This is a genomic window from Streptomyces sp. NPDC050610 (genome assembly GCF_040654875.1).
Lineage (GTDB): Bacteria > Actinomycetota > Actinomycetes > Streptomycetales > Streptomycetaceae > Streptomyces.
Window position 1 is genome coordinate 113,981 of sequence record NZ_JBFAIV010000006.1, and the last position, 57,671, is coordinate 171,651.

The window sequence follows — 57,671 nt, forward strand, 5'->3', positions numbered from 1 at the left end:
TGCGCTACACCCCGAAGCAACGAGCTCTACTTTAGCGGACTGATGGCCGGAGACGAAATCCGGTTCTCGGGGCCTCGCAGGTGGGGGCGGATGCGGTCGAGGAGGATGAGGACCAGGGCGAGGACGTAGAAGGCCAGGGCGAAGATCACGGTGTTGCCGAGGACGCCTCCGTAGCCGTGGATGTCGACGTCCAGGAAGGGGTACGGGTAGCGGCCCTCGGTGCCGGGGGAGAGGAGGGCGCCACGGATGAGGGCGAAGGGGAGGTAGAGGAGGGGGTAGATCAGCCACTGCCAGGCGTACGCGGGGCGGAAGCGGCCCGGAGTCGTGAGCAGGAGCCAGTCGAGGACGACCGCGATGGGGGTGGCCGTGTGCAGGAGCTGGGTGGCCGTGGTCTGCCACTCGGAGGGGGCGTGGGCGTCGCCGACCATGGCGAAGCCGCTGGAGTCGTTGGTCAGGACGAAGTGGTAGACCAGCCCCGTGATGGCTATATAGAGGACCGCCGCCCCCGTGAGCCGCGCCGAGAGCGGGGGCCGTGCCGACCACGCCCGGTGCGCGGCCGCGAGCATGACGACCGCGACCACCGCGTTGGACTGGATCGTGAAATAGCTGAGGACGCGCGGCACGTCGCCGACCGCGCAGTCGATCACGATGCCCGTGATCGCGGCCAGCGCGATGAGCACCCGGAAGACGGCCGTGAGCGGGCGGCGCCCGGCCGGGACGACCGCTGAGGCGGGGACGCCCGCGGCGCTGATCGCGCTCTGCCGCGCGTGGGAGGAGGTCGGATCGATCATCCTCCCACCGTACGGGCGGGCGCTCCCGGCCGGAGGAGATCGCCCGGTTCCGGGCGGTCGGCATCGGGTGAGCGGGAGGTCAGCGTTCCGTCAGCGTGAGCAGCGTCGCCTCGGGCGGGCAGTTGAAACGGACCGGCGTGTACCGGTTCGTGCCGCACCCCGCCGACACATGGAGGAACGACTCGCTGCCGCCCGCCCGGTGCTGGGACAGCCCCTTGACCCGCTTCGTGTCCAGGTCGCAGTTGGTCACCAGCGCCCCGTAGAACGGCACGCACAGCTGGCCCCCGTGCGTGTGACCGGCCAGGATCAGCGGATAGCGGTCCGCCGTGAACGCGTCCAGGACCCGCAGATACGGGGCGTGCACCACGGCGAGCGACAGGTCCGCCGACGTGTCCGGGCCGCCGGCCACCTCGCTGTAGCGGTCCCGCTTGATGTGCGGGTCGTCGAGGCCGGTGAGGGCGATCTCACACCCGTCGACCTTCAGCCTGCCCCGCGTGTTCGTCAGGCCGACCCACCCCGCCGCGTCGAAGGCGTCGCGCAGCTCCTCCCACGGGTTGTGGATCGCGCCGACGACCGGCTTGTTGCCGTTCAGGCCGTGCCGCTTCTGTGCCTTCTCGATCAGGTAGCGGGCCGGATTGCGCAGCTTCGGTCCGTAGTAGTCGTTCGAGCCGAAGACGTACGCGCCGGGGAACTCCATCAGCGGGCCCAGCGCGTCCAGCGCCTCCGGCACGCCCTCCGGGTCGGACAGGTTGTCGCCCGTGTTGATCACGAAGTCCGGGCGCAGCCCCGCCAGCGACTGGAGCCAGCGCTGTTTCTTGCGCTGCCCGCTGACCATGTGGATGTCGGAGACCTGGAGTACGCGCAGCGGCCGCCGGCCGCGTGGCAGTACAGGGACGGTGACCCGTCGAAGGCGGAAGGAACGGGCTTCGATGCCGGCGGCGTAGGCCACGCCGGCCGCGCCGACCGCCGTGATTCCCGCCGTGATGCCCAGGGGTACTCCGTATCGCGCGCGCATAGCGCCTATCGTCGCAGACCGGCCGCCAGGGAGAAATCTTCGGGTGATTCCCGGCGCTTGCTGGCATAGTCAAGGACATGACCACGCTCAAGTCCCAGCTGCAGGACGACCTCACCGCCTCGATCAGGGCGCGCGACGAGCTGCGCTCCTCCACTCTCCGGCTCACCCTCACCGCGATCACCAAGGAGGAGGTCTCCGGCGAGTCCGCCCGCGAGCTCTCCGACGACGAGGTGCTGAAGGTGATCACGCGCGAGGCGAAGAAGCGGCGTGAGGCGGCGGAGGCGTTCGCGCAGGGCGGCCGGGCCGAGTCCGCGGAGCGGGAGAAGGCGGAGGGCGAGATCCTCGCCGAGTACCTTCCCCAGCAGCTGTCCGACCTGGAGCTGGAGTCGCTGGTCGCCGCCGCCGTCGCGGAAGCGGCCGGGCACGGCGCCGAGGGCCAGCGCGCGATGGGCGCGGTCATGAAGATCGTGAACCCGCAGGTGGCGGGCCGGGCCGAGGGCGGCCGCGTCGCCGCGATGGTCAAGAAGCTGCTCGCGGGCTGACCGCGGGACGCCGCGCAGGGCAAGAGGAAGGGGCGCCCGGACCAACCTGGTCCGGGCGCCCCTTCCTTTAAAGCGCTACAGCCCTATACGGCCGGCTCACTGGCCCAGCAGGTCGCCGAGCGGGTCGTGCTTGCCGCCGTGATGCTTCCCCTTGCCCTTTGCGTCGTCCCCGCCGTCATCGCTCTTGCCGTCCTTCCCGGCACCGGCGATCGGGACGGTCGCGAACTTGTCCGCCGGCTTGCCGGAGAGGGCTCCGGAGACCGCGTCCTTCCAGATGGGCGCGGGGCCGTCGGCGCCGTACACCTTGTCGTACGTCTTGCCGCCGAAGGTGACGCCGTTCTGCATCTGGACCTGGTGCTGCGGGTCGCCGAGCCAGACCGCGCCCGACATGTTGGGCGTGTAGCCCACGTACCACGCCGAGTACCGGTTGTCGGTGGTACCCGTCTTGCCCGCGCTGTCCCGCCCGTCGGTCAGGCCCGCCGCCTTGCCCGTACCGTCGTCGACGACGCCCTTGAGCATCGTGTTGATCGTGTCGGCGGTCTTCGGCGACATCGCCTGGGTGCAGGAGGCCTGCGGCACCGGCAGCTGCTTGCCGTTGGAGTCGGTGACGCTCTCAAGCGCGGTCGGCGTGCAGTACTTGCCGCGAGACGCGAAGGCGGCGTACGCGGCGGACATGTTGAGCGGCGACGCCTCGTTCACGCCGAGGGTGTACGAGGCGCCGAGGCCCCAGGCGGTGCCGCCCGCGCGCTTGGTCATGCCGAGCTTGTTGACCATCTTCGTCACGTTGCACAGACCGGTGTCGGCCTCCAGCGAGACGAAGTAGGTGTTGATCGACTTCTTCAACGCCTCCGGCATCTTGTACGGGCCGACCTCGTCCTTGCTCTCGTTCGGCACCGAGGCTTCGCTGGCGAGGCGGTTGCCCTGGCAGTCGGAGACGGTCGGGTACGGCATCCGGTTGGGCGAGGCGTACGACTGGGAGTTGTCGATGCCGTTCTCCAGCGCGGCGGCCGCGGTGAAGGGCTTGAACGTCGAACCCGGCAGATATCCCGCGCCGCCGCCCATGTTGCGGTCGACGGAGAGGTTGATCTGCGTCTGGTTCTTGCCGAAGCCGTACGGGCGCGACTGGCCCATGCCGCGGATCTTGCCCGTACCCGGCTCGACCAGGGTGACGGCGCTGGCCACCGGGTCGGACGCGTACACATGGTCGCTGACCCCGGCCTGCACCGACTTCTGGGCCTGCGGGTCCAGCGTCGTACGGACCGTCATGCCGCCCTGGTTCCAGCGCTTGGCCCGCTCCTCCTTGGTCTTGCCGAAGGTCTCGTCCCGCAGGAAGACCTCGCGGACGTAGTCGCAGAAGAAGCCCGCGCCGTGCACGGCGGTGATGCAGCCGTTCTTGGGCCGCTTGACCTTCAGCTTCACCGGCTTCTTCTTCGCCGCCTCGGCCTCGGCCGGGGTGATGTCGTGCACCTCCGACATCCGCTGGAGCACGGTGTTGCGGCGCTTGGTCGCCTCCTGCCTGTTGTTGACCGGGTCGTAGCGGGTCGGCGACTGGACGATGCCGGCCAGCAGCGCGGACTCGTCGAGGGTGAGGTCCTTGGCGTGCTTGCTGAAGTAGCGCTGAGCCGCCGCCTCGACGCCGTACGCCTGCTCACCGAAGAACGTGATGTTCAGATAGTTGTTGAGGATCCGCTTCTTGCCGAGCTCCTGCTCGACCTGGATCGCGTACTTCAGCTCCTTGACCTTGCGGCCGACCGTCTGCTGGGTGGCCTGCGCGACCTTGTCGGGGTCGTCGCCGGCCTCCTCGATGAAGACGTTCTTCACGTACTGCTGGGTGAGGGTGGAGGCACCCTCGGATACGCCGCCGGACTGCGCGTTCTTGTTGAGGGCGCGGAGCACGCCCTTGAGGTCGATCGCCCCGTGCTCGTAGAAGCGCGCGTCCTCGATCGCTACGAGCGCCTTCTGTATATAGGGCGAGATGTCCTTGAGCGGGACGACGGTGCGGTCGCGGGAGTAGACCTTCGCGATCTCGCCGCCCTGGTTGTCGAGGATCGTGGTGCGCTGACTCAGCGGCGGGGTCTTGAGGTTGGACGGGATCTCGTCGAAGCCCTCGACCGAGCCTTTGGCCGCCAGGCCGAAGGCGCCGAAGGCCGGCAGCGCGAGACCTGCCAGCACGGCTCCGGAGAGCACGCTGACACCGAGGAATTTCGCGGCCTGCTGGGTCGTCGTGAGACCCCCGCCCGAGCGCTTCTTAGCCATGGAGGGCAGCCTACGTTCTCATTCGCCGGACAGACGCCCAGGTGTTCGCCTACGCTTGATTCACGCCAGTCACTGCGGTGCGGTTCCGGACCATCCTCCTCAGCACTCAGCCGAACTCATCCGAGTGCCGAACCGTGCCCGACTTCAGCCCATGTGTCACATGGTGCCCGCTGCGTCTCGACTGAATCACCCCGAGTTGACGGATTTGTCGATGATGTCGTCGGGTCACTCCGTTGGGTGATCTGCCGCATACGCATAGTCCGTTCGGGCCATTCAAGATTGGGCCCGCAGGGGGTGTTGCGCCCTGCCTGCCTTCCGTAACGTCCTCAACTGGCAACGGTGAATATGCCGCTGCCGCCGTGGGGGAGCCTCGATTCGGGAGAGGACGGCGCCAGCATGAGCTGGGTAACCGACTGGAGTGCACAAGCAGCATGCCGCACCACCGATCCGGATGAGCTATTCGTTCAAGGCGCGGCACAGAACAGGGCCAAAGCGGTCTGCACCGGTTGCCCGGTGCGCACCGAGTGCCTGGCCGACGCCCTCGACAACCGTGTCGAGTTCGGCGTGTGGGGCGGTATGACCGAGCGGGAGCGGAGGGCGCTGCTGCGTCGCCGGCCGACGGTCACCTCGTGGCGGAGGCTGCTGGAGACCGCCCGTACGGAATACGAGCGCAGTACGGGCATCCTGCCCATCGACGACGAGGAGTACGAGAACTACGCCGCGGCGGGGTGAACCGGCGCGGAGGTGACGAACGACGACGGGCGGCGGGATCCATCGCCGCCTCGCGAACGATCGTGGTCTTTCGGAAGTGTGCGGTCTCCGACCGGCTTTTTCCGCCAACGGCCAACGGCCAACGGTCAACGGATCGTCAGCCAGCGGCTTGTCCGCCGGCGGTCTTTCAGCGGCCGCTCAGCGGACTTCGGACTTCGGGCTTCGGACGTACGCGGCAACGCAGGCGTGCGATGTGCGCGAAGAAGCGCGCGGCGCAGTGGCACGCGGGAGCGCATGGGGCGCGTGAGGCTCCAGCGGCTCGCTCCGTAGCCTCGTACCCGCCAGCCCGCGCGCACGGCAGGCGCAGGCCCCTCGCGTACGTATGGCCGCTGCGCAGCCCCGACCTGTCGCCAATACTTCCTGGTCACGCCCGTACGGCCATCCGTCTACGGAGCGTCCGTCCGCTACGGCGTGGACGGAGACGCGGACGGGCGCGCGGCCTGGGTCGCCAAGCGCTCGCCGACCGTGCGCAGACCCGCCAAGTCGTGTACGTCGCCGGGGAGTGCGGCCACTTCGGCCACCGGGACCTCGGGGTGCAGTGCGGTGAAGCGGTCGCGCGTGCGGCGCTCGCGGGCGAGCACTCGCATGCGCTCGGCGTGCAGCCGCAGCAGACGAGCGGCGAGCTGCTCCGGGGTGGCCGTGATGGGGTCGGCCGCCTCGGCGGTGGTGGTGGGGTCGGTGACGGAGGCGGTGTTGTCCTGTGAGCCCTCAGTGGCGGTGGGGGAGCCGCTGTCGGGGGCTGACCGGCTGCCCATATGAGGCTTCCCTGAGTCACGATCCACAATGCCGGAACCGGCAAGATTTTCTGCGTTATCGGGCGCAGAGTCCGCCGAAGCCTTCGCGGCGCCGTCCGTGAGGGCTTCGGCGGCGGCCAGCGCGCGCTCAGCGGAGAGGTGGGCGGCGCCGCTGCCGTGCACCCGGTTCAGTACGAGCCCGGCCAGCGGCATCCGGTCCGCGGCCAGCCGCTCGATGAAGTACGCGGCCTCGCGCAGCGCGTCCCGCTCCGGGGCGGCGACGACGAGGAACGCCGTGCCGGGCGCCTGGAGCAGGCGGTACGTGGCGTCCGCGCGGGTGCGGAAGCCGCCGAACATCGTGTCCATCGCCGCGACGAAGGTCTGCACGTCGCGCAGCAGTTGCGCGCCCATCAGCTTGTTCAGCGGCCCGCTCATCACCGACATGCCGACGCCCAGGAACTTCATCCCCGCGCGTCCGCCGATCTTCGCCGGGGCCATCAGCACCTTGATGAACTTGCCGTCCAGGAACGAGCCGAGGCGGCTCGGCGCGTCCAGGAAGTCCAGCGCGGAGCGGCTCGGCGGGGTGTCGACGACGATCAGATCCCACTCGTCACGGGCGCGGAGCTGGCCGAGCTTCTCCATGGCCATGTACTCCTGCGTGCCGGCGAACCCGGCGGACAGCGACTGGTAGAACGGATTCTCCAGGATCGCCCGGGCCCGCTCCTTGTCGGAGTGCGCCTCGACGATCTCGTCGAAGGTCCGCTTCATGTCCAGCATCATGGCGTGCAGCTCACCGCCCGCGCTGCCGTCGACGCCCTCGACCCTGCGCGGCACGTTGTCCAGCTCCTCGATGCCCATCGACTGCGCGAGCCTGCGCGCCGGGTCGATGGTGAGGACGACGACCTTCCGGCCGCGCTCCGCGGCCCGTACCCCCAGCGCGGCCGCCGTCGTCGTCTTGCCGACGCCGCCGGAACCGCAGCACACCACGATCCGGGTCGCGGGGTCGTCCAGGACCGGGTCCATCTCCAGCCGGTAGGTGTCCGCCAGGCCGTTCATGAGGCCACCCCTTGCTTCCGCAGTCCGCGGGCCATGCGGTAGAGCCCCGCCAAGTCCACGCCGTCGCCGAGCAGTTCGAGTTCGTACGTCGGCAGGTCGAGCCCGGATATCTCCGCTCGCCCGCTGCGCTCCAGGGCCGCCCGCTCGGTGTGCTCGCGGGCCTCTTCCAGCAGCGGGTCGATCAGGCGGTCGGCGTGGCCGCCGCGCTGGGCGCCGCCGAGCCCGGCGCGGGAGAGCGCCTTGGCGACGGCCGACCGCTGCCCGTTCGCGACCACGTCCACGGCCGTCTCGTCGAGCAGCGCGGGCCGCACCATGTTGATGACGACGCCGCCGACCGGGAGCTTCGCGGCCCGCAGCTCCGCCACGCCGTCCACCGTCTCCTGGACGGGCATCTCCTCCAGCAGCGTCACCAGGTGGACCGCTGTCTCGGCGGACTTCAGGACGCGCATCACGGCCTGCGCCTGATTGTGTATGGGGCCGACCCTGGCGAGCCCGGCCACCTCGTCGTTGACGTTGAGGAAGCGGGTGATGCGGCCGGTCGGCGGGGCGTCCATGACGACGTGGTCGTAGACGAACCGCCCGCTCTTGTCCTTGCGGCGGACCGCCTCGCACGCCTTGCCGGTCAGCAGGACGTCCCGCAGGCCGGGTGCGATGGTCGTGGCGAAGTCGATCGCGCCGAGCTTCTTCAGGGCCCGGCCCGCGCCGCCGAGTTTGTAGAACATCTGGAGGTAGTCGAGGAGCGCCAGCTCCGCGTCGATGGCGAGCGCGTGCACCTCGCCGCCGCCCGGAGCCACCGCGATCTTGCGCTCCCCGTAGGGCAGCGCCTGGGTCTCGAAGAGCTGCGCGATCCCCTGCCTGCCTTCGACCTCGACCAGCAGGGTGCGTTTTCCCTCGGCGGCGAGGGCGAGCGCGAGGGCGGCGGCGACCGTGGTCTTACCGGTGCCGCCCTTGCCGCTGACGACGTGGAACCTGCTCATGATTTGGAGCCTAACCAGTCGGGCCCCGGAGTACGCACGAGGCCGGGGGAGAGAGGCATTACAGTCGCACCATGACCAAGTGGGAATACGCGACCGTGCCGCTGCTCGTACACGCGACCAAGCAGATTCTGGACACCTGGGGCGAGGACGGCTGGGAGCTCGTCCAGGTCGTGCCCGGACCGAACAACCCCGAGCAGTTGGTGGCCTATCTGAAGCGGGAGAAGCAGGCATGAGCGTCGTCGAGGACAAACTGCGCTCGCTCGGTCTGAGCCTGCCGGAGGTCGTCCCGCCGCTGGCCGCGTACCAGCCGGCCGTGCGCTCCGGGGGGTACGTGCACACGTCCGGGCAGCTCCCGATGGTCGAGGGCAAGCTGCCGCTGACCGGCAAGGTCGGCGCGGACCTCACCGCGGACCAGGCCAAGGAACTGGCGCGGACCTGCGCGCTCAACGCGCTCGCCGCCGTGAAATCGGTCACGGGCAACCTCGACAAGATCGTGCGCGTCGTGAAGGTCGTGGGCTTCGTCGCCTCGGCCACGGACTTCACCGGCCAGCCGGGCGTCATCAACGGCGCCAGCGAGCTCCTCGGCGAGGTGCTGGGCGAGGCCGGGGTGCACGCGCGCAGCGCCGTCGGGGTGGCGGTCCTGCCGATGGATTCGCCGGTGGAGGTCGAGATCGTCGTCGAGGTCCAGGAGTAGTGACCTTCTAGCTCGTAGCTCGGTTGCGTCTGACAGTTCGGTCGCTTCTGAGCCGCGGGGTATTTCGGGGTTCTGCCCCGGAGCCCGGTACACCCTGGTACAGCCGGTACTCACCGGACGGCCTGAATTGGAATGGCCGGACGGGCTGAATTCGGCGGGCGCACTGCCCACAGGCTCGGGCGGCAGCTCGGGGCGGCCGAATTTGGCCGGCCCCGGTCCGTAAAGCCTGGGGCCGATTGGATTGGGCGGGGCCGCGGAGCCTTGGCCCGCAATCCCTGATGAGCTGGATTCGGCGGACGGCGGTCCGTAAGCGCCGGGCCGGTCGGTTGGTCGGTCGGTTTGGTTTGGGCGGGCGTTCGCCCGCGAGCCTCGGGCCGCAGGCCCGCCCCGCACGGCCGGGGGCCGTTCCGGCTGGTGCGGCGCTCATCGGAGGCAGCTCCGATGAGCTCGGCCCTCTCGAACATCGGGGCGTGAGCGCATAGCATCCGGCCATGTCGTCCTCGACCAATGGCCAGTGGTACCCGCCGGAGTGGCCGGACCGGATCCGTGCGCTCGCGAGCGGCGCGCTGACGCCTGCCGAGCCGCGGCGGGCGGCGACTGTGCTGCTGCTGCGGGACGCCGGGGCCGGCGAGCCCGGCGGGATCTCCGTGTACATGCTGCGCAGGCGCGCCTCCATGGCCTTCGCCGGGGGCGCGTACGCCTATCCGGGCGGCTCGGTGGACCCGCGGGACGAGCGGCCCGTGGCCTGGGCGGGGCCTTCGCGGGCTCGGTGGGCCGGGCGGCTGGGGACGGATGAGGCGATCGCGCAGGCGATCGTCTGCGCCGCGGTCCGGGAGACGTTCGAAGAGGCGGGCGTGCTCCTCGCGGGGCCGGCCCCGGACACCGTCGTCAGCGACATCACGGGCGACGACTGGGAGGCGGACCGCGCCGCCCTCGTCGCCCGCGACCTGTCCTTCGCCGACTTCCTCGAACGCCGCGGCCTCGTCCTGCGCTCCGACCTGCTCGGCGCGTGGGCGCGCTGGATCACCCCGGAGTTCGAGCCACGCCGCTACGACACCTGGTTCTTCGCGGCGGCGCTGCCGCGGGGCCAGCGCACCCGCAACGCCTCGACCGAGGCGGACCGCACCGTCTGGACCGGCCCGGCCGAGGCCGCCGAGGGGTACGACCGGGGCGACCTGCTGATGATGCCGCCCACCATCTCCACGCTGCGCTCCCTGGAGCCGTACGGAACGGTCGCCGAGGCACTGGGCTCCGCGGCGGAACGCGATCTCGCGCCCGTACTGGCGCAGGCCCGCCTCGAAGGGGGCGAACTGGTGCTGAGCTGGCCGGGGCACGACGAGTTCACCAAACGCATCGCGGAACGCACCGATCCGCATGCCGCCGGCACCGCCGATACCTCTGACGCCGACGCCGACGCAGCCGACGCCGCCGCTGGGAACGCGCGGATCGGCGGCGCGGGCGACAACACCTCCACGGGGGCCTGATCATGACCCATGCGGCAGCACTTCCCGGCCAACCGCGCGGCGGCGTCATCGGCGGCCCCGCCACCGACCGCACCGTCTGCGTACTGGCGCCGAACCCGTCCGCGATGACGCTCGACGGCACCAACACCTGGCTGATCTCCGAGCCCGATTCCGACCTCGCCGTCGCCGTCGACCCCGGCCCCCTGGACGAGGGGCACCTGGCGAACGTCATCGCCACCGCCGAGCGCGCCGGCAAGCGCGTCGCGCTCACCCTCCTCACCCACGGCCACCCCGACCACGCGGACGGCGCGGCGCGCTTCGCCGAGCTGACCGGTACGCGCGTACGCGCGCTGGACCCGGCGCTGCGCCTGGGCGACGAGGGGCTGGGCGAGGGCGACGTGATCACCACGGGCGGCCTGGAGCTGCGCGTCGTGCCCACTCCGGGCCACACCGCGGACTCCCTCTGCTTCCACCTCCCGGCCGACTCGGCCGTGTTGACCGGCGATACGGTCCTGGGGCGCGGCACGACCGTGGTGGCCCACCCGGACGGGCGGCTCGGCGACTACCTGGACTCGCTGCGGCGGCTGCGCTCGCTGGCGGTCGACGACGGCGTCGACACGGTGCTGCCGGGCCATGGGCCGGTGCTGAACGACGCCCGGGGCGTCGTCGAGTTCTATCTGGCCCACCGCGCGAAGCGGCTCGCCCAGGTGGAGACGGCCGTCGAGGACGGCCACCGGACGCCGTCCGAGGTCGTCGCCCATGTCTACGCGGACGTGGACCGCACGCTGTGGCCCGCGGCCGAGCTGTCCGTACGGGCTCAGCTGGAGTATCTCGACGAGCACGGGCTGCTCTGACGCCAGGTTCGGGATCTACGGATTCCGGTTCTACGGATTCCGGTCTTGCGGGTTCCGGTGCGTCGAGTGCCTTACGGGCCGGGGCCGGCGGCGTGGCCGTCCCCGGCCCGGCCGTCGGCCCCCGCTTTCCCTCCGTCGGTCGTCGGCGTCCGCGCCTCAGTCGGCCCCCGCTGTCTGCCGTCGTTGGGCCGTGCCTTCCTCCGCCGGCAGGAAAGGGGCTGCCACTTGAAGGAAGAGCGCCCGCCGCTCGGCGGGGACGCCGAGGAGCTCGGCGGCCTCTTCCAGGGTGACCCGCCGGCTGCCCGCTGTGCTGTGCCGAGGCTGCGTCACGGGTAGGGGCAGGTCGTCTTCGGTCAGCTTCCCGGACTGGATGAGCACGTCGCGCACGGGGACGTCGAGCGCCCTCGCGAGGCCGCGCATCGTGGTCAGGTCGGGCATGCTCTGCCGCTGCAGCAGCCGGGTGACGGCCGCGCGGTGTACCCCCGCATCGTCGGCGATCTTGGATCGGCCACCGCCACGGGGGTGGTCGATGTCGTAGCCACGGGACCTCATGAGGTCCTCCATCCAGGCCGCGAATTCCTCCAGGGTGTCCTTCATGGTCGAGTCCGCTCCCTCCATCCGCGCAACAGACTAACGCGCGTGCGCGAGCGAAATGTGCGTCTGGGGTGACCGCATGGAATAAGGCCCAAGAGCCTGTGTGGAGCGTGTGAAGGAACTGCAAATTGCGCGCGAGTGCGCAATATTAAAATTCATTCGGGTTCATGAAGTTGCTCAAAATCTACCCATGATCCCCCCAAGTCCCTTCCGGGGTGCGCGGGGCCGGTGCCGACAAGGCGTACGCCTGAGTTGTCGTCGGTTCACCCTCCCGGACCTTGCGATTGATTGCACGCAAGCTCTTGTTGCGCACTCGCGCGATCGGGTACCGTCATCATGTCGCGGCACGGTTCCGGCCTTCCCCGTGGGCCGTCGAGTCCCGTGCCGCGACATGGGATTGATTCCGTTTCGGGCGGCGAGTTCGCGCTGCTCGTGCGGCGCGGCGACCAGAGCGACAGCCGGACGGCGGACCGCGAAGCCCGCCTGGAGAGCTTGAAGCGCGCCCGATGGCCCCGCCGCCTCGCCGGCCGCGCGTACGGGCGTCCTGGCACTGCTGACGGCGTTGTACGGCACGTTCACGCATGAGCGAAGGGCCCGCCGGATCTCCGGCGGGCCCTTCGTGCGTTCATTCGTGCGTTCAGGGGGGGCGCGGCGCGCGTGTACGGCCCGTAGGCCTGTACGGTCCAGCCGACGCGCGCTCCGCACGTCGAAGGCCGCCCGTAGGCCCGTACGCCCGTATGGCTCAGCTGGTGGCTCAGCGCGAGCGCTTCGCCAGCCGCTCCACGTCCAGCAGGATCACGGCGCGCGCCTCCAGGCGCAGCCAGCCGCGGCCCGCGAAGTCGGCGAGGGCCTTGTTGACCGTCTCCCGAGAGGCGCCGACGAGCTGCGCCAGCTCCTCCTGGGTGAGGTCGTGCACCACGTGGATGCCCTCCTCGGACTGCACGCCGAAGCGGCGCGACAGGTCGAGGAGCGCCTTCGCCACGCGCCCGGGCACGTCGGAGAAGACGAGGTCGGACATCGAGTCGTTGGTCCGGCGCAGACGGCGGGCGACGGCGCGCAGCAGGGCGGTGGCCACCTCCGGCCGGGCGTTGAGCCAGGGCTGGAGGTCGCCATGGCCCAGACCGAGGAGCTTGACCTCGGTGAGAGCGCTGGCGGTGGCGGTGCGCGGTCCCGGGTCGAACAGCGACAGCTCGCCGATCAGCTCGCCGGGGCCGAGGACGGCCAGCATGTTCTCCCGGCCGTCGGGGGAGGTGCGGTGGAGCTTCACCTTCCCCTCGGTGACCACGTAGAGCCGGTCTCCGGGGTCACCCTCGTGGAACAGGGCGTCACCCCTCGCGAGGGTGACTTCACCCATGGAGGCGCGCAGCTCAGCGGCCTGCTCGTCATCGAGCGCCGCGAAAAGCGGGGCGCGCCGCAGAACGTCGTCCACGAGATCTCTCCTTGTCGACATGCACAGAGGACCGTGGTCCCCATCATGCCGGACGATAAAACAGTGCGATCAATCACAAGTTTGACGCACCGGCGTCCCGGACCGTACGGCAGGGGTCCGATTGGGCTGCGGATTCGCTGCGGTCGGGGCGGATGTCAGTGCTGGGCTTTAGTCTGGCCGAGTGTCCAATACGCCGGTGAGAGCACAGGGAATGGGGCCCGGAGGTCCCCCCGACAAAGGGACGGGGCGGGCTGCCGCGCCCCGTGATTCCGCCCTGGGCGAACGTACGCCCGAGAAGAAGACGAGAGCGGCCAACAGCAGCAAACCGCCCGAGAGCGGGAGTGGCAAGTCGCACGCGGGCGAGTCGCGGCTCGCGCTGGTGCGCCGGGCGCGCCGGATCAACCGCGAGCTCGCCGAGGTCTATCCGTACGCCCACCCCGAGCTGGACTTCGAGAACAGCTTTCAGCTCCTGGTCGCCACGGTCCTCTCGGCCCAGACCACGGACCTGCGGGTCAACCAGACCACCCCCGCTCTCTTCGCCGCCTACCCGACACCGGAGGACATGGCGGCGGCCGACCCCGAGGCGCTGGAGCAGTTGATCCGGCCGACGGGTTTCTTCCGGGCCAAGGCGAAGTCGCTGCTCGGCCTGTCCGCGGCCCTGCGCGACGACTTCGGCGGCGAGGTGCCGGGCCGCCTGGAGGACCTGGTCACGCTGCCGGGCGTCGGCCGCAAGACCGCCAACGTCGTACTGGGCAATGCTTTCGGAGTGCCGGGCATCACCGTGGACACGCACTTCGGGCGGCTCGTGCGGCGTTGGAAGTGGACGGACGAGACCGACCCGGAAAAGGTCGAGGCCGTCGTCTGCGACCTCTTCCCGAAGAGCGAGTGGACGATGCTCTCGCACCGCGTCGTCTTCCACGGCCGCCGTGTCTGCCATTCCCGCAAGCCCGCGTGCGGCGCCTGCCCGATCGCGCCGCTCTGCCCGTCGTACGGGGAGGGCGAGACGGACCCGGAGAAGGCCGAGAAGCTGTTGAAGTACGAAATGGGCGGCCGGCCGGGGCAGCGGCTCAAGCCCCCGGCCGACTATCCGGGCAAGCCGGCCCCGCCGCTGGGCGCCGCTGTGGAGGTGGAGTGACGAGTACGTACGGCGGCGCGGCCGTCGTCAGCACGCAGGGGCTGCCGCAGTGGCTCATGCCTGTGGCGCGGGCGGCCGAGACGATCGAACCGCGGCAGCTCAGCCGTTTTCTGCCCCCGGAGACGGGTGGCCGGCAGTCGGCCGTGCTCGTCCTCTTCGGGGATGGTGACGGAGATGGAGGCGGTGCCGGAGCCGACGACAGCGGCGGTGGCGTCGACACCGGCAGGAGAGACGTCAGTCGGCGAGAAGGCGGCAGGAGAGACGGCGGCGAGAGCGACGGCGCCGACAGCGCCCGCGGCCCCGTGCTGCTGCTCACCGAGCGGGCGGGCAGCCTGCGTTCGCACGCCGGGCAGCCGTCGTTCCCCGGCGGCTCCCTCGACCCCGAGGACGGCGATCCGAACGGCGAGGGCCCGCTGCGCGCGGCCCTGCGCGAGGCGCAGGAGGAGACCGGCCTCGACCCGTCCGGCGTCCAGGTCTTCGGCGTGCTGCCGCGGCTCTACATCCCGGTGAGCGGCTTCGTGGTGACGCCCGTGCTCGGCTGGTGGCGCGAGCCCAGTTCCGTCGCGCCGGTCGACCCGCGCGAGACGGCGCGGGTGTTCGCGGTGCCGGTCGCCGACCTCACGAACCCCGCCAACCGGGCCACGACCGTGCACCCGAGCGGCCACCGAGGCCCGTCCTTCCATGTCGCCGACACTCTGGTCTGGGGGTTCACGGCCAGCGTCATCGACCGCATCCTGCACTACTCCGGCTGGGAGCTGCCCTGGGACCGGGAGAAGCGGGTGCCGCTCGACGGGCGTGCGTGAGACGGTGACCCAGCACGGCGCCCCGACGCCCGTACGGCGGGCCCGGGGCGGTCCTACGACAACATGACGACACCAAGGCGAGGCTTTTTTCGGTGAACGTGCTGGACATCGTGCTGTTGCTCGCCGCCGTGTGGTTCGCGGTCGTCGGCTTCCGGCAGGGCTTCGTCGTGGGCGTGCTCTCGGTCATCGGATTCCTCGGCGGCGGCCTCGTCGCCGTCTACCTGCTCCCCGTGATCTGGCACAGCGCCACCGACGAGACGTCGCCCAGCACCTGGGAGGCGATCGCGGCGGTGGTCATCGTGATCGTCTGTGCCTCGGTCGGCCAGGCGGCCACCACCCACCTGGGCAACAAGCTGCGCCGTTACATCACCTGGTCACCGGCGCGCGCCCTGGACGCCACCGGCGGCGCGCTCGTCAACGTCGTCGCGATGCTGCTGGTCGCCTGGCTGATCGGCTCCGCCCTCGCGGGCACCTCCCTGCCGACGCTCGGCAAGGAGGTCCGCAACTCCAAGGTGCTGCTCGGCGTCGCCCGGGTCCTTCCGCAGCAGGCCGACACGTGGTTCGCGGACTTCAGCTCCGTCCTCGCGCAGAACGGCTTCCCGCAGGTCTTCGCGCCCTTCTCCAACGAGCCCATCACCGACGTTCCGGCCCCCGACCCCAAGCTCGTCGCCAGCCCCGTGGCGAGGGACGCGCAGCGCTCCATCGCCAAGGTCGTCGGCACCGCGCCCAGTTGCGGGAAGGTCCTGGAGGGCACCGGCTTCGTCTTCGCGCCGCACCGGGTGATGACCAACGCCCATGTCGTCGGCGGCGTCAAGGAGCCCACGGTCCAGATCGGCGGCCGGGGCAGGCTGCACGACGCGACGGTCGTCCTCTACGACTGGAAGCGCGACATCGCCGTCCTGGACGTGCCGTCGCTGAACGCGCCGGTGCTGCGCTTCTCCACGCCGGACGCGTCGAGCGGCAAGAGCGCCATCGTCGCCGGATTCCCGGAGAACGGCGCGTACGACGTGCGCGCCGCCCGCATCCGAGGCCGCATCCAGGCCAACGGCCCGGACATCTACCACCGGGGCACGGTCCGACGGAACGTCTACTCCCTGTTCGCGACCGTACGGCAGGGCAACTCCGGCGGCCCGCTGCTCACCCCGGACGGCCGCGTCTACGGCGTGGTCTTCGCCAAGTCCCTGGACGACGCCGACACGGGGTACGCCCTCACGGCGGACGAGGTCCGGGAGGACATCGGCAAGGGCCGTACGGCCACGCGTCAGGTCGACAGCGAGGGCTGCGCGCTCTGAGGCGGCGCGGTGTGGCGGGGCGTGGGACGAGGAGCCGTTCCAGGGCCGGTAGTCGGCCTTAGGCGGCTCACCGAACCCGCCGCTGCAAGGGGCGCTCCGGCCCCGCTGCTTCAGGCGACTCTCGGGGCACGCCGCTTCAGGAGCCCTACGGGCCCGCCGTTTCAGAGGGCGCTCCGAATCCGCCGCTTCAGGGACCCGGCCCGGCCGGGGAGCGGCTAGCGGCTTCGCGGGTGGCGCAGCCGCGCCGACACCCACCGCGCGCGGCGCCGGATGATGCGTGGAATGCCGATCCGGGGGTCATGGCCCACGCTTCGCGGGGAACCACCCCTGTCGGCAACGCTCAGCGCGGCATCGCCATCGGCGCCGCGCTCCTGAGTCAGGTCACGGTAGTCGTGCGTCCAGCCCATACCGAGCTAAGTGCCCCTCTCGCAGGGTTCGTAATCGCCTGGGGGCCCGTCAATTGGCCTATGCGCCAGGCAATTGGCTGTTCGAAGGACGCGTGTTCGCTTGGGGCGGACGGTCGGATGCGGGGCCGTTGAGCCGTCCGACGAGCTCGGAGCGCCATGCGGCCGGCGCCGCCTCACGAGATGCGGCCCCGCTACATTCCCCCGATCGTGGACCTGCGTCCGGCGGACGTTGACCGCTCCAGGCCCGTTCCGAGGGCGCGTTTCGAGGGTCCGTCCCGAGGATCCGTACCGGTAGTCCGTACCGGTGGTCCGTACCGAAGGCCGGTTCGAAGGCGGCGAAGCCCGGGGTTCGTTCGAGCCCCTTCGAGCCCCCTCGCGCCCCTCCGGCCTACGGCCCCGCCCTCCGCCTAACGGTCCGGTTCCGGGTCCTTGAGCCAGTTCACCAGCTCGGCCGAGAACGCCACCGGGTCCTCCTCGTGCGGGAAGTGCCCCAGCCCGTCGAAGAGCCGCCAGCGGTACGGGGCCTCGACGTACTCACCGGAGCCCGCCGCGCTGCGGGTGCGCATCACGGGGTCGAGCGAGCCGTGCAGATGCAGCGTCGGCACCCGCACCGGCCGTCGCATCCGGCGGTTGAACTGGATGCCGTCCGGGCGTGCGATCGACCGCACCATCCACCGGTACGGCTCGATCGAGCAGTGCGCCGTCGACGGGATCGACATCGCCCGCCGGTAGACGTCCACGGCCTCGTCGCCCGGTACGCGCGGGCCCGACCAGTCGCGCATCAGCCGCCCGATCGCCGCCGCGTCGTCCGCGATCAGCTGGCGCTCGGGCAGCCACGGCCGCTGGAACCCCCAGATGTACGAACTCGCGGCGCTCTGCTTGACGTCCGAGACCATCGCCGCGCGCCACCGGCGCGGATGCGGCATCGAGGCCACCGCCAGCCGCCGCACCAGCTTCGGCCGCATCACGGCCGCCACCCACGCCAGGTATCCGCCGAGGTCGTGCCCCACCAGCGCCGCGTCCGGCTCGCCGAGCGAACGGATCACGCCGGTGATGTCGAGCGCGAGGTTGGCGGGGTCGTAGCCCCTGGGCGTACGGTCGCTGCCGCCCACGCCGCGCAGGTCCATCGCCACCGCGCGGAACCCGGCGTCGGCGAGCGCGGGCAGCTGGTGCCGCCACGTCCACCAGAACTGCGGGAAGCCGTGCAGCAGCAGTACCAGCGGGCCTTCGCCCATCTCGGCGATGTGGAACCGCGCACCGTTGGCCGCGACGTCCCGGTGGCTCCAGGGGCCGTCGGGACGTACGACCGCGGAGGGCGCGGTGAGCGCGGCGGCCGCAGCCGAGCCGGCGGCCGCGGGCGCCGCGGAGGTATCGGGGACCGTCATACAGCCGAGCGTGTCACAGAAGCGCCCGTACGGGTGGCCTCGATCGCCGGACGCGGGTGCGGCTTGACGCTCTGCAGCACGGCCGCCGTCTCCTTCGCCGAGGCGATGGACTTCTCCGGCGGCTTGATCTTCTTGAACTTGGCGACGGCCAGCAGCCCGAGGATCGCGGCCACGACGAGGAACGCGCCGCCGACGATCAGGAACGACCAGGCGAGCCCGAGGCCGAGGTTGTGGATGCCGTACGCCGCGGCGAAACTCAGCACGGGCAGCGCGAAGAGCGCCAGCACGCCGGCCGCCGCGATGGCGCCGCCGCCGATGCCCGCCCGTTTCGCGTCCTGCCGCAGCTCGGCCTTGGCCAGCGCGATCTCGTCGTGCACCAGCGCGGACAGGTCGGCGGTGGCCGCGGCCACCAGTTGCCCGAGGCTGCGGCTCGCGCCGTCGTCGGCTGTGCTCATCGCCTGCTCCCTCTTCGTTTCCAACGGACCATCAGCAGATCTTCAGCGGATCTTCGGCTCAGCGACCTAAAGCCTCTCAGATCATGCCGGACCATCGTCCCCGGCGGTGGGTGTGGAGGCGACTTCGGCCAGCCGACGGTGTTCGGCGGCCTTCGCCTCGTGGATCGCCGCCATCCGCAGGTGGTAGTCCGGGTTGTCCTGCTCGTAGACGTCGGGGATGCCGTCCTGGTCCTCGTCGCGGTCCTCGTCCGCGCAGAGCCTCTTGTACTTGTTGTCGCGCACCTTGAGCAGCACGCTGGCCAGTACGGCCGCGATCAGCGAGCCGATCAGCACAGCGGCCTTCGACTCGTCCGTCAGTAGCGGGTCGTCGGCGAACGCCAGCTCGCTGATCAGCAGGGACACCGTGAAGCCGATGCCCGCCAGCGAGGCCACGGCGAGCACGTCCGGCCATTTGAGGTCCGGGTTCAGCTCGGCCCTGGTGAAGCGGGCGGCGCACCAGGTGCCGCCGAAGACGCCGATCGCCTTGCCGAGGACGAGGCCGAGGACGACGCCGAGCGTCTCGGGCTTGCTGAACACGTCCGAGAGCGCGCCTCCGGAGACGGCGACGCCTGCCGAGAAGAGCGCGAACAGCGGCACCGCGAGCCCGGCCGACAGGGGCCGTACGAGGTGTTCGATGTGCTCGCCGGGGGAGTGCTGCTCGCCGTCGCGGGTGGTGCAGCGGAGCATCAGCCCCATGGCGACGCCGGCGATCGTCGCGTGGACGCCGCTGTTGTACATCAGCGCCCAGTTGACCAGGGCCAGCGGCACGTAGATGTACCAGCCGCGGACGCCCTTGCGCAGCAGCAGCCAGAAGACGGCGAGGCCCAGCACGGAGAAGCCGAGGGCGACGAAGTTGAGCTGCGAGGTGAAGAAGACCGCGATGATCAGGATCGCGAAGAGGTCGTCGACGACGGCGAGGGTGAGCAGGAACGCGCGGAGCGCGGAGGGCAGCGAGGTGCCGATGACCGCGAGGACGGCGAGCGCGAAGGCGATGTCGGTGGCGGTCGGCACCGCCCAGCCGCCGAGCGCGCCGTCGCCGATCTTGTTGACGGTGAAGTAGACCAGCGCGGGCGCGGCCATGCCGCAGACCGCGGCGACCACGGGCAGGATCGCGGCCTTCGGTTCGCGCAGCTCGCCGGCCACTAGTTCGCGTTTGAGCTCGATGCCCGCGACGAAGAAGAAGACGGCGAGCAGCCCGTCGGCGGCCCAGTGCTGGATGGACAGGTCGAGGCCGAGCGAGGAGGGGCCGAGATGCAGGCCGCGGAACGACTCGTAGCTCTCGCGCAGCGGGGTGTTCGCCCAGACGATGGCCGCGACGGCGGCGGCGAGCAGCAGGACACCGCCGACCGTCTCGGTGCGCAGTGCCTCGGCGATGTAGTTCCGCTCGGGCAGGGACAGTCGTCCGAGGAAGGTGGAGCGGCGGGTCTTGGGCGCGGTCACGTCGGCGGCCTCCGGTGGGGTTCGGCAGCTGAGGGCACAGCTGAGGCAGTTGCCGACCAGACTTCCCGGCTCACCAGAGTGCATTTCTTAGCGTTATGTTGACGCGTCGCACACTTTACCTGGTGTAGGCGAGGACGAATCCGGTGATCCGTACTTTACGGGCATAAGGGCCGCTCGGCCCTTCCTGAGAACGCGAACGGGGCACCCGGTGACAGTCCGGGTGCCCCTCGCTCGTACAGCCCTGACCCCCTTGGCGGGGCCGTGCCCCTTGGCGGGGCTGTGACCCCCTTGGCGGGGCCGTGCCCCTTGGCGGGGCTGTGACCCCCTTGCGGGGGCCGTGCCCCCTTGGCGGGGGCGGGGTCGTCGTCCTGCCTAGTCCTCGCTGCCGGCGGCCGGGAGCTTGGCCTGGATGAGGTCCATGACCGACGAGTCGGTCAGCGTGGTCACGTCACCGAGGGTGCGGTTCTCGGCGACGTCGCGCAGCAGGCGGCGCATGATCTTGCCGGAGCGGGTCTTGGGCAGCTCCGCGACCGGCATGATGCGCTTGGGCTTGGCGATCGGGCCGAGCTGCTTGGCCACGTGCGCCCGCAACTCCTCCACCAGGCCGGCGTCCTCGGCGTCGACGCCGCCGCGCAGGATGACGAAGGCGCAGATGGCCTGCGTGGTCTGCGGGTCGGTCGCGCCGACCACCGCGGCTTCGGCGACCTTGGGGTGCGAGACGAGCGCCGACTCGACCTCGGTGGTCGAGATGTTGTGGCCGGAGACCAGCATCACGTCGTCGACCCGGCCGAGCAGCCAGATGTCGCCGTCGTCGTCCTTCTTGGCGCCGTCGCCCGCGAAATAGCGGTTCTCGAAGCGGGACCAGTAGGTGTCCAGGTAGCGCTGGTCGTCGCCCCAGATGGTGCGGAGCATCGACGGCCACGGCTCGGTCAGGACGAGGTAGCCGCCGGCGCCGTCGGGAACCTCGTTGGCGTCGTCGTCCACGACGGTCGCTGCGATGCCCGGGACCGCGACCTGCGCCGAACCGGGCTTCGTCTCGGTGACGCCCGGCAGCGGGCTGATCATGATGCCGCCGGTCTCGGTCTGCCACCAGGTGTCGACCACGGGCGTACGGTCCGCGCCGATGTGCTTGCGGTACCAGATCCACGCCTCGGGGTTGATCGGCTCGCCCACCGAGCCCAGCACCCGCAGGCTGGACAGGTCGAACTTGGCGGGGATGTCGTCGCCCCACTTCATGCAGGCGCGGATCGCCGTCGGGGCCGTGTAGAGGATCGTCACGCCGTACTTCTGGACGATCTCCCACCAGCGGCCCTGGTGTGGGGTGTCCGGCGTGCCCTCGTAGAGGACCTCGGTGGCGCCGTTGGAGAGCGGCCCGTAGACGATGTACGAGTGTCCGGTCACCCAGCCGACGTCGGCCGTGCACCAGAAGACGTCCGTCTCCGGCTTGAGGTCGAAGACGGCGTTGTGGGTGTACGACACCTGGGTGAGGTAGCCGCCCGTGGTGTGCAGGATGCCCTTCGGCTTACCGGTGGTGCCGGAGGTGTAGAGGATGAACAGCGGGTGCTCGGCGTCGAACGCCTCGGGGGCGTGCGTCTCGCTCTGCCGCTCCACGATCTCGTGCCACCACACGTCGCGGCCCTCGGCCCACGCGACGTCCTCCTGCCCGGTGCGGCGGACGACGAGGACGCTGCGCACGTTCTCGGTGCCGGGGCGGGTCAGGGCCTCGTCGACGGCGGGCTTGAGGGCGGAGGGCTTGCCGCGCCGGTAGCCGCCGTCGGCGGTGATGACGACGCGGGCGTCGGCGTCGTGGATGCGGGTGGCCAGCGCGTCGGCGGAGAAGCCGCCGAAGACGAGCGAGTGCGGCGCGCCGATACGGGCGCAGGCCAGCATCGCGACGACCGCCTCGGGGATCATCGGCAGGTAGATGGCGACCCGGTCGCCGGTCTGCACGCCCAGCTCGATCAGGGCGTTCGCCGCCTTGGAGACCTCGCGCTGGAGCTCGGCGTAGGTGATCGAACGGGTGTCGCCCGGCTCGCCCTCGAAGTGGATGGCGACGCGGTCGCCGAGGCCGTTCTCGACGTGCCGGTCGACGCAGTTGTACGCCACGTTGAGCTTGCCGTCCGCGAACCACTTGGCGAACGGCGGGTTCGACCAGTCCAGCGTCTCGGTGGGCTCGGTCTCCCAGCTCAGCCGACGGGCCTGCTCGGCCCAGAAGCCCAGCCGGTCAGCCTTGGCCTGCTCATACGCCTCCGCCGTGACGTTGGCGGCGGCGGCCAGCTCGGCAGGCGGTGCAAAACGGCGCTCCTCCTTCATGAGGTTGGCCAGGCTTTCTTTGCTCACGACATCTCCCAATCCCAGGGTGCCCGTTGTATCCCAGGGCCTAGCTCATCAGCCTGCGGTATGCCCTGACAAGGGTTGTCGGGAAAATTGGTTTAGACCTGTCATGGCTGCCTGCCCCGCCGAGCCCCGCCCGCCCCCGGCCGACGGCTGCCCGCTATCCCGCGAACGGGTGAACCAGCGAACGCCGATGGTCGAGGACCGGCGGCGGGGGAGAGGCCATGAGAGGTCGCGGACGGTCCGGGGGAGGCCGCGCAGGGGCCGGGCCGAGGCCCGACTGGAGCGTGGTCGGCATCCGATCGGCCTGGTCAGACCGGGTCGAGTACCTCGGGACGTACGGCCGTGAACGTTCTCTCCCGCTCGTCCAGCACGTATGCCTGCGCCTCGGCCACATGGAAGTACATGCCGTGGAGTTGCAGCCTGCCCTCGGCCACCCGACGGGCGACGCACGCGTGCGCCATCAGGTGATCCAACTGCTGCATCACGTTGACGAGCGCGAGCCGCTCCACGTCATCGCTCACCGGCCGGTCGGCCAGCGCGACTTCACCCCGCCCCAGCCGGCCGATGCGCTGAAGCCGGGCCAGACTCGGCCGCCCATGCCGCAGCCAACGGTCGAGCGGCGTCGGCTCGGCGGAGTCGGCCGACGATCTCGGCACGCCTGGCGAGGCCGACCCGGGCTGCGTCGCCGGTACGGGCCGTTCCGCGGCTGGCACGGGCTCGAACTCGCCCCCGGCGACCGGCCCGGGACGCGCGGCGGCCGGTACGAACTCGGCAGCCGGTCCGGGGTGTGCGGCTGTCGGTACGGGCTCGGCGGTTGGTCCGGGGTGTGCGTCGGCCGTTACGGGCAGGTCAGCCGCCGCGCCGTCGGGAGCCGGGCCAAGGGCAGGGAGCGGGGCGGGGGCACCGTCAGCGGAGCCGACAGCCGAAGGCCCGGGAACGGAAGTCGCCGCAGCCTTCCGACGGGCCTTCCGCCCACCGGGCGTGCCAGCCGGCGCCTTCGGCTCAGCGGCGGCGGTCCCGGCGGTGTCGAGGAGCGCCTGCATCGCACCGCACCCGGAGTGGCCGCACACGGTGATGCTGTCGACCTTCAGCACCTCGACCGCGTACTCCACGGCGGCCGCGACGGAGTCGCACGAGGCGTCGCTGCCGGGCGGCGGCATCAGATTGCCGACATTGCGCACCGTGAACAGGTCGCCCGGTCCGCTGGACGTGATCATGCTGGTCACCAGGCGGGAGTCGGCGCAGGTGAGGAAGAGCTGGGTGGGCCGCTGCCCCTCACGGGCCAGCCGCTCCAGTTCGGGCCGTACGAGCGCGGCCGTATGACGCTGGAACGCGGTGACGCCGCCCAGCAGTTGCCGACCGCCCCCCTGCGCGGGCGGGGCCCCGCCCGGCCGTACGCAGTGGTGGTTGTGCCAGGGCGTCCAGGGACGGCAGGCGTGGGCGCCGGCAGGCTCCGCGAACGGCTGCCCTGCCCGGCCGCCCAGCCGCACCCAGCCGCCGCGTGCCGTGTGCCCGTTGGACCAGGACTGCAGCGCGTCGTACGCGGCGTGGTCCATGAAGGACCCGCTCAGCTCGACCACCGTGTTCGCGCCCGTCGGCACCTGCGCGAGCGCCCGGGTCAGCCTGGGGACCGCCAGAAACGTCAACTGGCCGTCGACCACGACCCGATGGCGGTCCGACTCCTGCGTGACGGTGATACGGGTGTGGGCCAGCCGCCGCAGCGCGGTGAGGGCGGCCACGGCGATCCCGGCCGCCACGCCCTGCAGCACCCCGAAGACGACCACCGAGCAGAGCGTGGCCGCGTACACCGGGAACTCCCGGTGCCGCTGTACGTGTCTGATGTGCGCGAAGCTCACCATCTGCACGCCGACCACCATGACCAGCGCGGCAAGCGCGGCGAGCGGAACCAGCTCCAGAACCCCAGCCGCCAGACCCGCGCCCAATACCACCCAGACGCCGTGCAGCACCGTGGAGCTACGGGAGGCGGCGCCGGCCTTGACGTTGGCGGAACCCCGGATCGCGCCGCCCGCGATCGGCAGCCCGCCGAGCAGGCCGGACACCACATTCGCCGTGCCCTGCCCGGCCAGTTCGCGATTCAGCCCGGAGCGGCCGACACCGGGCCCGGGCCGCTCGGCCGCGAGCTTGTCGATCGCGACCGCCGACAGCAGCGATTCCATGCTCGCGACGATCGTGACCGTCAGGACGGCCGCGGCCACCCCCAGCAGCGGCCCCGAGGGGAGCGCGGGCAGCGCCTGGAGTTCCCAGCCCGGCAGCGAGACGCGGGGCAGCGTCACCCCGGCGCTCGCGGACGTGGCCACGGCTACGGCGGCGAGCGGTGCCGGGACCGTACGGGCCCACCGGCCGATCCGGCCGGGCAACCGGGGCCAGGCGACGAGCACGGCCACGGTCACCGCGCCGATCAGCAGGGTGGCTGTCTGCGGGTGTGCCAACTCTCCGGGGAGCGCGGCGAGGTTGCTCAGCGCCGAACTGTCGGGGCTGTCGCCGAGCACGACGTGGAGCTGGCCGATCGCGATCGTGACGCCGATGCCCGCGAGCATCGCGTGCATGATCGCCGGGCTGACGGCCAGCGCCGCACGAGCCACCCGCAGCGCGCCCAGGGCGAGTTGGGTCAGGCCGACGAGGACGGTGATCGCGCAGGTGGCGCGCCAGCCGTACTGCTGGACCAGCTCGGCGGTCACCACGACGAGCCCGGTCGCCGCTCCGCTGACCTGGAGCGGGGCCCCGCCGAGCAGCCCGGCGACGATGCCGCCCACCGCGGCGGCGACGAGCCCGGCGCGGAGCGGCGCGCCGGTGGCGAGCGCGATCCCGAGGGAGAGCGGGACGGCGATCAGAAAGATGGTGACCGAGGCGGACAGGTCACGGCGCCAACGGTCCGCTGAAGGCCGGCGGCGAGGCCGCGGGATCCCGTTGACCGGCGAGGAAGGGGCCGGTGGGGAGTGGCCCGGTGGGGAGTGGGCCGGTGAGGAGTGGGGCGGCTGAGACGGCTGAGTCTGCATGGTCGTTCCCGTCTTCGTCGGGGCGGCGCGGTCGCGCGTGGGCGCGGCCGTGGGTCACGGCGTGCAGCGGCGGGAGCGGCTGCAAGGCTGGGTGATTCTCAACGCTCGGTAAACAGACCGTAATGGAGAGTAAAGGCGAGTGGAAGTCTCGCTGGTCATTTGGGGGTGCTATTCCTCCTATCGGGTGAAGTTCCCTTGATCGCAGCTTGTCGTCATCTTTTCCTTTTGTCATATATGTGATTTTTATTCCCTCTGCTCAACTGAGCGAACAAAGGAAGAGGTGGGCTGATGGCGGCACCATGGAGAGCCGCAGTGGGGGTTCTAGTGACGACGGCGCTGGCCGCGGGAGCGGCCGGCTGCTCGGGGGACTCGGGTACCAAGGACGAAGCGCCACGCAAGGGACCGGCCGCCCCCAAAGCCGCCCCGCGCCCGGCCCGGCTCATCGGCGACGGTTCGACCGCCGACACCGGGTCCCAACCGCTCCAGCCCAAGCCGCAGCGGCTGAAACCCGGCGAAAAGCCCCCGCAGTTCGTCGTCTTCTCATGGGACGGCGCCGGCCAGGACAAGCAGCGGCTGTTCTCCCACTTCCGAGAGGTGGGCAAGAAGTACGACGCGACGATGACGTACTTCCTCAGCGGCGTCTACCTGCTGCCCGGGGCCAAGAAGGAGCTCTACCACCCGCCGAAGCACGCGCCCGGCGCCTCCGACATCGGCTTCAACGACGTCAAGGGAATCAAGGACACCGCTGAACAGCTCGGCGGGGCCTGGCGGGACGGCAACGAGATCGGCACCCACTTCAACGGCCACTTCTGCGGGCCGGACCGGGGCGTCGGCACCTGGTCGCCAGAAGAGTGGAAGAGCGAGATCCGCCAGGCCGAGTCGTTCGTCAGGGACTGGAAGACCAACTCCGGCCTCAAGGGCGGACAACCGCTGCCCTTCGACTACAGCAAGGCGCTCGTCGGCGGCCGGGCGCCCTGCCTGGAGGGCCAGCGCAACCTCATCCCGGCCGCCAAGTCCATGGGGCTCCGCTACGACTCCAGTTCCGTAGGCGGCCGCCAGGTCTGGCCCCGTCAGATCGACGGGGTCTGGGACTTCCCCCTCCAGGAAGTCCCCGTTCCCGGCCGCGCCTTCGAGACCCTCTCGATGGACTACAACTTCCTCGCCAACCAGTCCGGCACGACCCGCGGCGACCCCGCGCGTCACGCGGCCTGGGGCAAGCAGATGCGGGACGGGCTGCTCAAGGGCTTCGACCGCGCCTACAACGGCAACCGGGCGCCGATGTTCATCGGCAACCACTTCGAGTCCTGGAACGGCGGCACGTACATGCGCGCCGTCGAAGACATGATCAAGACAGTCTGTCCGAAGGCGGGCGTGCGCTGCGTCTCCTTCAAGCAGCTCGCCGACTGGCTTGACGTGCAGGACCCGAAGAAGCTCGCCCACCTGCGGCAACTGGACGTGGGCGAACGGCCGAAGACCGGCTGGGAGCGGTTCCCCGACTCCCGGCCGGAGCGTCCGCTCAAGCAGGCTGCGGAGTAGCCGAACACTCCTCGCCGAGCACAAAGGAGGGGTCGACCTGCGCCGCCAGGTCGGCCCCTGTCCGCTCGTTCCCCCAACTCTCGGCGTTCTTCAGGTGGAAGTGCACCATCTGGCGCGTGTACCGCTCCCAGTCGCGCCCCTCGTACGACCCGTCGGCGGCGTCCCGCAGGGTCTGCAGTGCGAGCCGGTTGGGCTCCTCCAGGAACTCGAAGCGGGGCGGCCGGCCCTTCTCCATGGCGCGCACCCAGTCGGAGTGGCCGACTGTGACGAGCAGGTCGTCCCCGACCTCGTCGCGCAGAAAGGCGAGGTCGTCCGGGCCCTGCACCTTGTTGCCGACGACTTTCAGGCGGACGCCGAAGTCCCGCGCGTACTCCCGGTACTGGCGGTAGACCGAGACGCCCTTGCGGGTGGGCTCGGCGACCAGGAACGTCATGTCGAAGCGGGTGAACATCCCGGAGGCGAAGGAGTCGCTGCCCGCCGTCATGTCGACGACGACGAACTCGTCGCGGCCGTCGACGAGGTGGTTGAGGCACAGCTCCACGGCCCCGACCTTGGAGTGGTAGCAGGCCACCCCCAGATCGGACTCGGTGAACGGGCCGGTCGCCATCAGCTGGACCTCGGCGTCGTCGTCCAGCCGGACGGTCCTCGCGCAGGCCGCGTAGACCGGGTTGTCCTCGCCGACGCGCAGCAGCCGCGAGCCCCCGCCCGGCGGGGTTGTCTTGATCATGGTGGCGGCGGAGGCGATGCGCGGATTCGTGCCGCGCAGGTAGTCCTTGATCAGCGGCAGTTGGGCGCCCATCGCGGGCAGCGCGGCGGCCTCCGCCTCGTCCAGCCCCAGGGCCGCCCCCAGGTGCTGGTTGATATCGGCGTCCACGGCCATGACGGGCGTACGGGCGGCGGCGAGGTGGCGGATGAACAGCGAGGACAGCGTGGTCTTGCCGCTGCCGCCCTTGCCTACGAAAGCGATCTTCATGTTCACCAACAGTAGGTGCGCGCCTGCGGAAAGTGAGAGTGCCGAGTGAAGAAGACCACTCGTTCGGGGGGTGTGGGCGCGGAGTGCGTAGGGTCGTACCCATGAGTACGACAGTCGATCCGCTCGCCACCCTGGGCTCCCTGCCGGGCGTAGCCGAGGCCGTGGGCACCGTCCGCAAGGCCGTGGACCGCGTCTACGGGCACCGCGTGATGCGCCGCCGCAGCAACGAGGTCACCTCGGAGGCGGCGCTCCGCGGGGCGCGCGGCTCCGCGGCGCTGTCCGGCGCCGACTGGGCGCTCGAAGAGGTGCGCCGCCGCACGGACTTCGGGGCCGGGGACGAGCCGCGCACGGTGGGCGCGGCCCTGCGGCTGACCGCCGAGGCCGGCACGCTGCTGAGCGTCTGGCGCCAGTCGCCGCTGCGGGCCCTCGCCCGGCTGCACCTGGTGGCGGCGGGCGGCGCGCAGCCGGACGAGACGGTGGGACGGCCCCGGCTCGCCGGCGAACCGGTCGCGGAGCCGCTGATCGAGGTGGAGCTTCCCGGTGCCGACGAGGTGGCGGGCCGGCTCGACGGGCTGGCCGGGCTGCTGATCGCGGGGAGCGAGGCGCCGGCGCTGGTGACGGCCGCCGTGGTCCACGGCGAGCTGCTCGCGCTGCGCCCCTTCGGCTCGTGCAACGGCCTCGTCGCCCGGGCGGCCGAACGGGTCGTGCTCGTCGGCAGCGGCCTGGACCCCAAATCGATCTGCCCGGCCGAGGTGGGCCACGCGGAGCTGGGGCGCGCGGCGTACGCGGCGGCGCTCGACGGCTACGTCTCCGGCACCCCGGAGGGCATGGCGGCGTGGATCACGCATTGCGGTCGGGCTGTCGAGCTGGGGGTGCGGGAGAGTACGGCCGTATGCGAGGCACTCCAGCGCGGCGCGGCCTGATGGGCGTCCGCGACGCCGGAACTCGCGTCGTCGCACACAAGGTTGCGGCGGTATCCATAAAGCTCTGATACCGCCGCTGGCACGGCCGCCGGGTTACCAGTGCGTGCTCGATATTTGCCCATCAGGTCGGGGAACTTCGCCCGTTACCTGGTGCGGCTGGCCCGTAATCGACGGGTCGGCGTCGCGTGGGTGCCCGGAATTCGTGCTCGGTCCGTGGGGCCTTGGTGCGTTGAGGGCTTCCTCTCGGATGTCCCTGGTCTCGCGGGCCGTAAGTCCTTTCTACTCCTCTGATGCGGCAAGCGGAACCCCTCACCGCAGATATCTGCAATTGGATTCAAATGCTACGGATACGGGCACTGGGTGCCCGGCGCCGGCTGGCATACCAGACCAGCCCCGCGGTGGCGGCGGCAGCGCCCACCGCGACCGCCGTGGCGAGTGCCGGGCGCGAGGGCACGGACAGCGCGGGCACCCGCTTCTTCAGCTGGACCGGACGGGTGAAGGAGAGGACCGGCCAGTCGCGGGCCAGCGCTTCGCGGCGCAGCGCGCGGTCCGGGTTGACGGCGTGCGGGTGGCCGACGGATTCGAGCATCGGCACGTCGGTCGCCGAGTCGCTGTAGGCGTAGCAGCGCGAGAGGTCGTACCCCTCGGTCCCGGCGAGCTCCTTGATGGCCTCGACCTTGGTCGGGCCGTAGGCGTAGTAGGCGATCTCGCCGGTGAAGACGCCGTCGGCCACGACCATCCGGGTGGCCACCACCCGGTCGGCGCCGAGCAGCTCGCCGATCGGTTCGACGACCTCCGCACCGGAGGTGCTGACGATCACGACATCGCGCCCGGCGGCGTGGTGCGACTCGATGAGGGAGGCTGCCTCGTCATAAATGATCGGGTCGATGAGTTCATGAAGCGTCTCGGCGACGATTTCCCGGACCTGCTGTACGTTCCAGCCCCGGCAGAGCGCGGAGAGATACTCCCGCATCCGCTCCATCTGATCGTGGTCGGCTCCGCCCGCCAAGAAGACGAACTGCGCATAGGCGGTTCGCAGCACGGCACGCCTGTTGATCAAGCCACCTTGGTAGAAGGACTTGCTGAAGGTGAGAGTGCTTGACTTCGCAATGACCGTCTTGTCCAGATCAAAGAAGGCGGCTGTCCGGGGCAGCGAGTGGTTTTCCACGAGGCTGAGCATAGAGGCCCTCCATTCGGCGTAAGCTGGGGCGTGTGGGTTTGCCTGAGAAGGGTCTCGGGTACACCATGGAAGTCACGGATCGTTCGCGACCGTGTCTAACCCGGTCCGACTCCTCCCCCCCCGAGTCGGCCGTGGGGACGACCCCCGCTCTCCCCCCCGGCGGGGGTCGTCGCATGTCCGGACGTGTTTTTACCGTCCGCTCCAGATCGTTCCGCCCCCTCTCGCCAGGCTCCGAACCCGCCGGTCGTGCGTCGATCTTCAGTCATACCCGTCACTGACCGTAATCGCCAGGCTGCGCTCCGGAAGTCACTGGTATAGGTGACTGGGATATTCACAACGACTGAGTTGTCCACAGTTTTGGAGCAAGATCCACACAATTTCCCACTTCGCTGCACGGTGATTCCTCGCGGCGTTCCGCGGAGTTCGCGGATGCGAGAACGCGTAGTGAGAGGGGGAGGACCGTGGCCGGAACCAACGCGTCCGATCAATGGTCGGGAAGCGGTGCGGGACCGAGTGCACCACTGATCATCACCGAGGACGAGCAGCTCCTCGACGATCTGCTGCGCCTGTGCGCGGCGGCCGGCGCCGTGCCCGAGGTGGCGCATGGGATCCCCGCGCGAAGGGGGAGCTGGGAGGCCGCGCCGCTGGTTCTCGTCGGGGACGACTGCGTGCCGAGGCTGGCCGGGGCCGCGCGCCGTGAGGGCGTCGTCCTCGTCGGACGGGACCTCGACGACCCCGACGTATGGCGCCGGGCCGTGATGATCGGCGCCCGCAACGTGGTGCTGCTGCCCGACGGCGAGACCTGGCTCGTGGACCGTCTCGCCGATGTCGTGGAAGGCGTGGGCCGCCAGGCGCTCACCGTCGGAGTCATCGGAGGCCGGGGCGGAGCGGGAGCGAGCACCCTCGCCTGCGCCCTGGCCCTGACCGCGGCCCGCACGGGGGAGCGCACCATGCTCATCGACGGCGATCCGCTGGGCGGCGGACTGGACGTCCTGCTCGGCGGCGAGCAGACCGAGGGCCTGCGCTGGCCCGCCTTCGCCCGCTCGCGCGGTCGGGTGGGCGGGGGCGCGCTGGAGGAATCGCTGCCCGAACTGCACTCCCTGCGGGTGCTCAGCTGGGACCGCGGCGATGCCACCATCGTGCCGCCCGACGCGATGCACGCCGTGCTGGCCGCCGCCCGGCGGCGCGGCGGCACCGTGGTGGTGGACCTGCCGCGACGCGGCGACGACGCGACCATGGAAGCGCTCCGGCAGGTGGACGTGGGGCTGCTGGTGGTGCCGGGGGATCTGCGGGCCGTCGCGGCGGCGCACCGGGTCGCGTCGATGGCGGGCATGGTGCTGGACGACCTGCGGGCGGTGGTGCGCACCCCGTGCGGACCTGGGCTGGACGACGAGGAGATCGCGCGGCTGCTGGGGCTGCCACTGGCCGGGGAACTGCCGCCGGAGCCCGGACTGCGGGAGGCGTTGACGGCCGGCGCTCCGCCCGGAAGCAGCGAGCGGGGGCCGTTGGCGCTGTTCTGCGGGGAATTCTGGGCGCAGGCGCTCGCAGGCGGCGGGAGCGTGGCCGCATGAGCGCCGAACTGCTGGACGCGGTGCGGCTCAGGCTCGCGGAGAGCGGCGCGGAGCCGACGCCCGCGCGGGTCGCCGGAGCCCTGAGGCAGGAGGGGCGGCTGCTGGGGGACGCCGAAGTGCTCCAGGTCGTCGCGCGGTTGCGGTCCGAGCTGGTGGGGACGGGGCCCCTGGAGCCGCTGCTGGCCGAGCCCGAGGTCACCGATGTGCTGGTCACCGCGCCGGACGAGGTGTGGGTGGACCGCGGTGCGGGGCTGGAGCGTACGGACGTGGCCTTCGGCGACGCCGCGGCGGTGCGCAGGCTCGCCCAGCGCCTCGCTGCGGTCGCCGGGCGCAGGCTGGACGACGCCCGTCCCTGGGTGGACGCCCGGCTGCCCGACGGCACCCGGCTGCACGCGGTGCTGCCGCCGGTCGTCGTGGGCTGCACGTGCCTGTCGCTGCGCGTGGTGCGGCCGAGAGCCTTCGCGCTGTCGGAGCTGGTCGCGGCGGGGACGGTGCCGCCGGGCGGGGAGCGGCTGCTCCGCTCGATCCTGGCGGCCCGGCTCTCGTACGTCATCAGCGGCGGGACGGGCTCGGGCAAGACGACGCTCTTGAGCACGTTGCTGGGCCTGGTCGGGCCGGGGGAGCGGATCGTGCTGGCCGAGGACTCCGCCGAGTTGAGGCCGGACCATCCACATGTGGTGCGCCTGGAGACGCGGCCCGCGAATCAGGAGGGCACGGGGCAGGTCACCTTGCGGGATCTGGTGCGGCAGGCGCTGCGGATGCGCCCGGACCGCCTCGTGGTGGGAGAGGTCCGCGGGGCCGAGGTCACGGATCTGCTGGCGGCCCTCAACACGGGCCACGAGGGCGGGTGCGGAACGGTTCACGCGAATGCGGCGGGCGATGTTCCGGCGCGGCTGGAGGCGCTGGGTTCGTCGGCGGGCCTCGACCGGGCGGCGCTGCACAGCCAGTTGGCGGCGGCGCTGGCGGTGGTGATCCATCTGGTGCGGAACGGCTCGGGCCGGCGGCGTATCGCCGAGGTGCATGTCCTCGACCGGGACGCGGCGGGGTTCGTCACGACCGTACCGGCCGCGCTGTGGGGCCCGGACGGGTTCCGGCGGGCCCGTGGCTGGGACCGGCTCGCGGCGCTGTGCGAGCGGGGCGGGGGCGTGTCATGACGGGGTTCGGGGCGATGCCTGAGGCCATGCCGGTGTGCGCGGCGGCGCTCTGCGCGGGGGCGGCCATCTGGTGGTCGGCGGGGCGTGAGGAGGGGGTGCGGCGGGCCCGGCTGCTGCTCGCGGGTGGCGGCGTGGCCGTGCCGGTTGCGGGGGCTGTGCCGCCGTGGGCGGAGGAGTGGCTCGCCCGGCTGCGGGACGTGTGGCGGACGAGGCGTGAGGTGGTGTGTGTGCCGATCGGGTGCGTGCTGGCGCTGCTGGGCGCCTCGCTGCTGCCGCTGCTGGCTGCGGCGGCGGCCATGCCGCTCGTACGGCGGTGGCTGCGGGCCCGGCGGCTGGGTCGGGAGCGAGAGCGGCGGGAAGCGGCGGTGATCGAGGTCTGCGGGGCCCTGGCCGGTGAGCTGAGGGCCGGACGGCAGCCCGGTGAGGTGCTGGCGGGGCTCGCACCGCCGGACCTGGGGCCGTCGTGGCCGGAGGTGGCGGCGGCAGCGCGGTTCGGCGGGGACGTGCCGGGGGCGTTGCGCACAGTCGGGCGGCAGCCGGGGGCGGAAGGGCTGAACGGGATGGCCGCGTGTTGGCGGGTCGCCGTCGACGGCGGGGCCGGACTCGCCGACGGACTCGACCGGGTGGCCGAGGCCCTCAGAGCCGAACGGGATCAACGGGAGGAACTGCACGCGCAGTTGGCCGGCACAAGATCGACGGCCGTGATGCTCGCGCTGCTCCCGGCGTTCGGGCTGTTGATGGGCGGCGCGCTCGGTGCTTCGCCGCTGCGGGTGCTGCTGCACACCCCGGCCGGGCTGGGCGCACTCGCCGTCGGCGGGCTCCTGGAGTGCGCGGGGCTGCTGTGGACGGCGCGGATCGTACGGGCGGCACGTGGGGCGAGTGGGGAGGCGCGGGCGTGAACGGCGAAATTATCCACAGGTTGGGGATAACGGTCGCGCTGTTGGCCGTGGGGGTGTGCGGAGCGGTCTCGGTGGTCGAGGCCCGGCGATGGCGGGCGGCGCGGCGGCGCTCGGCGGCACTGGGGTTCGCGGAGAGCGGGACGGCTGGAGTGTGGAGCCGGCTTCGGGAGCGGTCCGAGCTGAAGGCGCGGATCTCGGATCACCTGCCGGTGGTCGGTGCTGGGCTTGCCGCCTTCATTCTCCTCGGCGGAGTGGTCGGCTGCGCGGCGGGACTCGCCGCGGCCTATGGCGCCCGGCGTTGGCGGCGGCGACGCCGGACTGTCGAGGATGCTCCGTGCGCCGCGGAGGTGGAGCGGCAACTCCCCTTGGCCGCAGACCTGTTGGCCGCCTGCCTGGCTGCCGGCGCGGGGCCCGGAGCGGCGGCCGAGGCGGTCGGTTCCTCGCTGGGCGGCCCGGTCGGCGACCGGTTGGTACAGGCCGCCGCCGAGGTCCGGCTCGGCGGCGAACCCTCCGTCGCTTGGGGGCGCGTGGGCGCGTTGCCCGGTGCGTACGGCATGGCGCGCGCCCTGGAACGGGCCCAGGCGACAGGCGTGCCGGGGGTGCGGCCGATGGCCCGGCTCGCACGCGAGTTGCGGGCGGCCCAAGGCAGAGCGGCAGGCATACGGGCCCGGCGCGCGGGGGTGCTGGCGACGGCTCCGCTGGGGCTGTGCTTCCTGCCCGCGTTCTTGATGGTCGGCGTGGTGCCGGTGGTGATCGGGCTGGCCGCCGGGCTTTCGAGCGGCGGCTGAGGGGCCGAACGGGTTGCGGGCCCCACAAGGGGGCCGAGACGGCTGATGACAAGTGAGACGAGGGGAGTTCGGCAGTGATGATCATGCGGTGGTGTGCGCGGCGCTGTGCCGCGGCGAGGGAGAAGGCCGAGGCCGGGATGACGACGGCCGAGTACGCGATGGGGACGCTGGCGGCGTGCGGGTTCGCCGCGGTGCTTTACAAGGTGGTGACGAGCGGCGCCGTCAGCGCGGCACTCCAGTCGCTGATCGAGAAGGCGCTCCATGCGCAGTTCTGATGCCGACGGGGGCTATGTCACGGCGGAGGCCGCCGTGGTGATGCCGGCTCTGACGATCTTCGGGGTGGCGCTGGTGTGGGGGCTGATGGCCGTCTCCGCCCAGTTGCAGTGCGTGGACGCGGCGCGCGCCGGGGCTCGGGCGGTGGCCCGGTCGGAGCCGGCCGCCGCCGCCGAGACCGCCGCCCGCTCCGCGGCCCCGCGCGGCGCCCGGGTCGTGCTGGGCCGGGAGGGGGACCTGGTGCGAGTGCGGGTGGAGGCCCGCGCGACAGGCCCCGGCCCGCTGGCGCTGAGGCTGAGCGGGGAGGCGGTGGCCCTTGCGGAAGAGGCGGTGGGGTGAGGACGGGATGGCGACGGTGTGGGTGACGGTGACCGTCACGGCGCTGTGCGCGGTGTTCGCCGCCGTGCTGCTCATGGGCCAGGCGATGCTGGCCCGGCACCGGGCCGGCGGAGCGGCGGACCTGGCGGCCCTGGCCGCGGCGGACCACGCCCTGGAAGGTGAGGCGGTGGCGTGCGCCCTCGCCCGGCGGGTGGCCGGGGCGCAGGGCGCGGGGATCGTGCGGTGTGCGGTGCGAGGGGAGGTGTCGGACGTGGTGGCCGAGGCCCGGGCAGGGCCGTACGCGCCGCGAGTACGGGCCCGCGCGGGGCCTGCGACGGCCGGCGGTGGTTCCGCGATAGGCGCGGGCCCGGCCACGGGTGGTGGGCGCATGGTGGGCGGTGGCCCTGCCACGTTCGGTGGACACATGGCGGGCGGTGGGCCTGTCGTGGGCAGTGGGCGGGACACGGGAAGGGAGCTCGTTCCGGACCGGGGGTCGCCGGGGGCCGGCCGGGGCCTGACGGGAACTCAGCTCCAGGGAATCGATGAAGGCCCGGCCTCGCCCGAATCCTTGGCGCGGTTCCGGAGCCTTGGCGAGGGGCTAGTCCGCCTGGGGCGGGGCGGTCTTCAGGAGAGTGGTCAGGAGGCGGATGGCGGCTTTTTTGTCCAGGGGGTCGTTGCCGTTGCCGCACTTGGGGGACTGGATGCAGGACGGGCAGCCGGAGTCGCACTCGCAGGCGGCGATGGCCTCGCGGGTGGCGGTGAGCCAGCGGGCGGCCGTGTGGAAGGCGCGTTCCGCGAAGCCCGCGCCGCCGGGGTGGCCGTCGTAGACGAACACCGTCGGCAGCAGGGTGTCCGGGTGGAGGGGGACGGAGACGCCGCCGATGTCCCAGCGGTCGCAGGTGGCGAAGAGCGGGAGGATGCCGATGGAGGCGTGTTCGGCGGCGTGCAGGGCGCCGGCGAGGGCATCGGGGTGGACGCGGGCGTCGTCGAGCTGGTCCTCGGTGACCGTCCACCACACGGCGCGGGTGCGCAGGGTGCGGGGCGGCAGGTCCAGTTTGGTCTCGCCGAGTACCTCGCCGGTGATGAGTCTGCGGCGGAGGAAGGAGACGACCTGGTTGGTGACCTCGACCGAGCCGAAGCAGAGCCGGGCGTCGCCCCAGGGGATCTCGGTGGTGGTCTCCAGGATGGAGATCGCCGTGGTGTCGCGGGCGGTCGTGGAGTAGGGCGGGGCGGCCTCCTCGACGAGGGCGACCGAGTCGGCCAGGTCCAAGCGCTTCACCAGGTACGTACGGCCCTGGTGGAGGTGGACGGCGCCGTCGTGGACGGCGGTGTGGGCGGCGGAGGCGTCCACGGTGCCCAGGAGGCGTCCGGTGCCGGCCTCGACGACCTGGATGGGGCTGCCGCCCTCGCCGCGGATGTCGGTGAGGTCGGCGGCGCGCTCGCGGCGGGTCCAGTGCCAGGCGGTGGCGCGGCGGCGGAGCAGCTTGCGGGCTTCGAGCTGGGGGAGGAGGTCGGCGGTGGCGGGGCCGAAGAGGTCCAGGTCGCTTTCGGTGAGGGGGAGTTCGGCCGCGGCGGCGCAGAGATGGGGGGCGAGCACGTAGGGGTTGTCCGGGTCGAGGACGGTCGACTCGACGGGCTGCTGGAAGAGCGCCTCGGGGTGGTGGACGAGGTAGGTGTCCAGCGGGTCGTCACGGGCGACGAGGACGGCGAGGGCTCCTTGGCCCGTACGTCCGGCGCGGCCGGCCTGTTGCCAGAGGGAGGCGCGGGTGCCGGGGTAGCCGGTGAGGAGGACGGCGTCCAGGCCGGCGACGTCCACGCCGAGTTCGAGGGCGGTGGTGGCGGCGAGGCCGAGGAGGTCGCCGGTGTGGAGGGCCCGTTCGAGGGCGCGGCGTTCTTCGGGGAGGTAGCCGCCGCGGTAGGCGGCGACGCGCCGCGGGAGGGAGCGGTCGATCTCCGCGAGCCGCTCCTGGGCGATGACGGCGATGAGCTCGGCGCCGCGCCGGGACCGTACGAAGGCGACGGTGCGGACGCCCTGGACGGCGAGGCCGGTGAGCAGGTCCGCGGTCTCCGCTGTGGCGGTGCGGCGGACGGGGGCGCCCTGTTCGCCGTGGAGTTCGGTGAGCGGCGGCTCCCACAGGGCGAAGACGAGTTCGCCGCGGGGGGAGGTGTCCTCGGTGATTTCCGCCACTGTCAGGCCGGTCAGGCGGGTCGCCGCGCGGGCCGGGTCGGCGGAGGTGGCGGAGGCGAGGAGGAAGACGGGATGTGAACCGTAGCGGGCGCACAGGCGGCGCAGCCGGCGCAGGACCTGGGCGACGTGGGAGCCGAACACGCCCCGGTAGGTGTGGCACTCGTCGATGACGACATAGCGCAGGGCGCGCAGGAAGGAGGCCCAGCGGGGGTGGGCGGGGAGTACGGACCGGTGGAGCATGTCCGGGTTGGTGAGCGCGTAGTTCGCGTACTGGCGGACCCACTCGCGCTCCTCGACCGGGGTGTCGCCGTCGTAGACGGCGGGGCGGACGCGGTTGCCGAGGGGGGCGGCGAGCTCGCGTACCGCGCGCCGCTGGTCGTGCGCGAGCGCTTTGGTGGGGGAGAGGTACAGGGCGGTCGCGCCCCGTCCGTTGGGCGCCTCGGCCCCGTCGAGCAGCGCGCTGAGGACCGGGGCGAGGTAGGCGAGGGACTTGCCGGACGCGGTGCCGGTGGCCACCACGACGGACTCGCCGCGCAGCGCGTGCTCGGCCGTGCGCGCCTGGTGGGCCCAGGGGCGGTCGATGCCGGCGGCCCGAATGGCATCGATCACTTCCGGCCGGATCTGCGAAGGCCAGGGGGCATGACGGCCCTCACGTGGGGGCAAGTGCTCCGTATGAGTGATGCGTGCAGCACGGCCCGCCCCGGCGGCGAGGCGGTCCAGGACCGTGCGGGGAGAGGGGCGTGCGCCCGCGCGCGGCGGGAGTTGGTCGGCGGCCATCGACACCGAGTGTGTCACCGGCATGACGGACAATGGCGTCAAGGCGTCGTGCTCGCCTGCCGGTAAGTGATTGAATGCCATCGCGGCTGCCGATCCATGGGGGGCGACCGCTCGATGCAAGGTGCTGGAGGATCCGTGGACCTGTCCCTGTCGACCCGGACTGTCGGCGACCGAACGGTCGTCGAGGTCGGTGGCGAGATTGATGTATACACCGCGCCCAAGCTGCGTGAGCAGCTGGTCGAGCTTGTCAACGACGGTAGTTACCACTTGGTCGTGGACATGGAGGGCGTCGACTTCCTCGACTCCACCGGGCTCGGCGTGCTGGTCGGTGGCTTGAAGCGAGTGCGGGCCCATGAGGGTTCGCTGCGCCTGGTGTGCAATCAGGAGCGCATTCTGAAGATCTTCCGTATCACCGGTCTGACCAAGGTGTTCCCGATTCACACCTCGGTGGATGACGCGGTGTCGGCGACCGACTGACGGTTGCCGGAGGAAGACCGCCGCGCCGGGGTTCCGGGCTGAGGCCCGGTCCCCCTGCGAGTTCGCCCTTTTCCGGGAGACGGGGAGAGGGCACGTACGACCGAGGGGGATGGCATGGCCACCGTCGAACTGCTCTTCAGTGCCCTGCCCGAGCACGTCCGTACCGCCCGCCTCGTGGCGGCAGCGGTGGCGCGCCGGGCCGGGGTCGACGAGGCCGTGCTGGACGAGGTGCGCCTCGCGGTCGGCGAGGCGTGCACACGCGCGGTCGGGCTGCATCTCACCTATGGGGTGACCAGCCCGGTCCGGGTCGTGCTCATCGAGGATGAGAAGAAGTTCTCCATCGAGGTCGGCGACGACGCGCCCCGTGCCTCCGCCGGTCTGGTGCCGGGGGCTCGCGGGGAGAGCGCCGATGGCGGCGCGCCCCTGCCCCTCGCGGTGCCGGAGGAGACCGGCGCCGAGGCCGACGACGAGATGGGACTCGCCGTGATCAGCGGTCTCGTCGACGATGTCGAGGTGACGTCGGACGAGAGCGGCGGCCTCATCCGTATGACCTGGCCGACGACACCCGCTTCCGTTCTTCCGTAGCGGCTGCTGTGCTGCCGTAGCGGCGGCGGCGTGTGGCTGTCTTGGCGTGAGGGTGTCGCGTAACGCCCGCAGCGCGCTTCCGTCCTTCCATAGCGGCGCTGCGTCCTTGGCGTGCCGTACTTTCGCGACGCGCCGGAGCGCGTGCCGTACACCGGGCAGGGCCGCTGGTCCCGTCCGGTGGTTGTGCGTGCCCGGTAGCCGTACCTGCGGGGCGGTCGGGCGCGTCCGGTAGTTGTACTTGCCCGGGAGCGGTGTGTGTCCGGAAGCCGTCCCCGTTCGGCAGTCGTGTCGGCCGGCGGGCCGTGCCCGTTCCGCGGTCGCGTGCGCCCCGTCGCCGGGGTCCTGCTCACCCCCTCTGATCTGGGGCGTTCATAGGATTCTGAGATCCTTTTATAGATCATTTTCAGTGCGTCAGTGAATTACGCGCTCTCCTTCGTCCGGGCGAATTTCCGGGCGTACTCCTTTTGATCTTCCCTGGTGCAGGCTAATTCCCTCCGCTTCCCTCCACGGCGCTCTGTTTTGATCTCGCCGGGCTCCCTACAATCCGTCCACATCTTGAGCTCAGGACGCCTGAGCGTGGCGGCTGTTCCGCGGTCGTTCTCTACGGTCGCAGAACAGCTGCGCGCCCATGTGCCAAACGTCAAGGAGGACGAATGGCGGGGCCTATTACCCCTCATCAGGCCGGCTTCACCACCCAACTGGCCGCGGAACTGACCGACGACAACCGCATGCTGGTGATGGTGATCGCGGTGGTCGCGATCGCGGCGCTGGCGCTCGCGGTGGTGCTGGTGCGCCAAGTGCTCGCCGCCGGTCAGGGCACGGACAGCATGAAGGAGATCGCCGCGGCCGTACAGGAAGGCGCGAATGCCTATCTGGCCCGGCAGATGCGCACCCTCGGCATTTTCGCCGTGGCCGTGTTCTTCCTGCTCATGCTGTTGCCGGCGGACAACTGGTCGCAGCGCATCGGCCGCTCGGTCTTTTTCTTGATCGGCGCGCTCTTCTCGGCGGCCACCGGCTATATCGGCATGTGGCTCGCGGTGCGCAGCAATGTGCGGGTCGCGGCGGCCGCCCGTGAGGCGACGCCCGCCGAGGGCGAGCCGGCCAAGGACCTCACCGAGGTCGCGCACAAGGCCACGAAGATCGCTTTCCGTACGGGCGGCGTCGTCGGCATGTTCACCGTGGGGCTGGGCCTGCTCGGCGCGTCCTGCGTCGTGCTCGTCTACGCGGCCGACGCCCCCAAGGTGCTGGAGGGCTTCGGCTTCGGGGCCGCGCTGCTGGCGATGTTCATGCGTGTCGGCGGCGGCATCTTCACCAAGGCCGCCGACGTCGGCGCGGACCTCGTCGGCAAGGTCGAACAGGGCATCCCGGAGGACGACCCGCGCAACGCCGCGACCATCGCGGACAACGTGGGCGACAACGTCGGCGACTGCGCGGGCATGGCGGCGGACCTCTTCGAGTCCTACGCCGTGACCCTCGTGGCCGCCCTCATCCTCGGCAAGGTCGCCTTCGGCGACGCCGGGCTCGCCTTCCCGTTGCTGGTCCCCGCGATCGGCGTGCTCACCGCGATGATCGGGATCTTCGCGGTGGCACCGCGCCGCAGCGACCGCAGCGGCATGACGGCGATCAACCGCGGCTTCTTCATCTCGGCCGTCGTCTCCCTGGTGCTGGTGGCGGTCGCGGTGTTCGCGTACCTGCCGTCCACCTACGCGGACCTCAAGGGCATCTCCGATGCCGCGATCCGCTCCCATGAGGGCAATCCGCGCGTTCTGGCGCTCATCGCCGTCGCCATCGGCATCGTGCTCGCGGCCCTGATCCAGCAGCTCACGGGGTACTTCACCGAGACCAGCCGGCGTCCCGTGCGGGACATCGGCAAGTCCTCGCTGACCGGGCCCGCCACCGTCGTGCTGTCCGGGATCTCGCTCGGCCTGGAGTCCGCGGTCTACACGGCGCTGCTGATCGGCCTGAGCGTGTACGGGGCGTTCCTGCTCGGCGGCACCTCGATCATGCTGGCGCTGTTCGCGGTCGCGCTCGCCGGTACGGGTCTGCTGACGACCGTCGGCGTCATCGTCGCGATGGACACCTTCGGCCCGGTCGCCGACAACGCGCAGGGCATCGCCGAGATGTCCGGCGACGTCGAGGGCGCGGGCGCGCAGGTGCTGACCGACCTGGACGCGGTGGGCAACACCACCAAGGCGATCACCAAGGGCATCGCCATCGCCACGGCGGTGCTCGCGGCCTCCGCGCTCTTCGGCTCGTACCGCGACGCGATCGCCACGGCGGTCGGCGATGTGCACGCGAAGGCCGGCGAGATGGGCCTGAGCCTGGACATCTCGCAGCCCAACAACCTGGTCGGGCTGGTGCTCGGGGCCGCGGTCGTCTTCCTGTTCTCGGGGCTGGCGATCAACGCGGTGTCGCGGTCGGCGGGCGCGGTGGTCTACGAGGTGCGGCGGCAGTTCCGCGAGCACCCCGGGATCATGGACTACAGCGAGAAGCCGGAGTACGGGCGCGTCGTCGACATCTGCACCAAGGACGCTCTGCGCGAGCTCGCCACGCCCGGTCTGCTCGCCGTCATGGCCCCGATCGCGGTCGGCTTCTCGCTCGGCGTCGGCGCGCTCGGTTCGTACCTCGCGGGCGCGATCGGCACCGGCACGCTGATGGCGGTCTTCCTGGCCAACTCCGGCGGCGCGTGGGACAACGCCAAGAAGCTGGTCGAGGACGGGCACCACGGCGGCAAGGGCAGTGAGGCGCACGCGGCGACGGTGATCGGCGACACGGTCGGCGACCCGTTCAAGGACACGGCCGGACCGGCGATCAACCCGCTGCTGAAGGTGATGAACCTGGTGGCGCTGCTGATCGCGCCGGCGGTGGTGAAGTTCAGCTACGGCAGCGACGCCAACGCGGGGCTGCGGGCCGGCGTCGCGGGGCTGGCCATCGTGGTGATCGTCGTCGCGGTGTACGTGTCCAAGCGGCGCGGCATCACCGTGGGCGAGGAGGAGGACGGCGCCGAACGGGTGGCGAACACCGCCGATCCCGCGGTGGTGTCCTGACGGCGGAATCTCCTCGTGAGGGGACGGGCGGGTGGTGCGCGCGGGCGCACCGTCCGCCCGTCCGCGTTTCCGCCTTGGCGTAAGCGGGGACGGGCCGAGGCAGTGACGTGCCGAGGCGCTGATGCGCTGATGCGCTGATGCGCCGAAGTGTCGGAGCGTTGGTACGAGGCCCGGCCGCCGGCTCAGGTGCGGTGAATGCCACGGCCAGCTTGATGCAAATGGCTACAAAAGATGTCACATCGGATGCCCAGCTCATGGCCCGCACACCTTGGACGTGTAAGTTCCGGGGCCGAAGGCCATGGAAGGGACCGAACCGGTGAACAAGAAACTTGTGGCCCCGCTGTCCGGCGGTGCGGCACTCGTACTAATGCTGACCGGCTGCGGCGGCGACGACGGGAACAAGAAGCTCGACGACTGGGCCAAGAAGGTCTGCGGCCAGATGCAGCCCCAGGTCAAGAAGGTCCTGGACGCCAACAGCGCGATCGCGTCGGTGCAATTGGAACAGGACTCCAAGAAGATCCAGCAGACCGACTCGGCTGCCTTCCAGGACAACGCCGACGCGTACAAGTCGCTCGCCACGTCGATCGACAGCGCGGGAGCGCCGCCCGTCAAGGACGGCGACACCACCCAGAAGAACGCCGTCAAGGCGCTCAAGGACCTCTCCGGGGCCTACGAGGGTCTGAAGAAGCAGATCGACGGTATGAACACCTCCGACAAGCAGAAGTTCGCCGACGGCCTCAACGGCATCGTCTCGGGCCTCAACAAGCTCAACGGCAAGAGCGAGAACGCGCTGAAGAAGCTTCAGGCGGGCGATGTCGGCAAGGCGATGACGAAGCAGCCCGGCTGCCGCAAGACGTCGACTTCCGCGACTCCCTCCGGTTCCGCGTCGGCCTCCGCTTCGTAGAAGTAGCGGCGGCCGCGGGCTCGGGGCGGCTGTCCCGTGCGCGCGACAGCGGGCCCGGGGCCACAGCGGGCCCGGGGCCACCGCGTGCGCGGGATGGCCTCGGGCCCGCTCCGTGACGGGCCCACCCGACGCCTGCCGGCGGCCCGGCCGCGCCGCCCCGCGAAGGCGTGGCGCCGGGCTGTCGCCAATTGTCAGTGGTGCCCCCGACAATGGATTCCGTGAGTACGCACCGTCTTCCCGCCGCCGACCTCGCGCGCACGGACCGCCTGCGCGAGGCGCTCCTCGCCGCCGCCTTCACCGCCGACGGCCTCCTCGACCTGCTGGGCGCGCCCGCCTACGCGGCGCTCGCCCGCAGCGAGACCGTGCCCGCCCTGCGGGCCACCCGTGGCGAGAGCCCGCTGGAGACGCTCGTCAGACTCTTCCTCCTCCAGCGCCCCGTGGCGTACGAGCGGGCCGCCGCCGCCCTCCCCGTCGAGGACTGCCTCGCCGACGGCTGGCTGGCCCAGGACGGCGCCGACGCCTCCGCCGTACGGGCGACGGTCGACGTGCGTCCGTATGGCGGGCCGGAAGGGCAGGACTGGTGGGTCGTCGCCGACCTGGGCTGCGCGGTCGGCGGCGCGGGCGGACTCGCCGGCACGTCCGGTGTCGACCGTTCGCAGCTGGTGCTGGGCGTGGGCGGCGCGTCCACCACGCTGGCCGGGATCACTGTGCGTACGCCCGTGGAGCGCGCCCTCGACCTCGGTACGGGCTCCGGCATCCAGGCCCTGCACGCTGCCCAGCACGCCACCCGGGTCACCGCCACCGACCTCAACCCCCGCGCCCTGCACGTAGCGCGGCTGACCCTCGCCCTCTCCGGCGCGCCCGCCGCCGACCTCCGTGAGGGCTCGCTGTTCGAGCCGGTCGCCGACGAGACGTTCGATCTGATCGTCTCCAATCCGCCCTTCGTCATCTCGCCCGGTGCGCGGCTCACCTACCGCGACGGGGGGATGGGCGGGGACGACCTGTGCCGCACGCTCGTGCAGCGGTCCGCCGACCATCTCAACGACGGCGGCTACTGCCAGCTGCTCGCCAACTGGCAGCACGTGGAGGGCGAGGACTGGCGCGAGCGGCTCTCCTCCTGGGTGCCGCGCGGCTGCGACGCGTGGATCGTGCAGCGCGAGGTGCAGGACGTCACGCAGTACGCGGAGCTGTGGCTGCGCGACGGGGGCGATCACCGCGCGGACCCGGCCGAGTACGCCGCGCGGTACGACGCCTGGCTGGACGAGTTCGAGGCCCGTAAGACCAAGGGGGTCGGCTTCGGCTGGATCACGCTGCGCAAGTCCGGCGCCGACCAGCCGTCCATCGTCGCCGAGGAGTGGCCGCACCCGGTCGAGCAGCCGCTCGGAGACGCTGTACGGGCGCATTTCGAGAGGCAGGACTTCCTGCGCTCGCACGATGACGCGGCGCTGCTGGCCGCGCGGTTCCACCTCGCGGCGGAGGTCGCGCAGGAGCAGGTCGGCGCGCCCGGCGCGGAGGACCCCGAGCATGTGGTGCTCCGTCAGAACCGCGGTATGCGGCGGGCGACGAAGGTGGACACGGTGGGCGCGGGGTTCGCGGGGGTCTGCGACGGGTCGCTCAGCGCGGGCCGCATTCTCGACGCCATCGCGCAATTGATGGAGGAGGATCCGGTGTTGCTCCGGGACCGTACGCCGGACTCGATCCGACTCCTGGTCGAGCAGGGGTTCTTGACTCCGGCCGGACCGTCGGACTGATCGTCCGCCCGTGGTGCTCCGCGGGGCGACCGGCGGAGCGATCAGGGGGCGCCCGCCGGGTGTCCCGTGGCGGAGGGGGAAGGGCGCGTATCGCCGGTGGGCGATATGAGTTACGCCACCGTGCCGGGAGGTGTGGACGCGCGCTCGGCGGTTTGCCGGGCATTTCCGTCCGGCTGATCCGGCCAGGGCGCGCCGCCGCTCGGCCGGTCGGGCGCCGGTCGCGCCGCGCCGGAGGGGCGTACGGACATGAACACGTGTGGACGCGAGCAGTTGCGGACCTGGAGGGGGTCGGCGGGCACCCGGGCCGGAGCTCCGGCCGGCCCGCTGACCGGCACCCCGGCCGAACCCGCGCTCGCACAAATGGACGTACCTACGGTCGTACGCCTGACCTGCCCGTACGCCCGGTTACCCGGCCGTCGCCGCCGGCCGATCCGGAGTCGGTCGGTCCGCGGTCCCTGGTCAGGCCCGGGCTCCGGGGCCTGGCTGATACGGGCCGCTGCCGCCGCGCCCTTCCCGTCGGCCGTGTGCCGGTCCGGGCGGCAGACAGGACGCTTGTCGGGTTACCGTTCGAGTGGCGTTGCGGGCTTTTTCCGTTTGACACGGGGGCGGGATGTACCGTCACACTCCGCAGCGTCACCGCAGCGCCTACACCGAGTGTCGACCGGAGAGAAGAGCGAAGTTGTCCCCGACCAGCGAGACCGCACACGGCGGCCGCCGACTCGTCATCGTCGAGTCGCCTGCCAAGGCGAAGACGATCAAGGGTTACCTCGGCCCCGGATATGTCGTCGAGGCGAGCGTCGGGCACATCCGCGACCTGCCGAACGGGGCCGCCGAGGTTCCGGCCAAGTACAAGGGCGAGTCATGGGCCCGCCTCGGCGTGAACGTGGACGCCGAGTTCCAGCCCATCTATGTCGTGAACCACGACAAAAAGGACCAGGTCAAGAAGCTCAAGGAGCTGCTGGCCGAGTCCGACGAACTCTTCCTCGCCACCGATGAGGACCGGGAGGGCGAGGCCATCGCCTGGCACCTCCAGGAGGTCCTCAAGCCCAAGGTCCCCGTCCGCCGGATGGTCTTCCACGAGATCACCAAGGACGCGATCCGCGACGCCGTCGCCCACCCGCGCGAGCTCAACAAGAAGCTCGTCGACGCCCAGGAGACCCGCCGCATCCTCGACCGCCTCTACGGCTACGAGGTCTCGCCGGTCCTGTGGAAGAAGGTCATGCCGCGGCTGTCCGCGGGCCGCGTCCAGTCGGTCGCGACGAGGCTCGTCGTCGAGCGGGAGCGCGAGCGCATCGCCTTCCGCTCCGCCGAGTACTGGGACCTGACCGGCACGTTCGCCACCGGCCGGCCCGGTGACGCGAGCGATCCGAGCACCCTGGCCGCCCGCCTCGCCACCGTCGACGGCCGGCGCGTCGCCCAGGGCCGCGACTTCGGGTCGACCGGCACGCTCAAGGACGGCTCGCAGGTCCTGCACCTCGACGAGGCGAACGCCCGCGCGCTGGCCGCCGCCCTCGCCGACACCGCGTTCACGGTGCGGTCCGTCGAGTCGAAGCCGTACCGCCGCTCGCCGTACGCGCCGTTCCGCACGACCACCCTCCAGCAGGAGGCGTCGCGCAAGCTCGGCTTCGGCGCGAAGTCCACGATGCAGGTGGCCCAGAAGCTGTACGAGAACGGCTTCATCACCTATATGCGTACGGACTCCACCACCCTCTCCGACACGGCCGTGCAGGCCGCGCGGGCGCAGGTCACGCAGTTGTACGGATCCTCCTACCTGCCGGACAAGCCGCGTACGTACGCCGGGAAGGTCAAGAACGCGCAGGAGGCGCACGAGGCGATCCGCCCTTCGGGTGATCGTTTCCGCACTCCGGCCGAGACGGGTCTGCGCGGCGATCAGTTCAAGCTCTACGAGCTGATCTGGAAGCGGACCGTGGCCTCCCAGATGAAGGACGCGGTCGGCGACTCCGTCACCGTGAAGATCGGCGGCACCAGTTCCGACGGCCGGGACGCCGAGTTCACCGCGTCCGGCAAGACGATCACCTTCCACGGCTTCATGAAGGCGTACGTCGAAGGCGCCGACGACCCCAACGCCGAGCTCGACGACCGCGAGCGGCGGCTGCCGCAGGTCGCCGAGGGCGACGCGCTGCGCGCCGAGGAGATCTCGGCCGACGGCCACGCCACCAAGCCCCCGGCCCGCTACACCGAGGCGTCGCTGGTCAAGGAGCTGGAGGAGCGGGAGATCGGCCGCCCCTCCACGTACGCCTCGATCATCGGGACCATCCTCGACCGCGGCTACGTCTTCAAGAAGGGCACGGCGCTCGTCCCGTCCTTCCTGAGCTTCGCCGTGGTCAACCTGCTGGAGAAGCACTTCGGCCGGCTCGTCGACTACGACTTCACCGCCTCCATGGAGGACGACCTCGACCGCATCGCGCGCGGTGAGGCGCAGGCCGTGCCGTGGCTCAAGCGCTTCTACTTCGGCGAGGGCGGGGGAGCAGGCGTCGGCCAGGGCGGCGCGGCCGACGCGGGCAACGGCGACGGCGACCACCTCGGCGGCCTCAAGGAGCTGGTCAGCGACCTCGGGGCGATCGACGCCCGGGGGATCTCCTCCTTCCCGGTCGGCGACGGCATCATGCTGCGCGTCGGGCGGTACGGCCCGTACGTGGAGCGCGGCGAGAAGGACTCCGAGGGCCACCAGCGGGCGGACGTCCCCGAGGACCTGGCGCCCGACGAGCTGAGCGTCGCGTACGCGGAGGAACTGCTCGCGAAGCCGAGCGGCGACTTCGAGCTGGGTACGGACCCGGAGTCCGGGCACCAGATCATCGCCAAGGACGGCCGGTACGGCCCGTACGTGACCGAGGTGCTGCCCGAGGGCACCCCGAAGACCGGCAAGAACGCGGTCAAGCCGCGCACCGCCTCGCTCTTCAAGTCCATGTCCCTCGACACGGTGACCCTGGAGGACGCGCTCAAGCTCATGTCGCTGCCGCGCGTCGTCGGCACGGACGCCGAGGGCGTGGAGATCACCGCGCAGAACGGCCGCTACGGCCCGTACCTGAAGAAGGGCACGGACTCGCGGTCCCTGGAGCGCGAGGAGCAGCTCTTCACCATCACCATCGACGAGGCGCTCGCGATCTACGCGCAGCCCAAGCAGCGCGGGCGGGCCGCCGCCAAGCCGCCGCTCAAGGAGCTGGGCACCGACCCCGTCAGCGAGAAGCCGGTGGTGGTCAAGGACGGCCGCTTCGGCGCGTACGTGACGGACGGCGAGACGAACGCGACGCTGCGCCGCGACGACGAGGTCGAGACGATCACGCCCGAGCGCGGGTACGAGCTGCTGGCGGAGAAGCGCGCCAAGGGCCCGGCCAAGAAGACCGCGAAGAAGACGGTCAAGAAGGCCCCCGCGAAGAAGGCCACGGCCAAGAAGGCGACGGCAGCGAAGAAGGCTGCCCCGGCGAAGAAGACGGCCGCCAAGAAGACGACGACCGCGAAGACGGCGGCGAAGAAGACCGCGGCCAAGAAGGCCCCCGCGAAGAAGGCCACCGTCAAGGCGGCGGCCGCGGAGGACTGAGGTCCGCTCCCGGGCTGAGGCTTGGGGCGCCCCCCGGTTGGGGGCGGTCGGTTACTGGAGTGTGAGACGGCTCGTTCCCGCCGATGGGTGGTGGGGGCGGGCCGTCGCTCGTCGGGCGGTGGCGGGGTTCATCGGGCGTTGGTGAGGTTCGTCGGGTGCTGCCGGGGCTCTTCGGGTTATTCAGGGGGCCGGAGTCGCCAGGGCGGGATAGGCGGGTGTTTCGGCCTGGTGGTCGCCAAAATGGCCGGTTTTCGTATTCCGGTCATCTGTTCGGGCAGGCCGCGTAGATCCGCGTGCTGCGGATAGGCTGGCAGGATGACGCGTGCCGAGCAGCCAACGGTCGTGACCCCCACATCCGGCGCCCTAGCAGCGGACTCCCGCGAGCGCGCCGTGCGGGCACTGCTGCGCATCCCCCCGCTGAAGCGGTTGTGGAGCGCCCAGTTCGTCGGCGGTGTCGGGGACTCACTCGCCCTTCTTGTCCTTGTTCTCCTGTCGCTCCAGGCGGCCGTCACCAATGGTTCCCTGGGAGGCGGTTATCGGGGTGCGGCCTTCGCGGTCGCCGCCGTCTTCGGCGCGCGGCTGCTCGCGACGCTGCTCTTCGGCGCGGTCCTGCTCGGGCCGCTCTCCGCACTGATCTCCCCGAGCGGACCGCTCGACCGTCGCTGGACCATGATCGGCGCGGACGGCGTCCGGCTCGCGCTGCTGATCGTGGCGCCCCTGTGGGCCGACCTGACCCCCGACAGCGCCTTCGCGTGGCTGCTGGTCACGGCCTTCCTCGCCGGGGTGGCCGAGCGCTTCTGGACCGTCGCCAAGGACGGCGCGGCCCCCGCGCTGCTGCCCTCCCCGCCCCCCGAGGGCGCGGCGGTACGCCCGCTGCCGGACCACTACGACGCGCTGCGGCGGCTGTCGCTGCGTACGACCTTCATCTCGCTGCCCGTCGCCGGGGCGGCGCTCGTCGTCGTCTCGCTCATCGGGAAGCTGATCGGTACGGGCGTCGACTGGTTCGACACCCACCAGGCGGCCATCGGCTCGTACGTGGCCGCCGGGCTGTTCGCGGCGTCCGTCTCGATCCTCTATCTCCTGCACCTTCCCGGCGCGCAGACCCCCCGCGCGCGCTCCCCGCTTGAGGGGATGCGCCGCCCCAAGACCCCTGAGGGCCCCGACCGGGGCCGTACGGGCGCGATCCCGGTACTGGTACTGGCATGCGCGGCCATCGCCGGAGCGATCGCCGCGGCCGTCGCCGTCGCCGCGCTCCAGGCCATCGACCTCGGCGGCGGCCCGGTCGCCTACGGGCTGCTCGTCCTCGCCCTGTCCGGCGGCCCCGTCATCGGCATCCGCAGCGCGACGAAGGTCCTGCCGGGCTTCTCCCGCCGCCGGCTGCTGGCGCTCGCCGTCGCGCTGACCGGCCTCGCGCTGCTCGTGGCGGGCCTGGTGCCCGACACGACGACGGCCCTGCTGCTGGTCCTGCTGGCGGGCGTCGCGTCCGGTGTCGCCGCCGCGACCGGCCACGCCCTCCTCGACCAGGAGACCGAGGAGGGGCGGCGGGCCCGTACGACCGAGCATCTGCATGCCGTGGTCCGGCTGGCCATGGCGATCAGCGCCGTCGTCGCCCCGGTGCTGGCCGCCGCCATCGGGCCGCACCGGCTCATCAGCGGCAACTTCGTCTTCGCGCACGGCGGCGCGGCGTTCACGCTGATGCTCGTGGGCGCGCTGCTGCTGCCCGTCGCGGCGCTCGTGCTCGGCAAGACCGACGACCGGCACGGCGTACGGTTCCGGCGCGACCTGCTCGACGTGCTGCGCGGCGGCGACCCGGTGCAGGCCCCGTCCGGCACCGGCTTCTTCCTCGCCTTCGAAGGCGGTGACGGCGCGGGCAAGTCCACGCAGGTGGAGGCGGTCGCCGAGTGGATCCGCGGCAAGGGCCACGAGGTGGTCGTCACGCGCGAGCCGGGCGCGACCGCGATGGGCAAGCGGCTGCGCTCGATCCTCCTCGACGTCTCCTCAGCCGGGATCTCGGACCGCGCCGAGGCCCTCCTGTACGCGGCGGACCGCGCCGAACACGTCGACAGCCTCGTCCGCCCCGCCCTGGAGCGCGGCGCCGTCGTCATCACCGACCGCTACATCGACTCCTCCGTCGCCTACCAGGGCGCCGGCCGCGACCTGTCCCCGACCGAGATCGCCCGTATCTCGCGCTGGGCGACCGACGGCCTCGTGCCGCACCTGACGGTGCTGCTGGACGTGTCGCCGGAGACGGCGCGCGAACGGTTCACGGAGGCGCCGGACCGGCTGGAGTCGGAGCCGGCCGAGTTCCACCAGCGGGTACGGGCCGGCTTCCTCACCCTGGCCGCCGCCGACCCCGCCCGCTACCTCGTCGTAGACGCCGGTCAGGAACCGGAGTCCGTGACCACGGTCGTACGGCACCGGCTCGACCACCTTCTCCCGCTCTCCGAGGCCGAGATCAAGGCCCAGGAAGAGGCCCGCAAGGCAGCGGAGGAGGAGGCCCGCCGCAAGGCGGAGGAAGAGGCGGCCCGCAAGGCCGAGGAGGAGCGGCTGGAGCGCGAGCGCCAGGAGCAGCTCGCCAAACTCCGCGCCGAGGAGGAGGAGCGCAAGCGCCGCGAACTCGAAGAGGCCCGCCGCCTCGAAGCCGAGCGCCAGGCCGAGGAGGCCCGCAAGGCGGAGGAAGAGGCCGCCCGCAAGGCCGAGGAGGAGCGCAAGCGCCGGGAGGCGGAGGAGCGCGCCCACGCCGCCGAGCAGGAGCGGCTGCGCAAGCAGCACGAAGAGGAGGCGCGGCTGCGCGCCGAGGCGGAGGCGCGCCGGCTGGAGAAGCAGCGCAAGGCCGAGGAGGCGCTGCTCCGGGCGGAGCAGGCGCGGGTGGCGGCTGCGGCCGCGGCGGCTCGGAAGGTGCCGGAGGCTTCGGCTGGGTCGGGAGTTTCGGCCGGGGCAGGGGTTTCGGCCGGGTCGGGGGAGCCGGGGCTTTCGAAGGGGCCGGTCGTACCGGGGACTGACGCGCCGACTGTTGAGACGCCTGCTGTGCAGGAGGCGCCGGATCAGTGGGGCTCGCGCTTCGGTTCGGATTCCGGCTCGGGTTCGGGTTCGGGTTCTGACTCCGGCTCCGGTTCGCACGCGTCCGGTTCGGACTCGGAGAAGACGCAGACGGTGGAGACGCCGCGGGTGGATCCTCGGGCGGGGTCGTCGCGGGCGGATTCCCGTACGGATTCCCGTGCGGATGCGGATGCGGAGGCCGGTGGCGGAGCGCGGCCGATGGACGAGACGGCGGTGCTGCCGTCCGTACGACCGGAGGAGGGCGGTGCTTCCGGCACTTCTGGCGCTTCCGACGCTTCCGCTTCCGGTGTGTCGGACTCGGAGGAGACGGCCGTGCTGCCGCAGCCGCCGCAGGGCGCGATGGACGAGACGACGGTGCTCCCGCCGGTCCGCCCCGAGCGGTCGGCGGACCCTGCGGACCGGGTGCCGCCGTGGCTCTTCCGGCCGGAGGACGAGGGGGCGCGACCCGCCTCGCCGGAGTCGGAGAACGAGCGGACGCGCGAGCTTCCGCAGGTGGACCCGGACCGGTTGTCGCAACAGCAGGCACAACAGCAGGCAGAGCGGCAGTCGCAGCAGGGGCGTGGCCGTCAGGGGCAGGGGGCGCGGTCGTCTCAGCCGCCCCAGTCGTCCCAGTCGTCTTGGGGGGCGCAGCCGCATCAGGCGCCGCAGTCGTCCCAGGAAGAGCGTGGCGGCGACCGCAAGCGGCGCCGTCCGGAGTGGGCGGAGGAGACCCCGCTCGACGATCTGCCCACGCTCGCGGACGAACTCCTCGGCAGGCCGGACGAAGACCGGCGCAGGGGCCGCTGAGCCGGTGAAGTGTAAGGGGCGGGGCTCATGGAGCCCCGCCCCTTACTTGTGCCTCTTCCAATGCCCCTTACGCGGCCGGGCCCCCGTCGGCGCGGGCCGGACTGTCGGACCCATGACCCACAATGGGTAGCCGCAGGGCAAACAGCGCGGAGGACAGCATGGCGGTGTGGGACGACCTGGTCGGCCAGGACCAAGTGACGGCGCAGCTCGCCGATGCCGCCGGCGACGCGGACCGGCTCGTCACCGCCGCGGCCAAGGGCTCCGCGGACGAGATCACCGCGTCCAAGATGACCCACGCCTGGCTCTTCACCGGCCCGCCGGGCTCCGGGCGCGCCGCCGCCGCCCGCGCCTTCGCCGCGGCCCTCCAGTGCGTCAGCCCCGACCGGGCGCTGGGCGGCGCGCCGGGCTGCGGTTTCTGCGACGGCTGCCACACCACGACCGTGGGCACGCACGCCGATGTCGAGATCGTCCGTACGGACCTCCTGTCCATCGGCGTCAAGGAGACCCGTGACCTCGTGCGCCGCGCCCAGCTGTCGCCCGCCGGCGGCCGTTGGCAGGTCATCGTCCTGGAGGACGCGGACCGGCTGACCGAGGGCGCGGGCAACGTGCTCCTGAAGGCCATCGAGGAGCCCGCGCCCCGCACCGTATGGCTGCTGTGCGCGCCCTCTCTGGAGGACGTGCTGCCCACCATCCGCTCCCGCTGCCGCCTCCTGACACTCCGTACGCCCCCGGTCGACGCGGTGGCCGACGTCCTGGTGCGGCGCGACGGCATCGAGCCCGAACTGGCCGCTCAGTCCGCCCGTGCCACCCAGGGCCACATCGGCCGCGCCCGCCGCCTGGCCACGGACGAGCGGGCCCGCGCCCGCCGCGCGGCCGTGCTCAAACTGCCGCTGCGCGTCGACGACGTCGGTGGCTGCCTCAAAGCCGCGCAGGAACTGCTGGACGCGGCGGGGGAGGACGCCAAGCAGGTGGCCGAGGACGTCGACGCGAAGGAGACGGAAGAGCTGCGCGCGGCCCTCGGCGCGGCGGCGGGCACCGGGGGCCGCCTCCCGCGCGGCACGGCGGGGGCGATGAAGGAGCTCCAGGACCGCCAGAAGCGCCGGTCGACCCGCACCCAGCGCGACAGCCTCGATCTCGCGCTGATCGACCTGATGAGCTTCTACCGCGACGTGCTGGCGCTGCAGCTCGGCTCGGGGGTGCCCCTGGCCAATACGGACGTACGGGCCGCGGTCGAGCGCATAGCGTCGGGGACGAAGCCGGAGCAGACGCTGCGCCGCATCGAGTCGGTGATCGCGTGCCGCCGTGCCCTGGACCGCAACGTGGCGCCGCTCCTGGCGGTGGAGTCCATGACGATGTCCCTGAGAGCCGGCTGAACGCTTCCTCCCCGCTCTTTAGCTCGTCAAGGCCGTCCTCACTCGTACGAGCCGTAACGGCCGCGGAACGGAGCCGCGCCACCTTCATCCCGATACGCTCCGAATGCGTTTGATCACCAGGCGCGTTCGAACCGACCACGGCAAGAGCAAGGGACCAGCCGATGACCAGCAGCCGCCTGCTCCGCACCTCCGGTACCGTCGCGGCGGTCGCCGTCCTCCTGATCTCCGGCTGCACGACGGGTAGCTCCGCATCCCAGTACAGCAAGGGCGCCGGCCTCGCGAAGGACGAGGCCACGCCGCTCCGACCACTGCCGGCCACGCCGCCGGCCGCTCTGAAGCCGTATTACGGGCAGGAGCTGGCCTGGCACGCGTGCCGGACGCGCGGGTTCGAGTGCGCCACGCTGAAAGTCCCGCTCGACTACGCCCGACCAGGGGCCGGCGGAGACGTGAAGCTCGCTGTGTCCCGTAAAAAGGCGACGGGCCCGGGGAAGCGGATCGGATCGCTGCTGGTGAACCCGGGCGGCCCCGGCGGCTCGGCCATCGGGTACCTCCAGCAGTACGCGGGGCTCGGCTACCCGGCGCCGGTCCGGGCCCGGTACGACATGGCCGCGGTGGACCCGCGCGGAGTGGCGGCCAGCGAACCCGTCACCTGCCTGTCCGGCCGGCAGATGGACGAGTTCACGGCGACCGACCAGACCCCGGACGACGACGCGGAGGCGGCGCGCCTGGTGGCGGCGTACAAAAAGTTCGGCCGCGGCTGCGAGACCCGCTCCGGCCGCATCCTGGGCCACGTCTCCACCATCGAGACCGCCCGCGACATGGACGTACTGCGGGCCGTACTCGGCGACGGGAAGCTCAACTACGTAGGCGCGTCGTACGGCACCTTCCTCGGCGCGACCTACGCCGGGCTGTACCCGAGCCGCGTGGGCCGGGTGGTCCTCGACGGGGCGATGAACCCCTCGCTCGACGCGGAGCGCATGAACCGCGAGCAGACCGGGGGCTTCGAGACCGCGTTCACCTCGTTCGCCAAGGACTGCGTCAAGCGCAAAGGCTGCCCCCTAGGCACCGAAGGCCCGGTCGACGCGGGCCGCCGCCTGAAGGCGCTCTTCGACCGCACCGACCGGCACCCGCTCCGCACCTCCGGCCCCCGCCGCCTCACCGAGAGCCTGGCGACCACCGGCGTGATCTCCGTGATGTACGACCAGGGCGGCTGGCCCCAGCTCCGTACGGCCCTGAAATCCGCGGGCAAGGGCGACGGCAGCGCCCTGCTGGCCCTCTCGGACCACTACTTCGAACGGAACAGCAAGGGCGGCTACGCCAACCTCATGTTCGCCAACCCCGCCGTGAACTGCCTGGACCTCCCCGCCGCCTTCCATGGCCCGGACGACGTCCGCGCGGCGGTCCCCGCCTTCGAGAAGGCGTCCCCCGTCTTCGGCCGGGGCCTGGCCTGGTCCGCCCTGAACTGCACCTACTGGCCCCGCCCGGCCACCGGCCGCCCCCACCGCATCGAAGCCAAGGGCGCGGCCCCCATCGTCGTGGTCGGCACCACCCGCGACCCCGCCACCCCCTACCGCTGGGCCCGCGCCCTGGCCGCCCAGCTCACCTCCGGCCGCCTCCTCACCTACAACGGCGACGGCCACACCGCCTACGGCCGCGGCAGCGCCTGCATCGACACCGCCATCGACACCTACCTCCTCAAAGCCACACCCCCCACCAGCCACAAGACCTGCACCTGAGGCCCACCCCCGCCCACGTACGAAGCACCCCGCGGACCTGTGTAGACTTGGCGACGCCGCAAACGCCCTTCGGCAACGCGGCGCGCCGCCTTAGCTCAGTTGGCCAGAGCAACGCACTCGTAATGCGTAGGTCTCGGGTTCGAATCCCGAAGGCGGCTCGGATCAGCCCCAGGACTCACTCGCCGTGACCTGGGGCTTTTTCATGCCCGAGGCATGACGAGCCGCACGACGCGGATGTCGTGGAAGTGCTTGCGTGAGCGATGCGTGAGCGGAGCGGCTCGGGGACCTACTTCTTGGGCTCCCGGCGCTTGGCCTTCTTGGCGTCCTGGGCCGGGGTTTTCGCCTTGTCCTTCGGCTTGCCGCCCTTTACCTTGCCTACGTTCTTGGCCCCGGCCTTCTTGGCCTTCTCCTTCTTCGCGGCCTTGCGTGCCGCTTTCTCGGCCTCGGCCTTGCGCTGGAGGGGGACGAGCTTCGCGGTCGCTTCGGCGGCGCTCCTGCCGACGTGGGGCAGGACGCTCTGGTAGATGTCCCGCGTGATCCGGGTGTCACTGTGCCCGAGTGTGTCCGACACGATCTTGATGTCGATGTCGGCGGCGAGCATGAGGGTGGCGGCGCCGTGGCGCAGGTCGTGCAGGCGGATCGGCGGCAGGCCGGAGGCGGTGACGAGGCGCTCGAAGAGGTCGGTCACCTTGCCGGGGTGGAGCCAGGAGCCGTCTTCCTGTGTGAAGACGTGGCCGGTGTCGACCCAGGCTGAGCCCCACTCCTTGTGGTCCGCGTCCTGCCCTTCGCGGTGCCGCTTCAGGACGTCGACGGTGTCGTCGTCGAGCGCGACCACGCGGTATCCGCTGTCCGTCTTGGGGTCGGATGCCTCGACCTCCCAGCCGTCCTGCACGAGCTGGGCGGAGACGGTGAGGGAGTGGGTGTCGAGGTTCGTCTCCGACCACGGCTGCCCGCACGCCTCGCCACGGCGCAGGCCGCAGAAGGCGATCAAGTGCCACATCGCGTACAGCCGGTCCTCGGCGACGAAGTCGAGGAAGGCGCCGGTCTGTTGGGGCGTCCAGACCATCACGGGTGACGGCTTCTCGCCGGTCTGCTCCCACTTGGCGACTCGCTCGTCCGTCCACACGAGCGCCTTCGGCTTGCGTACGGGGTCGATCTCGACGTGGGCGGCCGGGTTGAACGTGATGATCTGCTGCCCGATCGCGTCGTTCAGGGCCGCGCGGAGGGGCGCCTTCACGTGCTGACGAGTGGCGGGGCCCGTGATGCGACGGAAGGGCGGCATCTCGTCGATCGCGGCTTTCATCGCCTTGCGGCGGGCACGGTGCTCCGAGCCCTTCCACGGGATGGTCGCCAACTCGTCTATCGCGGCGCGTCGTTGGGCGTTGTCCTCCAGGATCTGGGCGTTGGCGTCGCGGATGTTGGTGAACATTTCGCTGAGGTGGCTGACGCGTGGCCGGTCCAGGCTCCGGTTGCCGATGCGCGGCTTCAGATGGACGCGGATGTCGGTCTCGTAGCGGTTGAGGCCGGACTTGCGTATGCGCTTGCCGGCCAGCCACCGGTCGAGCCATTCGGTGACGGTCAGGCTGCCGATGAGGTCTTGGCCGGCGTTGAGACGCCGCCGCGTCTCCTCGACCTCGGGCAGGGGCGAGCGCTCGCGGCTTACCTCGGCCAGCATCTCGGCGATGAGTTCGGTGCCCTCGGGGTCGTCCGATTCAGCGAGCCCGAGGAGGGCGCGTACGTGGTCGAGGTCGGCCTGGGTAGCTTTGAGACTGCCATACCCGCCACGGGCGAAGGAGCGTCGGCTGCCGTCCTCGCGGGGTGAGAGCTCCTGGCGTACGGAGTAGGTGCAGTGGTTCCTACTGTTGCGCTTGGGGCAGGAGGTGCCGAGTTCCTTGCCGGTCTTCGGGTCGCGGCAGGAGCAGCGGCGGTAGGTGGAGCCCTTCAAAGATCATTCTCCTCGGTGGTGTCGGGGTCGGTGCCGGTCGATTCGATGGCGCTGATGACGTCGGGCCACAGGTGTGGGGGTGTGACGCCCTCTTCCTGGATAAAGGCGCGGACCCGGTGCAGGCGTCTCTTGGCCTTCTCAGCGGCTACGGCGGCCTGCGCCTGGGCTCGCAGGGCCTCAGCCTTTCGATCCGCTTTGTGGACGGTCTTGGCCTGGTAGCGGGTGTGCTCCTCGTCTTGCTGTGCGCGGCGCATCTGCTCCTGCGCGGCGTGGTGGGCGCGGAAGTAGCGGAGCATGTCGTCGTCCGCGCCGAGGTCGGTCTCCTCCCCGGTGAACCAGCGCAGCGCGTCCAGCGACGTGGTCGGGTGTTGGAGAGGAAGGC

Annotated in this window: 44 protein-coding genes, 2 tRNA genes and 1 pseudogene (2 of these 47 running past the window's edge); 28 read left to right on the plus strand and 19 right to left on the minus strand. The window is 71.5% G+C overall.

Translation table 11 applies throughout. The annotated features are described in order from the left end of the window. The 3 genes from AB0I22_RS09895 to AB0I22_RS09905 all read right to left on the minus strand — a co-directional run. A tRNA-Pro gene (locus AB0I22_RS09895) sits at window positions 1–14 on the minus strand; it reaches 60 nt to the left of the window's first position. Window positions 15–26: 12 nt separating this feature from the next. Beyond that, window positions 27–791: a Pr6Pr family membrane protein gene (locus AB0I22_RS09900; protein ID WP_363130190.1), complete on the minus strand. Its 765-nt coding sequence runs from the start codon at window positions 789–791 to the stop codon at window positions 27–29. A 79-nt stretch (window positions 792–870) separates the two neighbouring features. After that, window positions 871–1,806 (minus strand): metallophosphoesterase, encoded by a 936-nt coding sequence (locus tag AB0I22_RS09905; RefSeq protein ID WP_363130191.1) that lies wholly within the window; start codon window positions 1,804–1,806, stop codon window positions 871–873. Window positions 1,807–1,883: 77 nt separating this feature from the next. Here AB0I22_RS09905 and AB0I22_RS09910 point away from each other — a divergent pair, with 77 nt between their 5' ends. After that, window positions 1,884–2,348 carry a GatB/YqeY domain-containing protein gene (locus AB0I22_RS09910; protein ID WP_363130192.1) on the plus strand — a complete coding sequence of 155 codons (465 nt, stop codon included), beginning with the start codon at window positions 1,884–1,886 and terminating at the stop codon, window positions 2,346–2,348. A 96-nt stretch (window positions 2,349–2,444) separates the two neighbouring features. On the opposite strand, the gene AB0I22_RS09915 is transcribed toward AB0I22_RS09910, so the two are convergent. Continuing rightward, a complete protein-coding gene (locus AB0I22_RS09915; RefSeq protein ID WP_363130193.1) occupies window positions 2,445–4,604 on the minus strand; it encodes a transglycosylase domain-containing protein in 2,160 nt (719 codons plus the stop codon). A 396-nt stretch (window positions 4,605–5,000) separates the two neighbouring features. On the opposite strand from AB0I22_RS09915, the gene AB0I22_RS09920 reads away from it, so the two are divergent. After that, complete coding sequence (locus tag AB0I22_RS09920; RefSeq protein WP_037964184.1) at window positions 5,001–5,336, plus strand: WhiB family transcriptional regulator; 336 nt, start codon at window positions 5,001–5,003, stop codon at window positions 5,334–5,336. A gap of 443 nt (window positions 5,337–5,779) precedes the next feature. On the opposite strand, the gene AB0I22_RS09925 is transcribed toward AB0I22_RS09920, so the two are convergent. After that, window positions 5,780–7,165, minus strand: coding sequence for an ArsA family ATPase (locus tag AB0I22_RS09925; protein WP_363130194.1), 1,386 nt, complete (start codon window positions 7,163–7,165; stop codon window positions 5,780–5,782). Then, window positions 7,162–8,142: an ArsA-related P-loop ATPase gene (locus tag AB0I22_RS09930; RefSeq protein ID WP_363130195.1), complete on the minus strand. Its 981-nt coding sequence runs from the start codon at window positions 8,140–8,142 to the stop codon at window positions 7,162–7,164. Before AB0I22_RS09930 ends, AB0I22_RS09925 begins: the two co-directional genes overlap by 4 nt. A 71-nt stretch (window positions 8,143–8,213) precedes the next feature. Between AB0I22_RS09930 and AB0I22_RS09935 the strand changes: the two genes are divergently transcribed. The 4 genes from AB0I22_RS09935 (at window position 8,214) to AB0I22_RS09950 (ending at window position 11,153) form a co-directional block, all read left to right on the plus strand. After that, entirely contained in the window at window positions 8,214–8,375 is a 162-nt protein-coding gene (locus tag AB0I22_RS09935; protein WP_003975360.1) for a DUF4177 domain-containing protein, read from the plus strand. Beyond that, window positions 8,372–8,836 (plus strand): RidA family protein, encoded by a 465-nt coding sequence (locus AB0I22_RS09940; protein WP_363130196.1) that lies wholly within the window; start codon window positions 8,372–8,374, stop codon window positions 8,834–8,836. Before AB0I22_RS09935 ends, AB0I22_RS09940 begins: the two co-directional genes overlap by 4 nt. A gap of 491 nt (window positions 8,837–9,327) precedes the next feature. Beyond that, entirely contained in the window at window positions 9,328–10,320 is a 993-nt protein-coding gene (locus tag AB0I22_RS09945) for an NUDIX hydrolase (protein ID WP_363130197.1), read from the plus strand. Between the two features lie 2 nt (window positions 10,321–10,322). Beyond that, window positions 10,323–11,153, plus strand: a complete 831-nt coding sequence (locus tag AB0I22_RS09950) for an MBL fold metallo-hydrolase (protein WP_363130198.1) — start codon at window positions 10,323–10,325, stop codon at window positions 11,151–11,153. Window positions 11,154–11,309: 156 nt separating this feature from the next. On the opposite strand, the gene AB0I22_RS09955 is transcribed toward AB0I22_RS09950, so the two are convergent. Together AB0I22_RS09955 and AB0I22_RS09960 are read right to left on the minus strand one after the other, a co-directional pair. Continuing rightward, window positions 11,310–11,750, minus strand: coding sequence for a helix-turn-helix transcriptional regulator (locus tag AB0I22_RS09955; protein WP_363130199.1), 441 nt, complete (start codon window positions 11,748–11,750; stop codon window positions 11,310–11,312). A gap of 751 nt (window positions 11,751–12,501) precedes the next feature. Beyond that, a complete protein-coding gene (locus tag AB0I22_RS09960; protein WP_363130200.1) occupies window positions 12,502–13,176 on the minus strand; it encodes a Crp/Fnr family transcriptional regulator in 675 nt (224 codons plus the stop codon). Window positions 13,177–13,387: 211 nt separating this feature from the next. Between AB0I22_RS09960 and nth the strand changes: the two genes are divergently transcribed. The 3 genes from nth to AB0I22_RS09975 all read left to right on the plus strand — a co-directional run bounded on the left by nth (window position 13,388) and on the right by AB0I22_RS09975 (window position 16,406). Then, a complete protein-coding gene (gene nth / locus AB0I22_RS09965; protein ID WP_363130383.1) occupies window positions 13,388–14,311 on the plus strand; it encodes an endonuclease III in 924 nt (307 codons plus the stop codon). 56 nt (window positions 14,312–14,367) lie between these two features. Continuing rightward, a complete protein-coding gene (locus AB0I22_RS09970) occupies window positions 14,368–15,114 on the plus strand; it encodes a CoA pyrophosphatase (RefSeq protein ID WP_363130384.1) in 747 nt (248 codons plus the stop codon). Window positions 15,115–15,206: 92 nt separating this feature from the next. Further along, window positions 15,207–16,406: a MarP family serine protease gene (locus AB0I22_RS09975; RefSeq protein ID WP_363130201.1), complete on the plus strand. Its 1,200-nt coding sequence runs from the start codon at window positions 15,207–15,209 to the stop codon at window positions 16,404–16,406. Window positions 16,407–16,621: 215 nt separating this feature from the next. Here AB0I22_RS09975 and AB0I22_RS09980 read toward each other — a convergent pair whose 3' ends face one another. The 6 genes from AB0I22_RS09980 to AB0I22_RS10005 all read right to left on the minus strand — a co-directional run bounded on the left by AB0I22_RS09980 (window position 16,622) and on the right by AB0I22_RS10005 (window position 25,486). Next, window positions 16,622–16,813 (minus strand): hypothetical protein, encoded by a 192-nt coding sequence (locus AB0I22_RS09980; RefSeq protein ID WP_363130202.1) that lies wholly within the window; start codon window positions 16,811–16,813, stop codon window positions 16,622–16,624. Between the two features lie 407 nt (window positions 16,814–17,220). Then, window positions 17,221–18,198 carry an alpha/beta hydrolase gene (locus tag AB0I22_RS09985; RefSeq protein WP_363130203.1) on the minus strand — a complete coding sequence of 326 codons (978 nt, stop codon included), beginning with the start codon at window positions 18,196–18,198 and terminating at the stop codon, window positions 17,221–17,223. Then, complete coding sequence (locus AB0I22_RS09990; RefSeq protein ID WP_363130204.1) at window positions 18,195–18,653, minus strand: phage holin family protein; 459 nt, start codon at window positions 18,651–18,653, stop codon at window positions 18,195–18,197. The genes AB0I22_RS09985 and AB0I22_RS09990 overlap by 4 nt, the downstream gene beginning before the upstream one ends. A gap of 81 nt (window positions 18,654–18,734) precedes the next feature. Next, a complete protein-coding gene (gene nhaA / locus AB0I22_RS09995) occupies window positions 18,735–20,132 on the minus strand; it encodes a Na+/H+ antiporter NhaA (protein ID WP_363130205.1) in 1,398 nt (465 codons plus the stop codon). A gap of 372 nt (window positions 20,133–20,504) precedes the next feature. Next, window positions 20,505–22,472 carry an acetate--CoA ligase gene (gene acs, locus AB0I22_RS10000; RefSeq protein WP_363130206.1) on the minus strand — a complete coding sequence of 656 codons (1,968 nt, stop codon included), beginning with the start codon at window positions 22,470–22,472 and terminating at the stop codon, window positions 20,505–20,507. Window positions 22,473–22,777: 305 nt separating this feature from the next. After that, window positions 22,778–25,486, minus strand: coding sequence for a SulP family inorganic anion transporter (locus AB0I22_RS10005; protein WP_363130207.1), 2,709 nt, complete (start codon window positions 25,484–25,486; stop codon window positions 22,778–22,780). Window positions 25,487–25,771: 285 nt separating this feature from the next. On the opposite strand from AB0I22_RS10005, the gene AB0I22_RS10010 reads away from it, so the two are divergent. Beyond that, on the plus strand, window positions 25,772–27,022 hold the full coding sequence (locus AB0I22_RS10010) for a hypothetical protein (protein ID WP_363130385.1): 1,251 nt from the start codon (window positions 25,772–25,774) through the stop codon (window positions 27,020–27,022). Here the strand turns inward: AB0I22_RS10010 and AB0I22_RS10015 are convergent. After that, window positions 27,003–27,995, minus strand: coding sequence for an ATP-binding protein (locus AB0I22_RS10015; protein ID WP_363130208.1), 993 nt, complete (start codon window positions 27,993–27,995; stop codon window positions 27,003–27,005). The genes AB0I22_RS10010 and AB0I22_RS10015 overlap by 20 nt on opposite strands. A 101-nt stretch (window positions 27,996–28,096) precedes the next feature. Here AB0I22_RS10015 and AB0I22_RS10020 point away from each other — a divergent pair, with 101 nt between their 5' ends. Continuing rightward, on the plus strand, window positions 28,097–28,918 hold the full coding sequence (locus tag AB0I22_RS10020; protein ID WP_363130209.1) for an oxidoreductase: 822 nt from the start codon (window positions 28,097–28,099) through the stop codon (window positions 28,916–28,918). Between the two features lie 334 nt (window positions 28,919–29,252). Here the strand turns inward: AB0I22_RS10020 and AB0I22_RS10025 are convergent, their stop codons facing one another. After that, window positions 29,253–30,098, minus strand: coding sequence for an HAD family hydrolase (locus AB0I22_RS10025; protein ID WP_363130210.1), 846 nt, complete (start codon window positions 30,096–30,098; stop codon window positions 29,253–29,255). Window positions 30,099–30,559: 461 nt separating this feature from the next. Between AB0I22_RS10025 and ssd the strand changes: the two genes are divergently transcribed. The 7 genes and pseudogenes from ssd to AB0I22_RS10060 all read left to right on the plus strand — a co-directional run. Then, window positions 30,560–31,669, plus strand: a complete 1,110-nt coding sequence (gene ssd, locus AB0I22_RS10030; RefSeq protein ID WP_363130211.1) for a septum site-determining protein Ssd — start codon at window positions 30,560–30,562, stop codon at window positions 31,667–31,669. Continuing rightward, window positions 31,666–32,823, plus strand: coding sequence for a TadA family conjugal transfer-associated ATPase (locus AB0I22_RS10035; protein WP_363130212.1), 1,158 nt, complete (start codon window positions 31,666–31,668; stop codon window positions 32,821–32,823). Before ssd ends, AB0I22_RS10035 begins: the two co-directional genes overlap by 4 nt. 14 nt (window positions 32,824–32,837) lie before the next feature. Beyond that, a complete protein-coding gene (locus AB0I22_RS10040; RefSeq protein WP_363130213.1) occupies window positions 32,838–33,722 on the plus strand; it encodes a type II secretion system F family protein in 885 nt (294 codons plus the stop codon). After that, the gene (locus AB0I22_RS10045; RefSeq protein WP_363130214.1) at window positions 33,719–34,510 is read left to right on the plus strand and encodes a type II secretion system F family protein; all 792 of its coding nucleotides are present in this window, start codon (window positions 33,719–33,721) and stop codon (window positions 34,508–34,510) included. The genes AB0I22_RS10040 and AB0I22_RS10045 overlap by 4 nt, the downstream gene beginning before the upstream one ends. 77 nt (window positions 34,511–34,587) lie before the next feature. Then, complete coding sequence (locus AB0I22_RS10050; RefSeq protein WP_363130386.1) at window positions 34,588–34,785, plus strand: DUF4244 domain-containing protein; 198 nt, start codon at window positions 34,588–34,590, stop codon at window positions 34,783–34,785. Further along, entirely contained in the window at window positions 34,772–35,122 is a 351-nt protein-coding gene (locus tag AB0I22_RS10055; RefSeq protein WP_363130215.1) for a TadE family type IV pilus minor pilin, read from the plus strand. The genes AB0I22_RS10050 and AB0I22_RS10055 overlap by 14 nt, the downstream gene beginning before the upstream one ends. 7 nt (window positions 35,123–35,129) lie before the next feature. After that, window positions 35,130–35,432 (plus strand): annotated as a pseudogene (locus AB0I22_RS10060) (Rv3654c family TadE-like protein); the annotation flags it as partial. 267 nt (window positions 35,433–35,699) lie between these two features. Here the strand turns inward: AB0I22_RS10060 and AB0I22_RS10065 are convergent. Then, a complete protein-coding gene (locus AB0I22_RS10065; protein WP_363130216.1) occupies window positions 35,700–38,147 on the minus strand; it encodes a DEAD/DEAH box helicase in 2,448 nt (815 codons plus the stop codon). A 54-nt stretch (window positions 38,148–38,201) separates the two neighbouring features. On the opposite strand from AB0I22_RS10065, the gene bldG reads away from it, so the two are divergent. The 10 genes from bldG to AB0I22_RS10115 all read left to right on the plus strand — a co-directional run bounded on the left by bldG (window position 38,202) and on the right by AB0I22_RS10115 (window position 55,502). Further along, window positions 38,202–38,543 carry an anti-sigma factor antagonist BldG gene (gene bldG / locus AB0I22_RS10070; RefSeq protein WP_098752640.1) on the plus strand — a complete coding sequence of 114 codons (342 nt, stop codon included), beginning with the start codon at window positions 38,202–38,204 and terminating at the stop codon, window positions 38,541–38,543. Between the two features lie 114 nt (window positions 38,544–38,657). Continuing rightward, window positions 38,658–39,128, plus strand: a complete 471-nt coding sequence (locus AB0I22_RS10075; protein WP_363130217.1) for an ATP-binding protein — start codon at window positions 38,658–38,660, stop codon at window positions 39,126–39,128. Window positions 39,129–39,781: 653 nt separating this feature from the next. Then, complete coding sequence (locus tag AB0I22_RS10080) at window positions 39,782–42,175, plus strand: sodium-translocating pyrophosphatase (RefSeq protein WP_363130218.1); 2,394 nt, start codon at window positions 39,782–39,784, stop codon at window positions 42,173–42,175. Between the two features lie 316 nt (window positions 42,176–42,491). Continuing rightward, window positions 42,492–43,079 carry a small secreted protein gene (locus AB0I22_RS10085; protein WP_363130219.1) on the plus strand — a complete coding sequence of 196 codons (588 nt, stop codon included), beginning with the start codon at window positions 42,492–42,494 and terminating at the stop codon, window positions 43,077–43,079. Window positions 43,080–43,288: 209 nt separating this feature from the next. Then, on the plus strand, window positions 43,289–44,830 hold the full coding sequence (locus tag AB0I22_RS10090; RefSeq protein WP_363130220.1) for a methyltransferase: 1,542 nt from the start codon (window positions 43,289–43,291) through the stop codon (window positions 44,828–44,830). 679 nt (window positions 44,831–45,509) lie between these two features. Continuing rightward, window positions 45,510–48,389: a type I DNA topoisomerase gene (topA, locus tag AB0I22_RS10095; protein ID WP_363130221.1), complete on the plus strand. Its 2,880-nt coding sequence runs from the start codon at window positions 45,510–45,512 to the stop codon at window positions 48,387–48,389. Between the two features lie 315 nt (window positions 48,390–48,704). After that, a complete protein-coding gene (gene tmk / locus AB0I22_RS10100; protein WP_363130222.1) occupies window positions 48,705–52,235 on the plus strand; it encodes a dTMP kinase in 3,531 nt (1,176 codons plus the stop codon). A gap of 158 nt (window positions 52,236–52,393) precedes the next feature. Beyond that, a complete protein-coding gene (locus AB0I22_RS10105; RefSeq protein ID WP_363130223.1) occupies window positions 52,394–53,608 on the plus strand; it encodes a DNA polymerase III subunit delta' in 1,215 nt (404 codons plus the stop codon). A 161-nt stretch (window positions 53,609–53,769) separates the two neighbouring features. Next, window positions 53,770–55,344: an alpha/beta hydrolase gene (locus tag AB0I22_RS10110; protein WP_363130224.1), complete on the plus strand. Its 1,575-nt coding sequence runs from the start codon at window positions 53,770–53,772 to the stop codon at window positions 55,342–55,344. A gap of 84 nt (window positions 55,345–55,428) precedes the next feature. Continuing rightward, window positions 55,429–55,502, plus strand: a tRNA-Thr gene (locus tag AB0I22_RS10115). Between the two features lie 128 nt (window positions 55,503–55,630). Here the strand turns inward: AB0I22_RS10115 and AB0I22_RS10120 are convergent. Beyond that, window positions 55,631–57,289 (minus strand): site-specific integrase, encoded by a 1,659-nt coding sequence (locus tag AB0I22_RS10120; protein ID WP_363130225.1) that lies wholly within the window; start codon window positions 57,287–57,289, stop codon window positions 55,631–55,633. Further along, window positions 57,286–57,671, minus strand: partial view of a helix-turn-helix domain-containing protein gene (locus AB0I22_RS10125; RefSeq protein WP_363130226.1) — the 3' portion only. 316 nt of this gene lie beyond the right edge of the window; 386 of the gene's 702 nt are visible here — the last part of the coding sequence; its start codon lies beyond the right edge, outside the window — the gene reads right to left on this strand; it ends in the stop codon at window positions 57,286–57,288. Before AB0I22_RS10125 ends, AB0I22_RS10120 begins: the two co-directional genes overlap by 4 nt.

Coding starts and splice junctions, on each gene's coding strand:
- AB0I22_RS10075 (WP_363130217.1), top strand. CDS start 38,658: ATGGCCACCGTCGAACTGCTCTTCAGTGCCCTGCCCGAGCACGTCCGT.
- AB0I22_RS10005 (WP_363130207.1), bottom strand. CDS start 25,486: ATGCAGACTCAGCCGTCTCAGCCGCCCCACTCCTCACCGGCCCACTCC.
- AB0I22_RS09900 (WP_363130190.1), bottom strand. CDS start 791: ATGATCGATCCGACCTCCTCCCACGCGCGGCAGAGCGCGATCAGCGCC.
- AB0I22_RS09980 (WP_363130202.1), bottom strand. CDS start 16,813: ATGGGCTGGACGCACGACTACCGTGACCTGACTCAGGAGCGCGGCGCC.
- AB0I22_RS10040 (WP_363130213.1), top strand. CDS start 32,838: ATGCCTGAGGCCATGCCGGTGTGCGCGGCGGCGCTCTGCGCGGGGGCG.
- AB0I22_RS09985 (WP_363130203.1), bottom strand. CDS start 18,198: ATGACGGTCCCCGATACCTCCGCGGCGCCCGCGGCCGCCGGCTCGGCT.
- nth (WP_363130383.1), top strand. CDS start 13,388: ATGGGGCCCGGAGGTCCCCCCGACAAAGGGACGGGGCGGGCTGCCGCG.
- AB0I22_RS10110 (WP_363130224.1), top strand. CDS start 53,770: ATGACCAGCAGCCGCCTGCTCCGCACCTCCGGTACCGTCGCGGCGGTC.
- AB0I22_RS10050 (WP_363130386.1), top strand. CDS start 34,588: ATGATCATGCGGTGGTGTGCGCGGCGCTGTGCCGCGGCGAGGGAGAAG.
- AB0I22_RS10035 (WP_363130212.1), top strand. CDS start 31,666: ATGAGCGCCGAACTGCTGGACGCGGTGCGGCTCAGGCTCGCGGAGAGC.
- tmk (WP_363130222.1), top strand. CDS start 48,705: ATGACGCGTGCCGAGCAGCCAACGGTCGTGACCCCCACATCCGGCGCC.
- AB0I22_RS09910 (WP_363130192.1), top strand. CDS start 1,884: ATGACCACGCTCAAGTCCCAGCTGCAGGACGACCTCACCGCCTCGATC.
- AB0I22_RS10025 (WP_363130210.1), bottom strand. CDS start 30,098: ATGCTCAGCCTCGTGGAAAACCACTCGCTGCCCCGGACAGCCGCCTTC.
- AB0I22_RS09945 (WP_363130197.1), top strand. CDS start 9,328: ATGTCGTCCTCGACCAATGGCCAGTGGTACCCGCCGGAGTGGCCGGAC.
- AB0I22_RS09925 (WP_363130194.1), bottom strand. CDS start 7,165: ATGAACGGCCTGGCGGACACCTACCGGCTGGAGATGGACCCGGTCCTG.
- AB0I22_RS10015 (WP_363130208.1), bottom strand. CDS start 27,995: ATGAAGATCGCTTTCGTAGGCAAGGGCGGCAGCGGCAAGACCACGCTG.
- AB0I22_RS09905 (WP_363130191.1), bottom strand. CDS start 1,806: ATGCGCGCGCGATACGGAGTACCCCTGGGCATCACGGCGGGAATCACG.
- AB0I22_RS09930 (WP_363130195.1), bottom strand. CDS start 8,142: ATGAGCAGGTTCCACGTCGTCAGCGGCAAGGGCGGCACCGGTAAGACC.
- AB0I22_RS10080 (WP_363130218.1), top strand. CDS start 39,782: ATGGCGGGGCCTATTACCCCTCATCAGGCCGGCTTCACCACCCAACTG.
- AB0I22_RS09950 (WP_363130198.1), top strand. CDS start 10,323: ATGACCCATGCGGCAGCACTTCCCGGCCAACCGCGCGGCGGCGTCATC.
- AB0I22_RS10105 (WP_363130223.1), top strand. CDS start 52,394: ATGGCGGTGTGGGACGACCTGGTCGGCCAGGACCAAGTGACGGCGCAG.
- AB0I22_RS10020 (WP_363130209.1), top strand. CDS start 28,097: ATGAGTACGACAGTCGATCCGCTCGCCACCCTGGGCTCCCTGCCGGGC.
- AB0I22_RS09990 (WP_363130204.1), bottom strand. CDS start 18,653: ATGAGCACAGCCGACGACGGCGCGAGCCGCAGCCTCGGGCAACTGGTG.
- AB0I22_RS09920 (WP_037964184.1), top strand. CDS start 5,001: ATGAGCTGGGTAACCGACTGGAGTGCACAAGCAGCATGCCGCACCACC.
- AB0I22_RS09915 (WP_363130193.1), bottom strand. CDS start 4,604: ATGGCTAAGAAGCGCTCGGGCGGGGGTCTCACGACGACCCAGCAGGCC.
- AB0I22_RS10065 (WP_363130216.1), bottom strand. CDS start 38,147: ATGGCATTCAATCACTTACCGGCAGGCGAGCACGACGCCTTGACGCCA.
- AB0I22_RS10055 (WP_363130215.1), top strand. CDS start 34,772: ATGCGCAGTTCTGATGCCGACGGGGGCTATGTCACGGCGGAGGCCGCC.
- AB0I22_RS10090 (WP_363130220.1), top strand. CDS start 43,289: ATGGATTCCGTGAGTACGCACCGTCTTCCCGCCGCCGACCTCGCGCGC.
- AB0I22_RS09935 (WP_003975360.1), top strand. CDS start 8,214: ATGACCAAGTGGGAATACGCGACCGTGCCGCTGCTCGTACACGCGACC.
- AB0I22_RS09940 (WP_363130196.1), top strand. CDS start 8,372: ATGAGCGTCGTCGAGGACAAACTGCGCTCGCTCGGTCTGAGCCTGCCG.
- AB0I22_RS09955 (WP_363130199.1), bottom strand. CDS start 11,750: ATGAAGGACACCCTGGAGGAATTCGCGGCCTGGATGGAGGACCTCATG.
- AB0I22_RS09970 (WP_363130384.1), top strand. CDS start 14,368: ATGCCTGTGGCGCGGGCGGCCGAGACGATCGAACCGCGGCAGCTCAGC.